The organism is Chryseobacterium echinoideorum, assembly GCF_007474535.1.
Taxonomy (GTDB): Bacteria; Bacteroidota; Bacteroidia; order Flavobacteriales; family Weeksellaceae; genus Chryseobacterium; species Chryseobacterium echinoideorum.
On sequence record NZ_VKNW01000012.1, the window covers coordinates 57,672 to 106,847 of the forward strand.

47 protein-coding genes and 3 tRNA genes (1 of these 50 cut by a window edge) are annotated in these 49,176 nt (G+C 35.1%); 36 read left to right on the top strand and 14 right to left on the bottom strand.

The genetic code is table 11. The features are described 5' to 3' along the window. From FOL89_RS14955 to FOL89_RS15035, 17 genes are all read left to right on the top strand, one after another. Positions 1–482, top strand: the end of a protein-coding gene (locus tag FOL89_RS14955) for a GNAT family N-acetyltransferase (protein WP_144283603.1). Its footprint begins 643 nt before the window's first position; the window shows 482 of its 1,125 coding nt (coding positions 644–1,125); its start codon lies off the left edge, out of view; the stop codon is at positions 480–482. Between the two features lie 298 nt (positions 483–780). Further along, the gene (locus FOL89_RS14960) at positions 781–1,152 is read left to right on the top strand and encodes an NADH-quinone oxidoreductase subunit A (protein ID WP_034673742.1); all 372 of its coding nucleotides are present in this window, start codon (positions 781–783) and stop codon (positions 1,150–1,152) included. A gap of 105 nt (positions 1,153–1,257) precedes the next feature. Beyond that, a complete protein-coding gene (locus FOL89_RS14965; RefSeq protein WP_089744958.1) occupies positions 1,258–1,818 on the top strand; it encodes an NADH-quinone oxidoreductase subunit B in 561 nt (186 codons plus the stop codon). A 3-nt stretch (positions 1,819–1,821) separates the two neighbouring features. Further along, a complete protein-coding gene (locus FOL89_RS14970) occupies positions 1,822–2,316 on the top strand; it encodes an NADH-quinone oxidoreductase subunit C (protein WP_130914061.1) in 495 nt (164 codons plus the stop codon). Positions 2,317–2,377: 61 nt separating this feature from the next. Further along, entirely contained in the window at positions 2,378–3,601 is a 1,224-nt protein-coding gene (locus FOL89_RS14975; RefSeq protein ID WP_144283604.1) for an NADH-quinone oxidoreductase subunit D, read from the top strand. Between the two features lie 105 nt (positions 3,602–3,706). Continuing rightward, positions 3,707–4,216: an NADH-quinone oxidoreductase subunit NuoE family protein gene (locus FOL89_RS14980; RefSeq protein WP_144283605.1), complete on the top strand. Its 510-nt coding sequence runs from the start codon at positions 3,707–3,709 to the stop codon at positions 4,214–4,216. A 74-nt stretch (positions 4,217–4,290) separates the two neighbouring features. Beyond that, the gene (gene nuoF, locus FOL89_RS14985; RefSeq protein ID WP_144283606.1) at positions 4,291–5,643 is read left to right on the top strand and encodes an NADH-quinone oxidoreductase subunit NuoF; all 1,353 of its coding nucleotides are present in this window, start codon (positions 4,291–4,293) and stop codon (positions 5,641–5,643) included. A gap of 23 nt (positions 5,644–5,666) precedes the next feature. Then, complete coding sequence (locus tag FOL89_RS14990) at positions 5,667–6,482, top strand: hypothetical protein (RefSeq protein WP_144283607.1); 816 nt, start codon at positions 5,667–5,669, stop codon at positions 6,480–6,482. Positions 6,483–6,528: 46 nt separating this feature from the next. Then, positions 6,529–7,527 (top strand): 2Fe-2S iron-sulfur cluster-binding protein, encoded by a 999-nt coding sequence (locus FOL89_RS14995; RefSeq protein ID WP_144283608.1) that lies wholly within the window; start codon positions 6,529–6,531, stop codon positions 7,525–7,527. Between the two features lie 176 nt (positions 7,528–7,703). After that, positions 7,704–8,768, top strand: coding sequence for an NADH-quinone oxidoreductase subunit NuoH (gene nuoH / locus FOL89_RS15000; RefSeq protein ID WP_144283609.1), 1,065 nt, complete (start codon positions 7,704–7,706; stop codon positions 8,766–8,768). 153 nt (positions 8,769–8,921) lie between these two features. Continuing rightward, complete coding sequence (locus FOL89_RS15005) at positions 8,922–9,479, top strand: NuoI/complex I 23 kDa subunit family protein (RefSeq protein ID WP_144283610.1); 558 nt, start codon at positions 8,922–8,924, stop codon at positions 9,477–9,479. Continuing rightward, positions 9,479–9,976 (top strand): NADH-quinone oxidoreductase subunit J family protein, encoded by a 498-nt coding sequence (locus tag FOL89_RS15010; protein ID WP_144283611.1) that lies wholly within the window; start codon positions 9,479–9,481, stop codon positions 9,974–9,976. Before FOL89_RS15005 ends, FOL89_RS15010 begins: the two co-directional genes overlap by 1 nt. A gap of 4 nt (positions 9,977–9,980) precedes the next feature. Further along, positions 9,981–10,310 carry an NADH-quinone oxidoreductase subunit NuoK gene (gene nuoK / locus FOL89_RS15015; RefSeq protein ID WP_047482656.1) on the top strand — a complete coding sequence of 110 codons (330 nt, stop codon included), beginning with the start codon at positions 9,981–9,983 and terminating at the stop codon, positions 10,308–10,310. 6 nt (positions 10,311–10,316) lie between these two features. Continuing rightward, positions 10,317–12,230, top strand: coding sequence for an NADH-quinone oxidoreductase subunit L (nuoL, locus tag FOL89_RS15020; RefSeq protein ID WP_144283612.1), 1,914 nt, complete (start codon positions 10,317–10,319; stop codon positions 12,228–12,230). Continuing rightward, positions 12,230–13,723, top strand: a complete 1,494-nt coding sequence (locus tag FOL89_RS15025; RefSeq protein ID WP_144283613.1) for a complex I subunit 4 family protein — start codon at positions 12,230–12,232, stop codon at positions 13,721–13,723. The genes nuoL and FOL89_RS15025 overlap by 1 nt, the downstream gene beginning before the upstream one ends. 130 nt (positions 13,724–13,853) lie before the next feature. Next, positions 13,854–15,239, top strand: coding sequence for an NADH-quinone oxidoreductase subunit N (locus tag FOL89_RS15030; RefSeq protein WP_144283614.1), 1,386 nt, complete (start codon positions 13,854–13,856; stop codon positions 15,237–15,239). A 77-nt stretch (positions 15,240–15,316) separates the two neighbouring features. Continuing rightward, complete coding sequence (locus FOL89_RS15035; RefSeq protein ID WP_144283615.1) at positions 15,317–17,617, top strand: GAF domain-containing protein; 2,301 nt, start codon at positions 15,317–15,319, stop codon at positions 17,615–17,617. A gap of 80 nt (positions 17,618–17,697) precedes the next feature. On the opposite strand, the gene FOL89_RS17775 is transcribed toward FOL89_RS15035, so the two are convergent. From FOL89_RS17775 to FOL89_RS15045, 3 genes are all read right to left on the bottom strand, one after another. Next, positions 17,698–17,820, bottom strand: a complete 123-nt coding sequence (locus FOL89_RS17775) for a hypothetical protein (protein ID WP_262710818.1) — start codon at positions 17,818–17,820, stop codon at positions 17,698–17,700. A 79-nt stretch (positions 17,821–17,899) separates the two neighbouring features. Next, positions 17,900–18,520: a DUF6705 family protein gene (locus tag FOL89_RS15040; RefSeq protein WP_144283616.1), complete on the bottom strand. Its 621-nt coding sequence runs from the start codon at positions 18,518–18,520 to the stop codon at positions 17,900–17,902. A gap of 10 nt (positions 18,521–18,530) precedes the next feature. Continuing rightward, positions 18,531–20,060 (bottom strand): hypothetical protein, encoded by a 1,530-nt coding sequence (locus tag FOL89_RS15045; protein ID WP_144283617.1) that lies wholly within the window; start codon positions 20,058–20,060, stop codon positions 18,531–18,533. 141 nt (positions 20,061–20,201) lie between these two features. Between FOL89_RS15045 and FOL89_RS15050 the strand changes: the two genes are divergently transcribed. Beyond that, a complete protein-coding gene (locus tag FOL89_RS15050) occupies positions 20,202–20,591 on the top strand; it encodes a helix-turn-helix domain-containing protein (RefSeq protein WP_144283618.1) in 390 nt (129 codons plus the stop codon). 314 nt (positions 20,592–20,905) lie between these two features. On the opposite strand, the gene hemL is transcribed toward FOL89_RS15050, so the two are convergent. The 4 genes from hemL to FOL89_RS17740 form a co-directional block, all read right to left on the bottom strand. Further along, the gene (hemL, locus tag FOL89_RS15055; RefSeq protein WP_144283619.1) at positions 20,906–22,189 is read right to left on the bottom strand and encodes a glutamate-1-semialdehyde 2,1-aminomutase; all 1,284 of its coding nucleotides are present in this window, start codon (positions 22,187–22,189) and stop codon (positions 20,906–20,908) included. A gap of 94 nt (positions 22,190–22,283) precedes the next feature. Then, entirely contained in the window at positions 22,284–23,348 is a 1,065-nt protein-coding gene (locus tag FOL89_RS15060; protein ID WP_144283620.1) for a glucosaminidase domain-containing protein, read from the bottom strand. A 65-nt stretch (positions 23,349–23,413) separates the two neighbouring features. Next, entirely contained in the window at positions 23,414–24,316 is a 903-nt protein-coding gene (locus FOL89_RS15065; protein WP_144283621.1) for a 1-aminocyclopropane-1-carboxylate deaminase/D-cysteine desulfhydrase, read from the bottom strand. An 83-nt stretch (positions 24,317–24,399) separates the two neighbouring features. Beyond that, the gene (locus FOL89_RS17740) at positions 24,400–24,729 is read right to left on the bottom strand and encodes a hypothetical protein (protein WP_144283622.1); all 330 of its coding nucleotides are present in this window, start codon (positions 24,727–24,729) and stop codon (positions 24,400–24,402) included. Between the two features lie 31 nt (positions 24,730–24,760). On the opposite strand from FOL89_RS17740, the gene FOL89_RS15075 reads away from it, so the two are divergent. The 5 genes from FOL89_RS15075 (at position 24,761) to FOL89_RS15095 (ending at position 28,866) form a co-directional block, all read left to right on the top strand. Beyond that, positions 24,761–24,946, top strand: a complete 186-nt coding sequence (locus FOL89_RS15075) for a DUF5522 domain-containing protein (RefSeq protein ID WP_089742553.1) — start codon at positions 24,761–24,763, stop codon at positions 24,944–24,946. After that, complete coding sequence (locus FOL89_RS15080) at positions 24,943–25,470, top strand: DUF4136 domain-containing protein (RefSeq protein ID WP_144283623.1); 528 nt, start codon at positions 24,943–24,945, stop codon at positions 25,468–25,470. The genes FOL89_RS15075 and FOL89_RS15080 overlap by 4 nt, the downstream gene beginning before the upstream one ends. 253 nt (positions 25,471–25,723) lie before the next feature. Beyond that, positions 25,724–26,014 (top strand): HU family DNA-binding protein, encoded by a 291-nt coding sequence (locus tag FOL89_RS15085; RefSeq protein ID WP_034674127.1) that lies wholly within the window; start codon positions 25,724–25,726, stop codon positions 26,012–26,014. Positions 26,015–26,294: 280 nt separating this feature from the next. Then, positions 26,295–27,854 (top strand): Rne/Rng family ribonuclease, encoded by a 1,560-nt coding sequence (locus FOL89_RS15090; RefSeq protein WP_144283624.1) that lies wholly within the window; start codon positions 26,295–26,297, stop codon positions 27,852–27,854. Positions 27,855–28,218: 364 nt separating this feature from the next. Continuing rightward, positions 28,219–28,866 carry a response regulator transcription factor gene (locus FOL89_RS15095; RefSeq protein ID WP_144283625.1) on the top strand — a complete coding sequence of 216 codons (648 nt, stop codon included), beginning with the start codon at positions 28,219–28,221 and terminating at the stop codon, positions 28,864–28,866. Between the two features lie 74 nt (positions 28,867–28,940). Here FOL89_RS15095 and FOL89_RS15100 read toward each other — a convergent pair whose 3' ends face one another. Next, positions 28,941–29,924, bottom strand: coding sequence for a PLP-dependent cysteine synthase family protein (locus FOL89_RS15100; RefSeq protein ID WP_144283626.1), 984 nt, complete (start codon positions 29,922–29,924; stop codon positions 28,941–28,943). Between the two features lie 235 nt (positions 29,925–30,159). Next, on the bottom strand, positions 30,160–31,389 hold the full coding sequence (locus FOL89_RS15105; RefSeq protein ID WP_144283627.1) for an ABC transporter permease: 1,230 nt from the start codon (positions 31,387–31,389) through the stop codon (positions 30,160–30,162). 4 nt (positions 31,390–31,393) lie between these two features. Here FOL89_RS15105 and FOL89_RS15110 point away from each other — a divergent pair, with 4 nt between their 5' ends. Then, the gene (locus FOL89_RS15110; protein ID WP_144283628.1) at positions 31,394–32,650 is read left to right on the top strand and encodes an exo-beta-N-acetylmuramidase NamZ family protein; all 1,257 of its coding nucleotides are present in this window, start codon (positions 31,394–31,396) and stop codon (positions 32,648–32,650) included. Between the two features lie 49 nt (positions 32,651–32,699). On the opposite strand, the gene rpoN is transcribed toward FOL89_RS15110, so the two are convergent. Beyond that, the gene (gene rpoN, locus FOL89_RS15115) at positions 32,700–34,163 is read right to left on the bottom strand and encodes an RNA polymerase factor sigma-54 (RefSeq protein ID WP_144283629.1); all 1,464 of its coding nucleotides are present in this window, start codon (positions 34,161–34,163) and stop codon (positions 32,700–32,702) included. Between the two features lie 743 nt (positions 34,164–34,906). On the opposite strand from rpoN, the gene FOL89_RS15120 reads away from it, so the two are divergent. The 12 genes from FOL89_RS15120 (at position 34,907) to FOL89_RS15175 (ending at position 46,217) form a co-directional block, all read left to right on the top strand. Then, positions 34,907–34,980, top strand: a tRNA-Asp gene (locus FOL89_RS15120). A gap of 31 nt (positions 34,981–35,011) precedes the next feature. Further along, positions 35,012–35,085, top strand: a tRNA-Asp gene (locus FOL89_RS15125). A 32-nt stretch (positions 35,086–35,117) separates the two neighbouring features. After that, positions 35,118–35,191: transfer RNA gene (locus tag FOL89_RS15130), tRNA-Asp, on the top strand. Positions 35,192–35,467: 276 nt separating this feature from the next. After that, complete coding sequence (locus FOL89_RS15135; protein WP_144283630.1) at positions 35,468–36,316, top strand: helix-turn-helix domain-containing protein; 849 nt, start codon at positions 35,468–35,470, stop codon at positions 36,314–36,316. A gap of 622 nt (positions 36,317–36,938) precedes the next feature. Beyond that, the gene (locus FOL89_RS15140; protein WP_144283631.1) at positions 36,939–37,460 is read left to right on the top strand and encodes a hypothetical protein; all 522 of its coding nucleotides are present in this window, start codon (positions 36,939–36,941) and stop codon (positions 37,458–37,460) included. A 77-nt stretch (positions 37,461–37,537) separates the two neighbouring features. Then, positions 37,538–38,329, top strand: coding sequence for a fimbrial biogenesis chaperone (locus tag FOL89_RS15145; RefSeq protein ID WP_144283632.1), 792 nt, complete (start codon positions 37,538–37,540; stop codon positions 38,327–38,329). Then, positions 38,322–39,347, top strand: a complete 1,026-nt coding sequence (locus FOL89_RS15150; protein ID WP_144283633.1) for a hypothetical protein — start codon at positions 38,322–38,324, stop codon at positions 39,345–39,347. Before FOL89_RS15145 ends, FOL89_RS15150 begins: the two co-directional genes overlap by 8 nt. Before the next feature lie 7 nt (positions 39,348–39,354). Then, on the top strand, positions 39,355–42,150 hold the full coding sequence (locus tag FOL89_RS15155; RefSeq protein WP_144283634.1) for a COG1470 family protein: 2,796 nt from the start codon (positions 39,355–39,357) through the stop codon (positions 42,148–42,150). A 142-nt stretch (positions 42,151–42,292) separates the two neighbouring features. Further along, positions 42,293–42,826: a glycine zipper family protein gene (locus FOL89_RS15160; protein WP_144283635.1), complete on the top strand. Its 534-nt coding sequence runs from the start codon at positions 42,293–42,295 to the stop codon at positions 42,824–42,826. 53 nt (positions 42,827–42,879) lie between these two features. Further along, positions 42,880–44,514, top strand: a complete 1,635-nt coding sequence (locus FOL89_RS15165; protein WP_228444936.1) for an LIC_10190 family membrane protein — start codon at positions 42,880–42,882, stop codon at positions 44,512–44,514. Between the two features lie 52 nt (positions 44,515–44,566). Beyond that, a complete protein-coding gene (gene aroC, locus FOL89_RS15170) occupies positions 44,567–45,637 on the top strand; it encodes a chorismate synthase (protein WP_144283636.1) in 1,071 nt (356 codons plus the stop codon). A gap of 16 nt (positions 45,638–45,653) precedes the next feature. Beyond that, on the top strand, positions 45,654–46,217 hold the full coding sequence (locus FOL89_RS15175; protein ID WP_144283637.1) for a thioredoxin family protein: 564 nt from the start codon (positions 45,654–45,656) through the stop codon (positions 46,215–46,217). 69 nt (positions 46,218–46,286) lie between these two features. Here the strand turns inward: FOL89_RS15175 and FOL89_RS15180 are convergent, their stop codons facing one another. From FOL89_RS15180 to FOL89_RS17605, 4 genes are all read right to left on the bottom strand, one after another. After that, on the bottom strand, positions 46,287–47,183 hold the full coding sequence (locus tag FOL89_RS15180; protein WP_144283638.1) for a hypothetical protein: 897 nt from the start codon (positions 47,181–47,183) through the stop codon (positions 46,287–46,289). 57 nt (positions 47,184–47,240) lie between these two features. Then, the gene (locus FOL89_RS15185) at positions 47,241–47,807 is read right to left on the bottom strand and encodes a DUF6705 family protein (protein ID WP_144283639.1); all 567 of its coding nucleotides are present in this window, start codon (positions 47,805–47,807) and stop codon (positions 47,241–47,243) included. A 42-nt stretch (positions 47,808–47,849) separates the two neighbouring features. Next, positions 47,850–48,419 (bottom strand): DUF6705 family protein, encoded by a 570-nt coding sequence (locus FOL89_RS15190; RefSeq protein ID WP_144283640.1) that lies wholly within the window; start codon positions 48,417–48,419, stop codon positions 47,850–47,852. Between the two features lie 10 nt (positions 48,420–48,429). After that, positions 48,430–49,176 (bottom strand): hypothetical protein (locus tag FOL89_RS17605; RefSeq protein WP_185146990.1); only part of this gene is annotated, 747 nt, incomplete at its 5' end.

Genomic DNA, 49,176 nt, shown 5'->3' on the forward strand with positions numbered 1-49,176 from the left:
ATCCTATGTTTGATCTTTTAGACGAAACTTATAAGCATCTTTCCACCTACACACCTATTTCTGATGAGCAAAGAAAAACATACAAAGAAAAGTACTTTAAACTGATTGACAAGGATTTTATAGTTTGTATCGCAGATGAAAACAACAATCTCATCTCTTTTGCCATCACAATGCCTTCCTATTCAAAAGCTTTACAAAAATCAAAAGGCAAACTTTTACCTTTCGGATGGTGGCATTTCTTGCAGGCGGGAAGAAAAAACGACAGGGCAAATTTTTATTTAATCGGAATTCACCCTGATTATCAAAGACGTGGCGTTACTTCCATTATTTTTAAAGAAATATGGAAGATTTTCAGAAAAAAGGGAGTAAAATTCCTTGAAACCAATCCTGAACTTGAAGAAAATAAAAGCATCCAGCTACTTTGGCAGGATTATAATCCGGTAAATCATAAAAGAAGAAGAACATATTCCTTAAAATTTTAATATGAAAGTACATCTTTTCATCTTTGCTTTGCTTATTGCCGGTTTTGTTATTTACAATTTTTTTTTCACAGTAAATGATGACAGACTCAATACTCTAATTAACATTATTTACGCAAGCGTTCTTTTCGGTTATATTTCTTTCATGGCTTTTACGCTCTTGAAAAAAATGAAAAAATAAACTTATTTTTATTGATTCTAAATTATCGCTTTTTCCTAATTTAATCAGACTTTTAAGTTGATTAATTTTATGCTTTATGGTTTATTCCCTAAATTTGCAACTTGAGATAATAATGTAAAAATGAATTTACCTGAAAGTTATATTCCGATACTCATCCAAGCTGGTGTAGCAGTGGGCTTTGTAGCCATTTCTTTGCTTGGCGCTCACTTCTTGGGTCCAAAGCAGAAAAAAGGAAATTCTGTAAAAAACCAAAGCTGGGAATGCGGTGTTGCAGTTGAAGGAAATGCAAGAACTCCTTTCTCCATAAAATATTTTCTTACAGCAGTATTATTTGTACTTTTTGATATCGAAATCGTATTTTTTTATCCGTATGCAGTCAACTTCAGAGAATTTGGTCTTGAAGGATTTTTTGCTGTTCTCACATTTGTTGCCATCTTTTTCCTTGCCTTTTTTTATGTATGGAAGCGTGGCGCACTAGATTGGGATAAATAAAATCAATTATAATTTTAAATAAGACCTTTAGATCAACTCAATTGAATCGAAAATTAACATTAACGCTGATTTCTGATCTAAATTAAAATCTTAAAACAAATCAAAATGTCAGATCAAAAACCAATAATAAGAACAGATGCACCAGCTCCGGAAGGGTATGAAGGAGAGGGATTTTTCGCAACAAAATTAAGCAGTGTAATCGGTATGGCGAGAAAATTTTCACTCTGGCCGCTGCCTTTCGCTACATCATGCTGCGGGATTGAGTTTATGGCAACATTAAACCCTACTTACGATGCATCAAGATTCGGAATGGAAAGAAACTCTTTCTCACCGAGACAGGCAGATATGCTGATGGTTTGCGGAACTATTTCTAAAAAACTGGGACCTGTCTTAAAAGAAGTTTACACCCAAATGGCAGAACCAAAATGGGTAGTTGCCGTTGGTGCTTGTGCTTCGAGCGGTGGTATTTTTGATACTTACTCCGTTTTGCAGGGAATAGACAAAATCATTCCGGTTGACGTTTACGTTCCCGGATGTCCTCCAAGACCGGAACAGATTATTGAAGGAGTAATGCAGGTGCAGGCATTGGCAGAAAGCGAAAGCATCAGAAGAAGAGATACACCTGAATACCAGAAACTTTTAGATTCTTACAATATAAGCAACTAAGAAATGACTAACGAATTTGTATTAGAAGCCATCACAAGAGAATTCCCTGAATCTGTAATTTCCAGTTCAGAACCTTACGGAATGTTGACTCTTGAAATTAAAAAAGATGACATCAAAAAAGTAATTCATTATCTTAGAGATTCTTCTTTAGAAATCAATTTCCTTACAGATATTTGTGGAATTCACTATCCTGAATTTCCTGAAAAAGAAATAGGTGTAGTATATCATCTTCATAATATGATGACCAATTTCAGAATACGCCTGAAAATATTCATGTCAAGAGAAAACATTGAAGTTGACTCTATGACTGAATTATATGCCGGAGCGAACTGGATGGAAAGGGAAACCTATGATTTTTTCGGAATTAAATTTAAAGGACACCCGGATCTGAGACCTATTCTGAATATGGAAGATCTCGGTTATCATCCAATGCTGAAAGAATACCGTTTGGAAGACGGAACAAGAACGGATAAAGACGATGCAATGTTCGGAAGATAAAAAATAATGCAATAAGCAATAAGCCGAAAGCTTAAAGCCTATAGCCTAAAGCATTTAAATTATGAAAGACAACTCATTATCTAATATACTCAACCAATACGACAGTAAGGAGCAGATTGACGGGCAGTTATATACCCTGAATCTGGGACCTACTCACCCTGCAACACACGGAATCTTTCAAAACGTACTTACGATGGACGGAGAGAGAATTCTGCATTCTGAGCAAACCGTTGGATATATTCACAGAGCATTTGAGAAAATTTCTGAAAGAAGAAACTATTCTCAGATTACGACGCTCACAGATCGTATGAATTATTGCTCTGCGCCAATCAATAATCTTGGATGGCACATGACGGTAGAAAAACTCATCGGAGTTGAGGTTCCTAAACGTGTAGATTATATGCGTGTTATCCTGATGGAATTGGCAAGAATCGGTGACCATTTGATTTGTAACGGAGTAACAGGAATGGATTCCGGAGCAATTACAGGTCTTACCTATATGTTTATTGAGAGAGAGCGTATCTATGATATGTACGAGCAGATATGCGGCGCAAGAATGACAACCAATATGGGAAGAATCGGAGGTTTTGAAAGAGATTTCACTCCAAAATTCCATGAGCTGATCAAAGATTTTCTTAAAACTTTTCCGCCCAGATTTCAGGAATTCTGTAATCTTTTAGAAAGAAACAGAATCTTCATGGACAGAACCATAGGAACAGGTGGAATTTCAGCTGAAAGAGCTTTGAGTTATGGTTTTACAGGACCAAATTTACGTGCAGCAGGAGTTGATTATGACGTAAGAGTCGCACAACCTTATTCATCTTATCAGGATTTCGACTTTATCATTCCTGTAGGAACAGCCGGAGATACGTATGACCGTTTTATGGTTCGACAGCAGGAGATTTGGGAATCTATTAAAATTATTAAACAAGCTTACGAAAATCTTCCTGAAGGAGATTTCCATGCCGATGTTCCTGATTTTTACCTTCCTGAAAAAGCCGATGTTTATCAGAAAATGGAAGCTTTGATCTATCATTTCAAAATCGTAATGGGAGAAACAGATGTCCCTAAAGGTGAAGTGTACCATGCTGTAGAAGGTGGAAACGGAGAATTAGGTTTTTACCTCGTAAGTGATGGGGGAAGAAGTCCTTACAGACTGCATTTCAGAAGACCTTGCTTTATCTATTATCAGGCTTATCCTGAAATGATTACAGGTTCTGTAATATCAGATGCGATCGTTACGATGTGTAGTATGAATATTATTGCGGGAGAATTAGACGCATAAAAAGAAGACGTCAGACATCAGATTTTAGATGTTAGACTCTTTACTTTATATATAAAATTTAAAATCTGATGTCTGAAATCTGGCATCTGAAATCTTAGATAAAAAATGAGCGAAACAATAGCTTTTAAACCAGAAAGTTTAGCACAGGTTCACAAAATTATTGCAAGATATCCGGAAGGAAAACAAAAATCAGCTTTAATTCCTGTTTTGCATTTAGCACAAAAAGAATTTGGTGGGTGGTTAGACGTTCCTGTAATGGATTATGTAGCTGATTTGTTGACTATTAAACCTATTGAAGTATACGAAGTTGCTACTTTCTATACCATGTTTAATATGAAACCGGTTGGGAAATATGTTTTAGAGGTTTGCAGAACAGGACCTTGCATGGTTTCGGGAAGTGAAAAAATACTTAATCACATCAGAACCAAGCTGAATATTAAGGACGGACAAACTACTGAAGACGGAATGTTTACATTAAAACCGGCTGAATGTCTTGGTGCTTGTGGATACGCTCCGATGATGCAGCTCGGTAAATTCTTTCATGAAAATTTAACGATAGAAAAAGTAGACGAAATCCTTGATCTTTGCAGAGAAGGACAGATTGATCTGGGCTAAAATAATTTTAAACTAATTAAAAAAAGCGTATAGCATAGTGAAAGCTAGAAACTATTCGCTAAAAGCATATAACAATGAGTAAAAAACTTTTACTTAAAGACGCACACATAGAAGGTATACGTTACTTTGAAACTTACCGTAAACAGGGAGGTTACACCGCAGCGGAAAAAGCTTTGAAAATGACACCGGATGAAATTCTGGAAGAAGTAAAAGCTTCAGGACTTCGTGGTCGTGGTGGTGCAGGTTTCCCTACAGGCATGAAATGGAGTTTTTTGGCAAAACCGGAAGGCGTTCCAAGACACTTGGTAGTAAATGCTGATGAATCTGAACCGGGAACTTTCAAAGACAGATACCTGATGGAGTTTCTTCCTCATTTATTGATCGAAGGAATGCTGATTTCATCTTACTGTTTGGGTTCAAATGTTTCTTACATTTACATCCGTGGAGAATATTCCTGGATTCCTGATATTCTTGAAGAAGCTATTGAAGAAGCTAAAGCAGCCGGATTTTTAGGTAAAAATATTTTAGGAAGCGGTTTCGATTGTGAAATTTACGTTCAAAGAGGAGGTGGAGCATACATCTGTGGTGAAGAAACCGCATTGCTTGAATCTCTTGAAGGAAAAAGAGGAAATCCAAGACTAAAACCGCCATTCCCGGCTGTAAAAGGACTTTGGGAAAGACCAACGGTAGTAAATAATGTTGAATCTATTGCGGCAGTGGTTCCAATCATTGATATTACAGGAGCCGAATATGCTAAAATTGGAGTAGGTAGATCCACAGGTACAAAGTTGATTTCCGCTTGTGGTAACATCAACAAACCGGGAGTTTATGAGATCGACATGACCATTACGGTTGAGGAATTTATCTACTCTGAAGAATATTGTGGAGGAATTAAAGACGGGAAAAGATTAAAAGCCTGTATCCCTGGAGGAAGCTCAGTTCCTATTGTTCCTGCTAATTTATTATTGAAAACCGTAAACGGAGAACCAAGATACATGAACTACGAATCATTGGCAGACGGAGGTTTTGCTACCGGAACCATGATGGGTTCAGGAGGTTTCATCGTGTTGGATGAAGATCAATGTATCGTAGAACATACGATGACTTTGGCGAGATTTTATAACCACGAAAGTTGTGGGCAATGTACTCCTTGCCGTGAAGGAACAGGATGGATGTACAAGATTTTAAAGAAAATAGAAAACGGACAAGGAAAAATGGAAGATATTGATTTGCTTTGGGACATCCAGAGAAAAATCGAAGGAAATACAATTTGTCCATTAGGAGATGCAGCAGCTTGGCCTGTTGCAGCAGCGATCCGTCATTTCAGAGATGAATTTGAGTGGCATATTAAAAATCCGGAATTGTGCTTAACGCAAAACTATGGATTGGCAAATTATGCAGATCCTATTCCGTCCACTGTTAGTTAATTTATAATTTATTTAGGCACAAATTGAAAAAAAAGTTTTCATTACTGCTGTTTTTAGTAGTAGCGTCTGTTGTAAGCGCACAAACAGAACCCTTCAAAAAAGGGTCTGTAATGATTTTTTGGGGTTGGAACAATGCAAAATATTCAAACTCAGACATTCATTTTAAAGGGAAAGATTACGACTTTCAGCTGGATAATGTGGTCGCTCATGACAGACAGACCAAATTTGATTGGAATATTTATTTCAATCCGGGAAATTTAACTATTCCACAGGTAAATTATAGAATTACCTATTTCCCTAAAGATAATTTCGGGATTACCTTAGGAATGGATCATATGAAATATGTGATGGATCAGAATCAGGTTGTAGATTTTAAAGGATACATCCACGATCCAAAATATTCCGGAATGATAAATAATGGTAAAGTAGATCTTAAAGATGCTGAGTTTTTGACATTCGAGCATACAGACGGTCTTAATTACATCAATATTGGAGCGCAGAAGTATCATAATGTTCTAAACAAAAAAAATGTTGATCTATTTTTGAGTTACGGAGCAGGATTAGGAGCTTTACTGCCTAAGTCTAATGTGAGACTGATGGGAAATGAAAGAAGTGACAGATTTCATCTCGCAGGCTTTGGTTTAGATGCGAGAGCTGCGGTAAGTGTGGTTGCCATAAGACACATTGTTGTACAGGCAGAGGGTAAATTAGGCTATATCAATATGCCTGATATAAAAACAACGCTGAACAACAAACAGGATAAGGCAATGCAAGATTTTGTATATGCACAGTTCAATTTTGGAATAGGATATACATTCAATACTAAAAAGTATAATTAAAATAGAGCTTAAAAGCTTTTTAAAGCATAAGCGAAAAGCATAGAATATGAGCGAAGAGGTTAAAAAATTCAAAATAACTATAGACGGACAGACTACTGAAGTTTTGCCTGGAACTTCTATTTTGGAAGCTGCAAGACAAATCGGCGGAAAATCTGTACCTCCTGCAATGTGCTACTACAGCAAGCTGGAAACAAGTGGAGGACGATGCAGAACATGTCTGGTAGAAGTTTCTAAAGGTTCAGAAGCAGATCCGCGTCCTATGCCAAAATTGGTAGCAAGCTGCAGAACCAATGTGATGGATGGTATGGAAGTAAAAAACCTTTCTTCTGAAAAAGCTCAGGAAGGGAGAAAGGCTGTTACCGAATTTCTTTTGGTAAACCATCCTTTAGATTGCCCGGTTTGTGATCAGGCAGGAGAATGTCATCTTCAGGATTTGGGTTACGAACACGGAAATCTTGAAACCAGAACCGAGTTTGAAAGAAACACTTACGATGCAGACGATTTAGGTCCTCACATCAAATTAAATATGAACCGCTGTATTCTTTGCGCAAGATGTGTATTGGCAGCAAACCAATTAACTGGCGAAAGAGAACACGGAATTTTGTTCAGAGGAGATCACGCTGAAATTTCTACTTATCTCAACAAAGCTTTAGATAATGATTTCATCGGAAATGTAATCGACGTTTGTCCGGTTGGAGCATTAACCGACAGAACAGCACGTTTTGCAAGCAGAGTTTGGTTTACAAAGCCAATGAATGGTTCTTGTAAATGCGATAAGTGTTCAGGAAAAGCGACGGTTTACCTTAAAGGTGATGAAGTAGTAAGAGTAACCGCAAGAAAAGACCAATGGGGAGAAGTTGAAGAATTTATCTGTGATACCTGCCGTTTCGAAAGAAAGAATTTAAGCGATTGGAACATCGAAGGCCCAAGACATATCGACAGACATTCGGTAATTTCATTAAATCATTATGAAAAACCTAAAGACGAATTAAGAGTTTTAGACAATCCTATGGCTAAAGAAATCAGCGAAAAAGACGAAAAATAAAGAAGATAGATGCTTGAAGCTTGATGATGGATGTTTTTAATTATAAAACACTACCATCCAACTTCAAACATTTTAAACTTTTAAAATAAATAATTTGATAATGCGATGATGAGTTGTGCGGCGAATTGCTAAACATCCAGCTTCCAGCTCCCATCTTCAAACATTTAAAATAAAAAATGGATTTAATTACATTTAAATTAATACTCGTACTGGCTCTTTTCCTGTTATCATTAACAATAGCGGCCTACTCTACCTGGGCAGAAAGAAAAGTTGCAGCAATCATGCAGGACAGAATCGGTCCCAACAGATCAGGACCATTCGGTTTATTGCAGCCTCTTGCGGATGGTGGTAAATTTTTCTTTAAAGAAGATTTTACACCGGCTAACGCAGAAAAGTTTCTTTTCGTGTTGGGACCTGCATTGGTGATGTTTATTTCATTGATTACCGGAGCGGTTATTCCTTGGGGTAAAACACTGAACTTTGGCGGAATTTCTTATGATTTACAGGTAGCTAACATTGATGTTGGGGTACTTTTCATCATCGGAATGGCATCAATCGGCGTTTACGGAATCATGATCGGAGGCTGGGCTTCCAACAACAAGTATTCTTTATTAGGTGCAATCAGAGCTTCTTCGCAGATGATTTCATACGAATTGGCAATGGGTCTTGCATTACTTTCTATCATTATGATGACAGGAAGTTTAGATTTAAAAGTAATTACTGAAAATCAAACCGAAGGAAAACTTTGGGGAATTATCCCAATCGGTTCCGGGATGAACTGGAATATTTTCTACCAACCTTTAGCATTCCTGATCTTCTTCGTGGCTGCTTTGGCAGAAACCAACCGTCACCCTTTTGACTTACCTGAGTGTGAATCTGAATTGGTAACAGGATACTCTACCGAATATTCATCTATGAAATTAGGTTTATACATGTTCGGTGAATATGTAAATATGTTTATTTCTAATGCTTTCATGGTGGTTCTTTTCTTTGGAGGTTATAATTATCCGGGAATTGAATGGGTAACTCAGAACTGGGGAGAAAATACGGCAGGTATTTTGAGTATCGTGGCATTTTTAACAAAAACAGTAATCGGAATTTTGATCTTTATGTGGATCAGATGGACGTTACCAAGGTTCAGATATGACCAGTTGATGCATTTAGGATGGAAAACATTAATTCCGTTGGCATTGGTCAATTTGATGATTACAGGAGCTGTGATTTTGGCTTTCGGTAATTAATTTGAAAATGAAATAATTTGAGAATTTGAAAATGAGACAACTCTTTTCCATTCTTAAGAAGATATAAATTTGAAAATGAGCTGATGAGAAAGCAGCGATGAGATAACTTCCATCACCCAGCTTCCATCTTCCAACATTTAATAATAATAGAAAATGAAACTTACAAACAGATCTAAAGTTGTTTCAAATAAAGAGATGACCTTTTCTGAGAAAATCTACCTTCCGGCGATTTTCAAAGGAATGGGGATTACTTTCAAGCATGCTGTGAGAACAGTAGTTAAGGGTGCTCCTGCAGTTTACTCTTACCCTGAAGTTCAAAAACCAAGAACTGAAATCTGGAGAGGTCAGCACGTTCTGAAAAGAGACGAGGAAGGCAGAGAAAGATGTACAGCTTGCGGATTATGTGCCGTAGCTTGTCCTGCTGAAGCCATCACGATGACGGCTGCAGAGAGAACAAAGGAAGAAAAACACCTTTACAGAGAAGAAAAATACGCATCAGTATACGAAATCAATATGTTGAGATGTATTTTCTGCGGTATGTGCGAAGAGGCTTGTCCGAAATCTGCAATTTATCTTACAGACCGTTTGGTGGACGTAGAAACCAACAGAGGTTCTTTTATCTATGGAAAAGATAAATTGGTTGAAAAAATAAATGAAAGGATTGATATCACCGAAAGACAATCCGAGAAACAAAAAAATGCGGTAAAATAATGGATCAGTTTTTATTTTTCTTGGTGGCTTTTTTAGCAGTGGCAAGTGCTGTTTATTTTGTATTTGCAAAAAATCCTTTGTATGCTATTTTGTCATTAATTGTTACAATGTTTTCGATTGCCGGAATGTATATTCTCCTGAATGCACAATTCCTTGCAATCATCCAGATCATCGTTTACGCCGGAGCCATCATGGTTTTATTCCTTTATATTTTAATGATGCTTAATCTTAATAAGGAAGACGAAAGTAAGAAGAACAATACTTTAAAATTTATTGGAGTTTTTACAGCAGGTCTTTTATTAGTAGGTGTTTTAGGCGTTTTCAGAGGTGTTCAGGAAAAACACGTTTTGGTTGAAAATGTTGATCAGGGTGTCGGTCTTACGAAAAATCTCGGGAGACTTTTATTCAATGAATATGTTTTGCCGTTTGAGCTTGCTTCCATCCTGATTTTGGCAGGTATTGTAGGTGCGGTACTAATCGGTAAAAAAGATTTATAAAATTATGGGAGAAGTAAATACATTTATGCAAAGCATTCCTTTGGAATATTTCATTACTCTTTGTTCAGTTTTATTCTGCCTGGGAGTTTTGGGAGTATTGCTTAGAAAAAATGCGATTGTAATTTTGGGTTGTGTAGAGCTTATGCTTAATTCTGTAAACCTTTTATTGGCTGCATTTGCGGCATACAACGGGAACAGCGATGGACAGCTGTTGGTTTTTTTCATCATGGTCGTTGCGGCAGCCGAAGTAGCGGTTGGTTTGGCGATTATTGCGATGTTATATAGAAACACCCGTTCTGTAGATGTAGGAATTTTTAATAAATTAAAAGGATAAGAAAGAATGGAAAATTTAATCTATACAATTGTACTTTTACCACTTATTGGCTTTCTTATCAACGGACTTTTCGGAAAAAATCTTCCTAAGATTGTAGTAGGAAGTCTGGCAACAGCTGCTGTTTTTGCATCCTTTTGCATTGCAGTAAGTTTATTTTTAAATTTCAATTCAGAAAATCCGGCGGTTGTCGTTAAAGCTTTTGAATGGTTCAGGATAAACGGAGTTCAGATCAATTTTGGGTTTCAGATAGATCAATTATCATTAATGATGGTGATGATTATCACAGGAATCGGATCTTTAATTCACCTCTACTCTATCGGATATATGAGTCATGACAAAGGTTTTTATAAGTTTTTCGCTTATCTGAATCTTTTTATCTTCTCAATGTTGCTTTTGGTCATGGGAAGCAATTACATGATTTTATTCATTGGTTGGGAAGGCGTAGGTCTTTGCTCTTATTTACTGATCGGATTCTGGTATACCAATCAGGAATATGGTAAAGCCGCAAGAAAGGCTTTCATTATGAACCGAATCGGTGACCTTGGTCTGTTGATTGGTATCTTTATGATCGCTTCTCAGACCAACTCTGTAGATTATATTTCGGTAGCACAGAATGCTGCTAAATTTGAATTGGACGGCAATATCATTATTTTCATTACTGCAAGTTTATTTATCGGAGCAATCGGTAAATCAGCTCAGGTTCCTTTATATACATGGTTACCGGATGCGATGGCGGGTCCTACTCCTGTTTCAGCATTAATTCATGCTGCAACTATGGTTACCGCCGGTATTTATTTAGTTGTAAGATCTAATTTCTTATTTACTTTAGCACCGACTGTTCAGGACGGAATTTTATTAATTGGATTCCTTACTGCAGCTTTGGCTGGTTTCTACGCTCTTCGTCAGAACGACATCAAAAAAGTTTTGGCATATTCTACCGTTTCACAGCTTGGTTTCATGTTCATCGCTTTAGGTCTTGGAGCTTACACTACAGCGATGTTTCACGTAATGACTCACGCTTTCTTCAAAGCATTATTATTCTTGGGAGCTGGTTCTGTAATTCACGCAATGAGTAACGAGCAGGATATGCGTTTTATGGGAGGTTTAAAGAAATACATTCCTCTTACTCACATCACTTTCCTTATCGGAACCTTGGCAATCTCGGGTTTCCCACTATTATCAGGGATGATTTCTAAAGATGAAATTTTAGTAGCGGCTTTTGCTAAAAATCCAATTTACTGGGTTATGTTATTTATTTTAGCGGCTGTTACGGCAACCTATATGTTCAGATTATATTATTTAACTTTCCACGGAGAATTCAGAGGTACAGAAGAGCAAAAGCATCATTTGCATGAAAGCCCATTAAACATGACTTTACCTTTGATAATCCTTGCTGTACTTTCTGTAATAGGAGGTTTTATAAATCTTCCTCATTTTATAGGTCACGGTCATTATGCTAAATTAATGGAATGGCTGAAACCTGTTTTGACAGAAGAAAGCTTCAAACAAATGGAAGCAACACTTTCGGGTGTTGATTTTAATACCGAAATGATTCTTTTGGGAGCTACAGTTTTAATGTTCTTTACCGTTTGGTTTGTTGTTAAAAACATATATGTCAACAAAAAGAAAGTAGCGAAAGCAGAAGAAGATTACACAGGCTGGGAAAAACTTTCTGCTAAGAAATTATATGTGGATGAGCTTTACAATGCTTTGATTGTAAAAACTTTTGAAGGATTGGGACGTGGCGGAAAAATGTTTGACAAAGGCGTTTTAGACCGTTTTGTAGATTACATAGGAGAAGGTGCTGAAGACAGCGGCAGATCTATGAAACGTATTCAGAACGGAAATGTAGAGAACTATGTTCTTATCATGACTTTGGCTGTGGGAATTATACTGATTGTTAACTTTATATTACAATAATGTCTTATTTACTATTAACATTATTACTATTACCTCTTGTAGGTTCGGGATTAGTTTTTGCGTGGAAAAATGCTTCCAGCAAATACTTGGCATTAGGAATTGCTTTGATTCAAATGTTGCTTACATTTTACATCCTTTCGGATTTCAGTTTTGAGCCGACGGTTGATAGTACTTTGCAGCACGAAATCAATTATCCTTGGTCACAATTTATAAAAAGCAGCCTTCGTTTCGGAATTGATGGGATGAGTATGCTTCTTCTATTGCTGACCAATATTCTGTCGCCTCTAATTATTTTATCATCATTTAACGAAAATACTGGCTACAAAAACTCATTTTACGGACTGATTCTGATGATGCAGTTTGGTCTTATCGGAGTATTTACAGCTTTAGACGGTTTATTATTCTATATTTTCTGGGAAGTAACTTTAATTCCTATCTGGTTCATCGCTGCATTGTGGGGACAAGAGAACAAAAGATTTGAGTTTACTACAAAATTTTTTGTGTATACATTCGTAGGATCCTTATTTATGTTGGCTGGATTGATTTATGTCGGAATTCATTCCGCTTCTTTTGGTTTGACAGATCTTTACAATGCGGATCTTAACGAAACTCAACAGATTGTAGTATTCTGGTTTATTTTCTTTGCATTCGCAGTAAAACTTCCGGTTTTTCCATTTCATACTTGGCAGCCGGATACCTATACTTACTCTCCTACTCAGGGATCTATGCTTTTATCAGGAATTATGCTGAAAATGGCGATCTACGGAGTCATCAGATATTTATTACCGATCACACCAACAGCGATATTAGGAATTTCAGGACAAATTGTAATTATTCTGGCTATTATTGGAATCGTGCACGGAGCTTTGATTGCCATCATTCAGAATGATATGAAAAGAATCATTGCCTATTCTTCTTTTTCCCACGTAGGATTGATGGTTGCCGGTATTTTTGCTTCAGCCGTTCTTACCTTAAGAGGAACATTTACTATTGAAGGTGCTGAAGGAGCATTGGTACAGACGTTTGCTCATGGTGTAAACGTAGCAGGATTATTTTTCTGTGCTGATATTTTATATAAAAGATTTAAAACCAGAGATATCAGACAAATGGGAGGTTTGGCAAAAGTAGCTCCTAAATTTGCAGTCCTTTTCCTTTTGATTATTTTGGGATCAATGGGTGTGCCGTTAACGAATGGATTCATTGGTGAGTTTATTCTGATCAAATCTATTTTCGATTTTAATGTTTTAGCTTCAGTGATTGCTGGTTTAACGATCATTCTTTGTGCGGTTTATCTTTTGAGATTCTATGGCAAAGCGATGTTCGGTGAAGGTGATGCAGCAGTCTTGAGTACGGCTAAAGATCTATCAGCTGTAGAATTTTCAGTTTTAGCAAGTATTGCAGTGTTTGTAATTCTTCTGGGAATATTTCCTCAGCCGATTATTGAGATGGTAGGAAGTTCGTTGAAGTTTGTATATTCATCAATGGTTAATTAAATTTAAAGAGTAAAGAAATTAAGAGAGAGGAATTAAAGAATCAAGATAAAAGTAAAAAGAAAAAGGTATCCAACCTTAAACTCTGAACCTTGAACTTCAAATTTCGCATCTCAAATCTCAAATATAAATTATGAGTGTTTTAATTATTGTTTTCCTTACAGCGGTTGCTGCACTATTCTCGGGAGTTTTTGAAAAAGGAAAATTCGCAAGATACATCGGGATTTTTGGATTAATCATCGCTTTGTATGTAAGTTTTTTACCGGAAGCTTCTTTCTTCGAAAAATACAGATTGATGTATGAATACGGAGCTAACACAGCTTTGTTTACAAAAATTTCTATTGTAACCACTTTACTGTTATTCTTCCTTGGAGGATTTGCATTCAGCAATCACAGAAATCACCAGTCAGAATTGTATGCACTGATGTTATTTGCACTTTGCGGAGGTTTCGTCTTATTCGGGTTTCAGAATCTCGTTACCTTATTCATCGGAGTTGAAATCTTGTCTATTCCGTTATATGTAATGGCGGGTTCCAATAAAACAGATTTAAGATCCAACGAAGCTTCTTTAAAATATTTCCTGATGGGCGCGTTTGCAACAGGTTTCTTATTGTTGGGAATTGCATTTATCTACGGAAGCACAGGAACATTCGATTTATACAGAATACAGGATTTCAGTACAGTAAATCCCAAAAACGGAATGCTGATTCTTGGTGCGGTATTAATGCTTTGTGCCATGGCTTTCAAAGTAGCTTTAGCGCCTTTCCATATGTGGAGTCCCGATGTTTATCAGGGTTCACCATCACTCATTACTGCTTTCATGGCAAGTGTGGTAAAAATTTCAGGATTCTTTGCATTATTCAGAGTAATGACGATCGGTTTTTCAGGAATTACCCACGAATGGATTAATATTTTAGGTGTTTTTCTAATCATCACTTTGCTGTTGGTCAACGTAATGGGGCTTGCGCAGACCAATGCCAAAAGAATGTTGGCGTATTCTTCTGTTTCTCATGCCGGTTATATCGGTTTGGTATTCTTCGGAATGAATGCATTATCAACCTATACTTTGGCTTTTTATTTATTCGCCTATTCATTAGCTACCGTTGGAGTTTTCATGTGCTTAATATGGGTTGAAAAACTAAAAAGAGAAACGTCTTACGGAGCCTTCAAAGGTTTGGCTAAATCTGAACCGCTTTTAGCAGTGGTTGCCACTATTTCATTATTATCAATGGCAGGAATACCTTTAACAGCAGGTTTCATGGGTAAATTTTCATTGTTTGCACAAGCTTTATCGAAGGATGATAATACGTTTTTGGTGATTGTAGCGGTATTAGGTTCGGCAATTTCTATTGCTTATTATTTAAGACTGATCATTGCGATGTTTTTCTATAAAGAATCAAGCTTTAAAACAACAGAAAAAGTCACCATTACTTATAATATTGTAGCCGTTGTAATTATCGCATCTTTGATTATCTTAGGAATTTTCCCTGATCTGTTTGCCAAGCAATTCGGATTATAGAAATCCTTTAAAATAAACAAAAGCACAGCCATCGGGTTGTGCTTTTTTTATAACTTTGTGCCACAAAACAATCCGGTTTGGCAGAACTGTACATAGAAGATAATCCGTTTCAGATTTTTATTTCATTCAAAAAATATTTGGATGTTCTGGAACATATCAGATATAATGATCGTTTGGAATACAGAGCCAACTATGCCGAATCTTTAATCGAAAAAACAAAAAAAATTCCCGAGTTGAGAGAAGGTTTTCAGGATCTTTCCCTCCTACAAAAACATTCTGAACTGATAAGGCTCCTTCTCGCTGATCTCTTCCCTACTGGTCTCACTCACAACGAAATTAAGGCGGCAAGTATTCCTTTGGCAGATATTACCTTCAATTATACCGAAAGGTTCAAAAATATACTTGCCGATGCAGGAACAGATTTTGAGATAAAGCTGAGAGATATCAATCAGGATGAATTTTATATTTTCTGCTGTTGCATCATCTTACAGATTCAGTACAATACCGATTTCAAAGCCAGCCTTCCGCTTTACTACGACATTCCTAATAAATACGGAATCATGAAGCATTACAAAATAACGGTCAATTCAGATTTTACGGATATTTATCCTGAAAAAGGAACACTTATTCCGGATTTGGATACGGTAGAAATGCTTTTGGAAAACATGGATGACATTTCTTTGTGGAAAAAATATTTCCCTCCAAAATCTTGGATTATGTGCGGTTTTACCATTATCTCACTTGTAGACTGTACATCAGAAGTAGCACTTTCAGATTTAAAGTCAACCATGATTGAGATTGATACTGAAAATCCTAAACCCAACGAAAATCTGCTGGAGATCTTTAAATCGTACTTTGACGTTCCCGATCTTAATTTCGGACTGATGATCTACAACAAAAAAGACAGAAAACTCGAAAATCTTCCCATTTACGAAAATGTATTTACAAGTTATATTCTGGATTTCTGGCTGAGAACTTTCAATGAAGAAGTAAGACAAACGACCCTTGAAAATATAAGTTACAATTCGAAGCCCATTGTAGTTGCCAATGTCGACAAGATGGATGAAGAAGTCAAAAAACTGCCTTCTTTTCAGCTGTTGAAGCAGGCGAATGTGAACAGTTTTATTATTATTCCGATTATGAAAAACGGTGAGCTCATGGCAATCATGGAGTTTACCTCATCACAACCCAACAGCCTGAATGGTTTAAAGCTCAAAAAAATTGAGTTTTTTACAGAAATGATTCTGTTCTCTGTTTCCCGTTTTAATTCTGAAAGAAATAACCAGATTGAGGCCATTATTCAGCGGGAATATACCACCATTCATGACAGTGTAGTGTGGAAGTTCAGAAATGAAGCAGAAAAATATTTCAATGCTGTTTTGTCTAGAAAAATCTATACACTCAAAGAAATTTCATTTAAAAATCTGTCGCCTCTTTTTGGATTTTCAGACATTCGTTCTTCTTCTGAAAAGCGTTTTAACCTGATGAAAGAAGATCTCAATGCACAGCTTGATACTCTGTATACATTGTTTACAGCGATCAATTCAGATTCAGAAAAATATCTTTTAGCTATCGAAATTTTTGAAAACGAACTGAATAACGAAATCAAGGCAGATACCGAACAAAGATTTCAGCGTCTTCTCCAGGACGAGGTTCATCCCTACCTTCAGGCAAAAGTAGAGACGGATCCCAGAGAAGAAATTAAAGAAAATATTAAGACTTATTTTAGGCAGATCAACACTCAGAATCAGCTTTTTTATCACCAGCGAAAAAATCTTGACGAATCAATAACATTGGTTAACCGGAAACTTGCGGACATTTTAGACAGCAGGCAAACTATGGCTCAGGAGATTTTCCCGCATTATTACGAACGTTTTAAGTCTGACGGAATTGAACACAATTTATATATCGGACAAAATATAGCTCCTAATCTGGATTATTCCCAAAAATACCTGAATCAGCTTCGTTTCTGGCAGCTGGAAACCATTTGCAATATGGAAACTGAGTTTAGTAAATTCAAATCATCTCTTTCGATTTCGCTGGATATTGCATCTTTAATCTTTGTTTATAACGAAAAAATAGACATCCGTTTCCGAATGGATGAAAAACGCTTTGATGTAGACGGTGCATACAATTCCTATTACGAAATCATCAAAAAAAGACTTGACAAAGCCCACATCAAAGGAAGTGAAGAAAGAATTACCGCCCCCGGGAAAATCGTCATCGTGTATTTCGGAATGGAAAACCAGAAAGAATACCTTCAGTATATTAACACTCTTCAAAAACAAAACATTCTGAAAAATGATGTCGAATTTCTGAAGGTGGAAGATCTGCAGGGAATTTCAGGACTGCTTGCTTTGAGGGTTTCGCTTAACTAAAGACTCAGAAACGCATATCCGAAAGCCAGCACCGAGATAATAATTCCTGTCATGAAAATGGTGTATGTTATAGTTACATTTTATTGTTCTGACACAATCAAGACAATTCTTGACATAGTTGCCGGAGGTGGAGCCGTTTCGCCCGAACCGCCACCACTGCTCCCGCCGCCATTGTTGGGAGGATCTATGGGCGTAATGATCATCTCATTCTGTTTCAGACACGTAGTGGTGATAATCGTATAAAAATAAAGGCAATCATATTAAGAAAGCCTTTGTTTTTCGCTACTGTTTCACCAGGACCACATTATTGGGCAGCTCAAAAGTTGGTTTTCCTACGTAGAAACTTGCCGGATTGCCACAATAAGACATTAAGCCGTTATACTGTATTTTAATTTTGGGGGCAACCCCGATTATATTAAAATCTATTGGATAAATATCGGTATTGGTTAAAATATTCAATGGAATATCGGTAATAGAACCGGATAAAAACAATTCATTGTTATATTTATTGAGGCTGAATGTTCCATATTTTTTTCCCTGATCATTACTTAGATTCTCGAAACTGCTAATTAAAGGGAGATCCAAATTATCTACTACAACAACTCCGTTTTTGATATATTTGTAAGTAACCAATAATTCATCCCTATAAGTCTTTCTAATACTTTCATAAAACATTGTTACTTTCTGAATTTTGAGGATTAACGTCTTCTCTGTTCCTTGGTATTTCCAGACTCCTATATACGGATCAAGCTGATTCTGAGTGTCTTTTACATAATCTCCTTTTTCTCGAAAGTAATCTTCATCAAATGAATCATTAAATGTCAATGTTCTTAAAACGGGTTGCTGTGCTTTACATGAACAGTTCATGATGATAAGTACTAATAATACAATATATTTTTTCATAATCTTTTTTTTAATTACAGTTAGCGGTTTTCAAATTATTATTTTCATCTAAATAAAGCTTTTTCCAGTTCTTAAAGTTAGAATCACTTTCATACAATTCCATTCCTGTTATTCCAGAATCTTTTATCATGTTTAATAAACCTGTAGTTTGTTGCCTTTTCGTCATACTCCATTTTATATCAAGTTCGTAAGTCTTTTCAATTTTTTGTAAGTTATTCTTAATATAATCTGAAAAATCAATGATAGCTTGTTTGTTTGTAAGTTTAATGGCAAAAGTACCACGATTGGTAGTAACATACATCCCCAACGTGTGTACAGGGGCTGTAGAGTTTTCTACCAATTGAGCCAAAGCGATAAAATCACTTGAAGAGAATACAGTATAGGTTTTAATAACATTCAGGTTATTCAAATGACAGTGCATAAACCCTGTAATATCAGGTTCTTTATTCCAATCTACTTCCAACTCTACAAAAGAGCCTCCGTTACTGTCTACAGCTCCATATTTTTTGTTTCCATACTTAGGAGAAGTATTATACATTGTTATTCCTGCTTCTGCAATCCCATTAGCATCACCGCTGAGCTCCTGCATTTTTTCTGTGAAAGCATTATCAATACTTTTATTAATCAGATCCTTGCAGGGTGTACTTTTAGGAGGATAATTCGGTAAGCTCGGCAAACCAATGGTACACCCGTTCTCATCGGTAAAACCAGGTTGTGGGTCGGTCGGGATGATTGTTCCTGTACATGGCGGGTTGTTGTTTGCAGGAGGAGTGTAGATTCCGCCGGGACCGCCGCCACTTCCCCCGCCTGTATCAATCGGGGTAATTACATCATCCTTCTGGTCTATACAGGTGGTGGTTACAATGGTGTAGAGAATGGGAGGCGTTCCCTGTTCCAGTCCCTGATAAATAGGGCAGCTCTCGTAATTGGAGCCGTCATGATGCTGAGTACCACTACAAGATGCCCAATAGCTGTATGATGAGGTAGAGCATACCATTCTCGCCAGCTGGCTGCCGCCATTGAAAGTGCCGTTTGCCAGCTCAGTAACCTGTGTTTTACCTTTGGTATCCACAGACAAACCTGCCTGAAGCTTTGCTTTTTCTGCTGCGGTAAGGTTGTAGGCAATGAGAAGCTCTTTGTATGTACCATCCGGAAGCGGAGTCAGCAGAAGGTTTTCCAAAGGAGCATCTGCGGGAGCATTATCCCGGACAATATGAAAGGTATAGGTGTGATAGTTGGGTCCGTTCTCAATATAGATCACGTCATCGGTATCTATGGAAACTCCATTTCCGTAATCAATTACCCGTCCGTTTGCATTGACTTTCGAGAAAGCAGCAATTCCTTTCTTTGCTTTTTGAAGCTCGGGTAAAAGCTTTGTTCTGTGTTTCGCTTCGTTGAGGGAAATTCTTTGGGAAGTCAGCCGCAAGCCGGTGTTGCCGTGCGCTTCTTCTTCGTTGTGAAATTCTTCGGTGCGGCAGGAGAATGCCGAGACACCGACCAGGAACATCAGGCAGAGCCTGAGAAATAAATGTTTTTTCATAAGCATTTATGTTTTAATGGTTTAAAGATATAAATTTTTCTGAAACAAAAATGAAAAAAAACATCTGAAAAACAATGCCCTGTTTTTGATGCATCATTATTTTAATAAAAAAATTATATTTGCCTTAGCTAAACAGAGATCATGAATACAACCATTGGAAAAAGAATACGAACCTTCAGAGAAAACAAAGGTTTCTCGCAGGAAGAACTGGCAGAAAAACTGCACATTTCACGGTCTACGTATCAAAGGATAGAAAACGGTGAAACCAACTCCTGGATCAACCATATCGAAAATATCTGCCATTCTTTAGAGGTAAATCTGGACGATATTTTGAAGCCGGAGGAAGGATATACCCAGATAAATAAAGAATATTCAACCAATGAAAATTCCAGCAACAATATGATTCAAAATCAAACAAATAATTACAATATTTCAGAAAAAATGCTGGAAAATCTTTATGACACCATTGCTTCTCTTAAAGAAGAGAACAGATTGTTAAAAGAAGAAATCAATCTTTTAAAATCAAAATAAAACCAACGGATAACATCAGTTTTCTGAGGTTTAAAAAGGATTTTAGAAGAATAAAAAAGTCATTAGTCTTTCTTTTTAAAATGAGACGTGTCAACCGATAAAATGACACGTCTTATTTTACTAAATAATGCGCATGAATTGTTCAGTTTATCCGCGTCAATTTAGAGATTAGTACGCATGAGTTTTTTACAGCTGCTAAGCCGCTTTCTAAAACGTCCGTATCTTTTCTTTAAAACGTCCGTAGGTTTTAATGAAAACGTCCGCATCTTTTCAGTAAAAGATGCGGACGTTTTTTATTGTGGTTAGAAACAGCTCTATAAGCTTTCAAATTTCCTTACCGCTTCCAGCGTCATCTCAATTTCGTTTTCTTTGATGGCATCACTGATAAAATAGGTTTCATAGCCACTTGGCGGAAGATAAATTCCGTTGGTGAGCATATGATGGAAGAAACGGTTGAATGTTTCGTGGTTGGCTTGCTGCGCTTCATCAAAATTAGAAACGCTTTCGCTGTCGAAAAAAACAGACATCATCGAACCTTGTCTGTTGATGGTATGTGCCATCCCTTTTTCCGATAAAATTTTTCCGATTTCGGTATCTAAAATTTCGGTAGTTTTTTCCAGTCTGCTGAAAAATCCTGCGTCGTTTTTAATGATCTGCAAAGTTTTTAAACCGGCTCTCATCGCCAGAGGATTTCCGCTTAATGTTCCTGCCTGATAAACCGCACCTTTCGGAGCCAGATGATCCATGATTTCGTTTCTAGCTGCAAAAGCTCCTACCGGAAGTCCGCCTCCGATTACTTTTCCGTACGTTACCAAATCTGCTTTTACGCCATACAATTCCTGCGCTCCGCCAAAAGCCAGTCTGAAACCCGTCATTACTTCGTCAAAAATTAGCAAAGCTCCGTTTTCATCACAGATTTTTCTCAATTCCTGAAGAAAATTATTTTCAGGAAGTACACATCCCATATTTCCGGCAACAGGCTCAATGATCACCGCAGCAATTTCCTCCTGATTATTAGCGAAAAGATCTTTTACCTGTTCTACATCATTGTATCTTGCCAGCAAGGTATCTTTTGCCGTTCCCGCAGTTACGCCCGGAGAATTCGGATTTCCGAAAGTCGCCGCACCACTTCCCGCTTTTATTAAAAATGAATCTGAATGCCCGTGATAACAGCCTTCAAACTTTATAATCTTATCTCTTCCTGTAAAACCTCTTGCCAGTCTGATCGCACTCATACAGGCTTCGGTTCCTGAAGAAACCATTCTGATCTGGTCTATATTCGGAACATTTGTGGTGATGAATTTTGCAATTTCGGTTTCCAGTTCTGTCGGAGCACCAAAAGAAAAACCTTTCTCCGCCTGAGTTTTAAGCTCTTCCAAAACTTCGGGATGAGTATGCCCTAAAATTGCCGGACCCCAGGAATTGATGTAATCAATATATGTATTATCATCAGCATCAGTAAGATATGCCCCTTTTGCAGATTTCATAAAAACAGGCACTCCGCCTACGGATTTGAATGCACGGACAGGAGAATTGACACCTCCCGGAATGTATTGGTTAGCTTCATTAAATAAAGCTGAACTTCTTTGATATTTCATTTTATTATTTGAATAGTGGTCAGCAAATTAGTTGATCAATAAAAATTCTTGTCAGTCAAACCAACGGCGATCAACTAAGATCCGGCAAACCGTTTTAGTTTTTAGGCTTTTTGTCGATTAAATAAATCAGCTGTCCGGCAGAAGGTTTCTGCCCTTCATTCATTCTGTTTTTTGCGTAGAGTTTATTTAATTTAATTCCGAATTTTTGGGCAATGTCATACATATCTTCTCCGTATGCAGCTTTGTAAGTTGGGGTATTTCCGTCAGAATTTTTAGATTCCAGAAAAACAATGGCATTTTTTTTCAGAACATCAGATTCCAGCTCGTTCCATTTCAGAATTTTACTTTCGCTGATTTTAAATTTATCTGCAATATATTTCACATTCGTATCTTCAGGAATAACCACATATTTTAACCCATCATTTGGATGGCTTTTGATCAAAAGAGTATTTAAAGTTTCTTCCTTTTTGATTCTTTGTACCCTCTTCTTTTGTTCTGCGTAAGACGTGGCTTTATAAGGAACCGTTACGGTAACAGGCTGAGAAGCTTTTTTTGTTTCTTTCACCTGTTTCGCAGGCTCTAAACTTGCCATGAAAACTCTGTCGTCTTTCAGATCAGGATATTTTTTAAGAAGTGCATAAGTAACTTCTTTTGAATTGACCTCATCAAATTCGTACAGTTTATATTTTTCAATTTTTCCGATGAGAATGGATGCGTAACGTGGATTGGTAGCATATCCTGCCTTTTTCAGACCGTGAGCCCAGGCTTTATAATCCTTCATATCAAGGTCAAAAAGTTTGGTATAATACTTTCTGGTCGCCAAAAATACGGAGTGATCTTCATAAGATTGTTTCGGATCATCATAAACACGAAAACATTCATTGGGAGCATCATCAGTGTGCTTCATTGTTTTCCCGGTCCAGTCTTCTTTACATTTTATTCCGAAATGATTTTTACCTTCCTGAGCGAGACGGCTTTGTCCGCCTCCTGTTTCCAAAAGTCCCTGTGCAAGCGTAATTGAAGCCGGAATTTTATATTTTTCCATTTCCTCTACCGCATATTGCGCAAACTTTTGAATGTACTGATCTTCTGTCGCCCAGGTCTGAGCTGAAAATTTTGATAAAACTAAAAGGCTAATGAGTAAAAAAAGTCTTTTCATCTTATTTTATTTTAATGTTTAAAATGAAAAATGGAATGCCTGACGCTTCCTGTTTTCTATTTAGATTATATAATTAAAATTCTGTTCTGCTTTTCCAAAAGTAAATTGGCTCCTTCAATTCCCTGCAAACCTCCTGTATGAAAACACAGAACCCTGCTTCCTTCAGGGAAATATCCTTCATCAATCATCTCAAAAATTTTTTGCATCATTTTTCCTGTATAAACCGGATCTAAGGAAATATTGTGTTTTAGTTTAAAATCATTAATAAAACGAATGTTATCATCATTTATTTTACCATAACCGCCTAAAGAAGCATCTGTTAATACGTAATTTTCCTTTCGGGTAAGTCCGGAAATTTTTTCCTCTAAAGAATTATCCTGTACCACCTTAAGACCTATTACTTTTTGGCTGTCTTCACAAAATTCTGTGATTCCTGCAACAGTTCCTCCGGTTCCAACTGCTGTGCAAAGATAGTCAAAAACTTTTGTTTGCTCATTCAGCATCATTTTAATGCCTTTTACAGCGTTTTGATTGGTTCCTCCTTCGGGAATAATTAAAGCATTCGGAAATTCCTGCTGCAAAAATTCGCTAAGTTTTTCTTTATAACGGTATTCTTCACGGGTTACGAATCTGAGGTTCATCCCATTTCTCTTGGCAATCAGCAAAGTAGGATTTTCCCGCCATTTTTGTTCAAGCTCCTCTCCTCTTATTATTCCTAAAGTTTTAATAACTGAAATATTTCCAAAGGCTGCAACTGCCGAGATGTGATTTGAAAAAGCTCCGCCAAATGTGATGATTAAAGGATTCTCCGGTTTATTTTCTAAATACTGACTGATGTTGTAAAAAAGTTTCCAGTATTTGTTTCCCGAAATCTGAGGATGAATAAGATCTTCTCTTTTCATAAAGAGTTGGATGTTTTTCTCCACCGGAATTTCAATAATCGGAATATCAATCTCTGGAATTTTCATTGAGGCAAATTTCCTGAATTTATTTTAATTAAACATTTCTGATGAAGTTAAAAAAATGTAAAAACTTCTATAAATGATTAAAATCAGGACAGATATTTACAAAATGACCACAATTTTCTTTTTTTCAGATAATTAAGATCATGTTCCATTGCGTAAGCTTCTCTCTCAAAGGAAATGGAATGATAAGCAAGATAAGCATTTTTCAATTTGAAAAAATGATAATAATATTCGGCAATATACCATAAATAGAAAAAAATAATAAATAATTCCAGCTGTTGTCTGAGATGAATTTTTTCGTGGTTGATCAAAACTTTATTGCACTTATCCTCAGGTTTTTTAATTAAAATAAAAGGAAAAAGCGTAATGCCGTTTATTTTTGTATTTTTGAGCAGGAATTGGCACACAATTATCATGATAACAAATATAAAAGTTTTGATTTAACTTATGGCAAATTTTGACATCAAAGAGCATGAAGACTTTTACTACAATGAGCAGGGATACAAAGTTTTCACGGAAAAATTTCATCTCAAACGAGGATATTGCTGTAAGAGCGGATGCAAACATTGTCCGTACGGATACGATAAAAAGACAGACACATTCAATAAAAACATTAAAAAATCAATACAATGAAAAAATATATTTTTATTTTACTTGCCGCAGGATTAACTTTAAGCTCATGCAGCCCTTTTAAGGTACGTTCAGATTACGCGCAGACTGCCGATTTTTCAACGTATAAAACATATAAACTCAGAATTGATGATCTTAAACTGAATGATATTGATAAAGACAGAGTTTTAAACGAACTCTCAAAACAGCTTCAGATGAAAGGCCTTTCGTCATCAAATACACCCGATCTTATTATTAACGTAAAAGCGAATCACAAAAAAATCACTGACATTAATACCACCAACCCAGGCGGAATGTGGGGTTGGGGCGGCGGTTTCGGTTGGGGAATCGGGATGAATAGAACCTGGACAAGTAATTATAATGAAGGAGCTGTCATTGTAGATATGATTGATGCTCAGAGTCAAAAACTGGTTTGGCAAGGAATAGGAAGTGGTATTTCGGTTGACCGTCCGAAAGCAAAACAAAAGCAAATCCCTCAGATTATGTCAGAAATTATGGCAAACTATCCTCCGGGAATGAAAAAATAATTAAATTATGACTACATTTGAAAGCCGTTACAGAAATGTTTCGGCTTTTTACTTTAAATTAAAACAGGTGATTAGAGAGTTATTCTAAGATAATAAGGGTAATTTAGCGTTATAATTTGAATTTAATAAGTTGAAAACTATACTAAACATAAAATTGTCAGGGATTTATGCGAAATATTTTCACTGTTAATTTGTGACTATTCAATTTTTTTAACTAAATTTGCACACCTAAAATTTAAAATTTACAAAGGAAATGACAAAGGCAGAATTGGTAAACACCATCTCAAATAAATTGGGGACCGAAAAGAATGAAACACAGAAAGTTGTAGAAGCTTTTATGCAGGAGATCAGAACTTCTATGTATAATGGAGACAATGTTTACTTAAGAGGGTTTGGATCATTCATCGTGAAAACAAGAGCAGCAAAAACGGGAAGAAACATCTCAAAAAACACTGCAATAGAAATTCCTGCACACAATATTCCTGCTTTCAAACCATCAAAATCTTTTGTGGAGAAAGTAAAGACCAAAGTTGCAGTAAAATAAAAAAATTTAATATTAACGATTTACTAAAAAAATTAACATTATGCCAAGCGGAAAGAAAAGAAAAAGACACAAGGTTGCAACTCACAAAAGAAAGAAAAGAAGAAGAGCAAACAGACATAAGAAAAAATAATCTCACGCGAGGTTTTTAATATAATAATATAGTTGGTGCATTTTAATTTTATTATTCACCGACTATATTTTATTATGTAAACAAATGGAAATGACGATCTGATAACAGATTTTTATTTCATCATCAATCTTTTTATCTTTAATTTTAACAATGAAGAAAGAACTAATCGTTTCGTATGAAGATGATCTTACAAAGATTGCTTTGCTGGAAGACGGAAGACTATGTGAACTTCATGAGGAAGAAGACAAAAATGATTTTGTTGTAGGAGATTTATTTATCGGGAAAGTAAAAAAACTGGCACCGAATCTTAATGCAGCGTTTGTAAATATCGGATATGATAAAGACGCTTTTCTGCATTATCAGGATTTGGGACCGCAATATCTTACCTACCGGAAATTCCTGAAGGATTCTGTTTCAAAAAAACAAACCAACTCCAGCCTGAAAAACTTTGAAATTCAGCCTGAGATTGATAAAAACGGAACCGTAGACAAAATCATAGCTAAAGATGATATAGTTTTATTACAAATTACCAAAGAGCCTATTTCAACCAAAGGACCGAGAATTTCTACACAAATATCCTTAACAGGACGTTTTTTGGTTTTGATACCTTTCGACAATAAAGTATCTATCTCAAAAAAAATAGGCAGTTCTGAAGAAAAAGTAAGACTACGTACTCTGATTAACAGTATAAAGCCTGAAGGTTTCGGCGTTATTATCAGGACAGTGGCAGAAGGTAAAAAAGTAGCAGATCTCCATAATGACATGAATCAGCTGATTCAGAAATGGGAAAATACTTTTAAAAATATTCAGAAAAATAAAGTTCCGTCAAAAGTTTTGAGCGAAGATGATAAAGCTTCTTCGATTCTCAGAGACAACTTTAATCAGGATTTTGTAAATATCATTTGCGATGACGAGCAAATGGTAATCGAAATGAAAAACTATCTTGAAGTCATTGCTCCTGAACGTAAAAATATTGTTCAGTTTTATGACTCACACATTCCTCTATTAGAATATTACAATGTTGAAAAACAACTAAAACAAAGTTTCGGAAAACATGTTAATATTCCCAGTTCCAAAGGCGCTTATCTTGTCATAGAACACACAGAAGCGCTTCACGTCATCGACGTGAACTCCGGAAACAATATCACAGCCGGAAACACTGCCAATAAAGAACATGCACTGAACGTGAATAAAATGGCAGCCACAGAAATAGCAAGACAACTTCGTCTTCGTGATATGGGCGGCATTATCGTTGTAGATTTTATCGATATGACCAACCCTGATCACAGAAAAGATCTTTATGAGCATTTCAAAACAGAAATGAGCAGGGACAAAGCACGTCACAAAATTTTACCGCCAAGTAAGTTTGGGCTGATACAAATTACACGACAAAGAAACCGTCCCGAAAAACAAATTGATACCAAAGAAGAAAATCCTAATAAAGACGGAGAAATTGTAGCTCCGATCGTTATTGTGGAAAAAATGGGTGAAACCATCAGAAACATCATGCAAAAAGAAAAAGGTAAACTTTTCTTACATGTACATCCCTTTGTAGAAGCTTATCTGACTAAAGGTATGAAGAGCATACAGATGAAATGGTTTTTAAAATACAAAAAATGGGTAACCATTATCCCAAGAGATTCTTTCAGATATCTGGAATACAAAATTTATAATTCTAAAAAAGAAGAACTGAGCGGTTATTCCAATTAACAGCCCATCTAAGCCTCCAATTTCGGAGGCTTTTTTTATTCTAGTTTATTGAATTTACCCCATATTTTTTTGTTTTTAATTTATTTTTATACATTCTTTCACTTTTTTTGATTCTTATTCAATTCCCTACTTGTATATATTATTCACTCGCAAAAAATTTTAAAGGCAATGTCAGACCGCAAAAACACAAAATAATTAAATAAATAAAATTAAAAATATATCACTAAAATTAGATATAACAGCAATAATTTGCGAATTTGATAAAATAAATACCTTATAATAATTAAATAATTCAAATACATCAAAAAATAGCGCAAATAATTAAATAATATTCATATATTTAAACACTGAAAACTATTCCATGATGAAGCCAAAGTTAATTATCTTTGACGAGTCACTGCTGTATGCAGAAGGCTTGTCAAAACTTCTTGTACAAAACAAGATTTTTAGTACTGTCGAAATTTTTAATTGTTACAAAAAAATTTCTGAGTATCTAAAGAAAGAGCCTCCGGAATTCCTTATGATAGGAACCACTACGATGATGCTTACAGAAATACATTCTTTAGTTCAGGACACCTTACTTCAACACAAGTCTACAAAAATTATCATTATAGGACATTCTTTCGATATTTTAAGCATACGAAAACTGTTTAACAAAGGAATTAAATGTTATTTGGATAAAAACAGTCCTTACGAAGAGTTGCTGAAGTCTATCAGTACATTATTGAATGATGATACCTATGTCTGTAATCATGTAAAAGAAATGATGATTAATTACATCAGTCATGAAGAAGAAAAGCATGATTCTCAGATTAGAGAATCTTTAACAAAAAGAGAACTGGAAATTTTAAAACATATTTGCAACGGACTTAGCAGCAAAGACATCAGCGAAAAACTTTTTATAAGCATCAATACTGTAGAAACTCACAGAAAAAGAATTCTGATGAAGCTGAATGTAAAAAATTCTGTCGGAGTGGTAAAATATGCTCTAGAAAATAATATTTTCAATTAAATCAACTTACTATTTATAAATAAAAAACTCAGAGTATTTGCTCTGAGTTTTTAGTGCGCTATAAAAATGATGAGCTAGTCTAGCCATCCCATTTCTTTCATCCATTCATCATTGTAGATTTTACCTACATATCTGGAACCATGATCGTGAAACAGCACAACAATCACATCATCTTTAGTAAACTGATCTTTCATCTGTACCAATGATGCAATTGCACTTCCTGCAGAATATCCGCAGAAGATACCTTCTTCCTTTGCCAGTTTTCTTGCATATACAGCTCCGTCTTTATCGGTAACCTTTTCAAAATGATCAATTACCGACATATCATAGTTTTCCGGCAAAATATCTTCACCAATTCCTTCTGTAATATAAGAATAAGCATTTTCAAGATGAATTTCACCCGTTTCGTGAATTTCTTTAAGAATAGATCCGTAAGTATCTACTCCAATGATTTTAATATTAGGATTTTTTTCTTTAAAATACATTCCGCAACCTGTAATAGTGCCTCCGGTTCCCGCTCCTACTAAAAAGTGAGTAAGTTTGCCTTCAGTCTGTTCCCAGATCTCAGGAGCTGTAGACTCATAATGGGCAGTTCTGTTAGACAAATTATCATATTGGTTCACATACCAACCGTTTTCGGTTTCCGTCGCCAATCTTTTAGAGACAGAATAATAAGAACGTGGATCTGTAGGCTTTACATCTGTAGGACATACAATTACTTCTGCACCCACTGCACGAAGAATATCACATTTTTCTTTAGATTGTTTAGAATTGGTTACAAAAATACATTTGTATCCTTTGATGATGGCTGCCAAAGCCAATCCCATTCCTGTATTTCCTGAGGTTCCTTCAATGATGGTTCCTCCAGGCTTCAGTCTTCCGTCTTTTTCGGCATCCTCGATCATTTTCAGAGCCATTCTGTCCTTTACCGAGTTACCGGGATTGAACGTTTCAACTTTTGCCAAAACCAAAGCCGGAAAATCTTCTCCCAGAACTTTATTCAGTTTTACAAGCGGAGTATTTCCAATGGTTTCGAGTATATTTTCTGCGTATTTCATAAATCTTTTATAAGCGGCACAAAGATAAGGCTTTCAAAATAATTACCGCAAAACTAAATTATATGAGACCAATCATTTAATAGTTCTTAGATCAAAAAATTTTTTGGAGCTTCTTCCCGCTTTCCGTTACAATCTTTTTTTTCAAAAAAGGATTTCCTCTTCAATCGGGGCTAGAGATTTGCCAATACACGAAAAATTCAGCTAAAATAAAATTCAGCTAAACAGTTTGTAGTAATTAATTATATTTAATTGCTTTTACAGGAGAAATCTTACTGATCAGGTAACTTGGGATCACTAATGCCAATCCGGAAATAATTAAAATTCCAACAGAAATAGAAATAATCACCAAAGGATTAAGATCTACCGGAACTACACTTACATAATAATTCTCAGGATTGAGTGTGATAATTCCGAAGAATTTTTGTGCAATCAAAAGTCCAAGACCAATCATATTACCATATAAAAGTCCGGGAATCATAATAATTAAAGTATAATTGATAAATGTTGCACGGATCTGCCCATTGGTTGCACCTAAGGTTTTAAGAAGTCCTATAGAATTAGTGCGTTCGATAATAAGAATCAGTAAAACCATAATGATATTAATAATCACCACCAAAAGCATAATAGAAATAATGATCCCGATATTTGTATCAAAAAGACCGATCCAATCGTTGATCTGAGGATATTTATCGGTTACTTTTTCCGCATAGTTTTTATAGCCTATAAATTTTTCAACTTCAGGAAAATCTTCCTCAATATTATTTATATTTTTAAAGAAAACATCAAGTCCGCCAATTTCGTCATCTTTCATCTCAAGAATTTTTTTGGCATGCTTGATGTCCCCGATGACAAACTGATCGTCAATCATTTTGATATCGGTTTTATAAATTCCGATCACTTCAAATTTTCTGTAAATTGGTTTCTGATCAGCTTTTGAAAACACTGTTACAATACTGTCATTTACTTTCAGATGTAAATCTCCTGCCAATTTTTGCGAAATAGCAACACCATTATTATATCCGTCTTCATTAAAGAAAGGCGTTTTACCTGCAACTATAAATTTCTTGAAGCGTAAACTGTCAAAATCTTTCGCTACTCCTTTAAAAATGATCCCTGCAAAACTATGTTCGTTTCGCATGATCCCTGTAACCATCGCATATTTCTGAACAGCTGCAACATCAGGAAGTGACTGAATTTTTTTAATATCCAACCCTTCATTATCTAAAACAGAAGTATTGTAGGAAGAATTTGATTTGGTAGATTTTACTGTAATGTGTCCGCTGAAATCAGCAAGCCTTTCCTTAATTGCTTTTTTTGAACCCAATCCTGTAGAAACAGTGATGAGTGACACGATGATTCCCAAAGCCACAGACAGTCTGCCGATGAAGATAATCACCCGGGAAAGGTTATTTTTGTTATCTTTGGAAAACGCTATTTTTCTGGAGAAATATAATGGAAATTTCAAGCTTATGAATTTAAATTTCAAAATTAAAACATTACTTCTTATTTGCCTAATTTTTTTGGGTGTATTCAATATATATTATTCTCAAACATCAGATAAAGATTTCAAAACAGGAGCAGATCAGCCGGAAAAATATCTTGGGCTTCTGAAAAATAAAAAAGTGGCGGTGGTAACCAATCAGACAGGTATTGTAACGAGAGTGGAATATTATAATGCAGCAAAAGATCCTTCAACCGGTTGTGCAAAAGCAATAAAAACAGATACCTTAAGCATTGTCGACTTTTTAGTTGAAAATAATATTGATGTCAAATCTATTTTTGCGCCTGAGCATGGTTTCAGAGGCGACGCAGATGCAGGAGAAAAAGTAAAAAACGGAATAGATGTGAAAACAGGTATCCCTATTGTTTCTCTTTATGGATCTAATAAAAAGCCAAAACCAGAGCAATTGAAAGGAATTGATGTTGTTGTTTTTGATATTCAGGATGTCGGTGTAAGATTCTACACTTATATCTCAACTTTAACTTATTTGATGGAAGCAGCCGCCGAAAATAACGTGGAAGTAATGGTTCTGGATCGACCAAATCCTCATGACGGATATATTGACGGACCTGTTTTAAAGAAAAAATGGGAAAGTTTTGTCGGAATGCACGAAGTTCCTGTAGTGTATGGACTAACCATCGGAGAATACGGAAAAATGGTGAATGGGGAAAAATGGCTCAAAAATGGGATTCAGGCTCAGTATACATTGATTCCGATGAAAAATTATCATAAGAAGAAACGCTATCCTATTTCTGAAAAACCCTCCCCTAATTTACCTAATGATCAATCAATTAATCTTTACCCGAGTTTGTGTTTTTTTGAAGGAACGCAGGTTTCTGTAGGAAGAGGAACAGATCTTCCATTTCAGGTTTACGGCTCTCCCTGGACAAAAAATCTGCCTTATCAGTTTACTCCAAAGCCTAATTTCGGCGCAAAAGATCCTTTCCTGAATGGTAAACTGTGCTATGGCGAAAATCTCTCCGATTATCCAAAAAAAATACAAGAATTGAATCTGGAATGGCTTATAAAAGCTTATAAAAATTATAATAATCCACAGCAGAGCTTCTTTCTGAAAAATTTATTTTTTGATAAACTTGCCGGTTCGGATGAGCTTCGCAAGCAGATTATTGCCGGAAAATCTGTAAAAGAAATAAAATCATCTTGGAAAGCTGATCTCGAAAGATTTTCAAAAATCAGAAAGAAATATATTATATATAATGATTGATTTAATTAAAAAAAATAAAGGCTTGAATATAAAATTCAAGCCTTTATTTTTAAAGTTCTTTTCTTAGTCTTGCCACCGGAATATTGAGCTGTTCGCGATATTTTGCAATCGTCCTTCTTGCAATATTATAACCCTGCTGCTTCAGAATCACCACAAGAGCATCGTCCGTAAGCGGCTTTCTCTTATTTTCTTTACTGATAACTTCCTGAAGATGATTTTTAATTTCTTTTGTAGAAACCTCCTCTCCATCGTCATTTGTAAGACTGTCAGAAAACAGATCTTTCAGGTAAATAATTCCGTTCGGTGTATCCGCATACTTACTTTTCACTACTCTGGATATTGTAGAGATGTCAAATCCTGTAATATCTGCAATATCTTTCAGAATCATTGGCTTTAAAGACTTCTCATCTCCCGTAATAAAATAATTATGCTGAAATTTCACAATAGCATTGATCGTTTGCAGCAAAGTATTCTGTCTCTGGTTAATGGCATCAATATACCATTTTGCGGCATCCAGCTTTTGCTTGATAAAAAGAGCAGCCTGCTTGTGTTCAGAAGAATTTTTATCATGGGAATATGTTGTTAAAATGTCTTTATATTCCTCAGAAACTCTTAAGGTAGGAGCATTTTTACTGTTTAATAAAGGAATTACCTGCCCGTCTTTTACCTGAATAACAAAATCCGGAATAATCTCCTGATTAATTGTAATGGTTTGAGTATCAAAGTTCCCACCTACTTTTGGAGATAATTTTGAAATCTCTTCTAAAGCAGCTTTCAAATCTTCTTCTTCAATATCGTATTTCTGAATAATTTTATTGTAATGTTTATTCGTCAATGCATCAAACTGAAAACGCAATATATTTGCAGCCAAAGAAACGGCTTTATCTGAACTTACTTTTTTCTCAATCTGTAGCAAAAGACACTCCTGAAGACCTCTCGCCCCTACTCCGGGCGGATCAAGTTTCTGAATATAATTTTCTAATATATCTTCTACTTTTTCCTGAGTTGTATAAATTCCCTGCGAAAAAGCAAGATCATCAACAATAGATTTAATTTCTCTTCTCAAATAGCCGTCTGTGTCGAGATTACCAATGATATACTCAGCAATTTTCAAATCTTCGTCTGAAATATTGATGAGATTAATCTGCTCCATTAAATAATCGAACAGAGACTGACCTTCGGTAAGAAGACTTTCATTATCAAAATCTTCATCATCTGCTGAATAATTACTTGATGCTGTTTTATAACTTGGTTCATCATCATAAAGATACTCATTAACATCGAAATCGGTTTCAATACTTTCTGTACCTTCAGCTTCGTAGGAATCATCTACCGAAGAATACTCATCATCCGGAGTTTCTTCTTTAGCAATTTCAAGTGCAGGATTCTCTTCCAACTCTCTTTCCAGCTCTTCTTCAAACTCCAAAGTATGAAGCTGAATCAACTTCATCAGCTGAATCTGCTGTGGTGCAAGTTTCTGACCTAACCTAAGTTGTAAATTTTGTTTTAGCATACTCTACTTGGTGTTTGTTAACATAATTTATGACGAATTTACTACTTTTTTTTGAATTTATAAACTTTTAGCACGATTTTTGATATAGAAATTTTCAATTACCACAAAATCACACTGTAACAATATTTAAGGTGATTTATATTTCTTAGCTCCCTTAAAATATTCATAAGATTACTCCTTTCAACCATACCCATATTTTACTCTTTATCCTAAAGACTATAGACATTGTTAAAAATTTGCAAAACTAACTTTAAAGATCAGAATTATATATATACTCAAAGCTTTCAAGTTTTTAAAGAGAATATTTTCTAAAAAGTCTATTACTTTATCAATACTTCTATTATGCATTTTTTGCATCTACATCAAAATCACTAATAATTAAATTGTATATATTGAAAAGTTTTGTTTTTCATTATGATCAAGACACCTCACTTATCTCCAGAAAAACTAAGACTTTTAAAAAACACAATGCTTATTACTATTTTAAATTACAAAATAAATTTCTATTTAACAGAAATACTTTATAATCCGGACACAGAATAGATCCATAAATCAATTGGAAAAACGTAAAGAATAAGAATCAAAACAGGCACAGCATTTACATTATGAAATAATTCTTTTGATTTTCTGTCATTTAACTTTAATTCACAAAAAATATATAATCAAAATTTGCAGATAATGAAAAAAGCTATATATTTGCAACCACAATAATCAAAGGTAATACTTTAAAGATTATAAAAAATGATCCGGTAGTTCAGCTGGTTAGAATGCCGCCCTGTCACGGCGGAGGTCGCGGGTTCGAGTCCCGTCCGGATCGCAAGCTTTTACAATTTTAGCTCTAAAAAATTGATCCGGTAGTTCAGCTGGTTAGAATGCCGCCCTGTCACGGCGGAGGTCGCGGGTTCGAGTCCCGTCCGGATCGCAAGCTTTTACAATTTTAGCTTTAAAAAAATTGATCCGGTAGTTCAGCTGGTTAGAATGCCGCCCTGTCACGGCGGAGGTCGCGGGTTCGAGTCCCGTCCGGATCGCATAAAAATCCACTTCTCTTTAGAAGTGGATTTTTTTTAATTATTATGGTTTATTATTGAAGATGTAGAAAAATGATTAGTCCATAGTAAACACATCAGTTGATCACTTTTTCATAAACTTAAACATCTCACTGCTTAAATTTACAATATAATCAATCATATTATATTATGAATTGATAATTTTTGAAATAAAAATGATTTTTAACATGAATATTATTAATCAAATACCTTATTTTTGACTAATAATATTTTAAATAAAATACATTTTTATACACCATGTACAAAATAGCAGAGGAACTACGTAAAAATGGTTTTAGCATTCATCCTGTGTCAAAAATAATAGAACGCAATAATTTTTCAAAAAGATTCAACACGCTTGAATATTTTTGTATTTACCTTGTAGCGCAAGACCTGGAGATACTCGTTGAAGGCAAAAAATATTACATCCCGGGAGGAAATGCAGTTTTCGTAGGACCTTACAAACAGATCGAACTTGGGGAGGTTTTAGATAAAGATATTTACGTTATTGCTTTTAACCGTTACTTTTTCGACAAGACTTCAAAAGATAGCTTTTATCTTAACTCACATCTGTTTTTTAATTTTAAATCCGAAATATCTTTTTCGCCATATTACGGAACCAATGAATACAACAATATTCTTTTAGTAGAAAGACTGCAAAAATTTTCAAAACTTAACGATGAACGAATTTATTTAGCCGCAGCGCACAATGCAATTGAGAGCCTTATTCTTGATGCGTATCTAAATGATAATTCTATCGAAAATGATACGCTAGAAAAACTAGAATCTTCAAACCTGGTCAATAAATTTACTGTTTTGCTTCAAAGAGATTATAAAACTCATAAAAAAGTATCTCATTACGCAGACCAACTAAGGGTTTCCAGTAGAAAACTTAGCGAAACCACTGAATTAGTTTACGGAAAATCTGCAAAGCAGATGATCATTGAAAAAGTAAGTTTTGAATGCGAAAAAGCAATAAGGTTCTCTACCCGTTCACTTTCTGAAATAGCGTTTGAGCTTGGCTTTAATGATGAAGGAAACTTTACCAATTTCATCAAAAAACATTTGGGTAAAAAGCCATCAGAAATGCGAGCTATTATTGGTTAAAACCCTAATTTATCACTCTATACTACTTATACATACCATAATATTACCTTTAATGGTCTTCTATTATCTGGGTATACTAAAAAACAATAACAATCTATAAATCAATTATTTAAAATTATTTTTTACGTAAAAATTTATAAATTTATACGTAAAAATTATTAAATCAAACCCAGCATAGTTTGCTTTCCTATGATAATGTAGATACATTTGTAATATAAATAACAGCAAATAAAATTTTTAAACTATAAGAATAAAACAACACACCAAATCACAAAGTTTTATTAGTATCAATAATCTATTCTTTTCAACTACGCATTCAGTATATTAATAAACTTTTCATCATTCAGTTTTCAGAAAGGCAACAGGATTTCTTGTAATTTAACAACAAGTCCTGTTGTCTTATTTTTGTTCTAAAAATATGGCAAAATATACACTACAAGGCGATTCGCCATTATACAATTAATAAAAATAAGCCATTATTTAATTGAAACTACAGCAAATAAGATAATATTTGTAAAAATTCACAAAAAATAAACCTTTTTTTGCAAATCCCAGTACCCGAATACGTTATAAATTTGCAGCCAGAAAAGAATAGATATTAATACATTAAAACTGATTGACAATGAAACAAATTTTATTGACAGCTGTAGCTTTGCTAGGCTTCGCAACAGCAAGCGCACAAAACGTGACTTTGAATGTGGTGTTAAAACCGATCCAAACCCTTGTGGTAAATAATCAACAAAAAACTGTAAATTTAGAATACTCAACTACAGATCATTATGCTAATGGTGTTGAATCTAATAATACAGACCACCTTAACATTTATAGTACAGGAGGATTTGAGGTAAAAGTAAAAAGCGGTAATGCTGTTTTACAGAATGGGGGTAAGCAAATTCAGGCAAGTAGTATTCAGGTAAAAGCTACTCCAGGATCAGATGCTGTAAATGGAGCTCAATACGCTCAAAACGTAACGCTTTCTCCTAACGAAACGACTTTAGTAACATCATCAACCGGTGGTGTGAACAAAAAAATCAGTGTTCAGTATAAAGGAGCTGGAGGAAACGAGTACATTAACAACTATATCGCAAACCAGAACCCGACTACTTATAAAACTGAATTAACTTACACGATCGTAAGCCAATAATAGGATAAGCTATAAAAGCTATAAAAGTGTCACAAATCTATTGTGACACTCTTTTCATATAAAATAAAAATTTGACAATGAGAAATTTTGCATGGTTATTTTGTTTTATGATTATTCAAATCAGTGCACAGACAGGAATTTCTGTTTCTCCGCCCAGAGTTTATTTTGAGTCGACAGCAGGAAGCAGCAGTACTCAAAAAATTACCATAACCAATGTAAGTGCAAAAAATTCGTTAGATCTTGCTGTTAGTCTGGGAGACTGGGAATATGATGAAAACGGAGAAAATATCATGCATCCTGCCAATACACTCAAAAACTCTTGCGCAAGCTGGATAAGCGTAAAAAAAGAAGATAATTATTTTAGTCTGGCTCCGGGAGAAAGAAAAGATCTGGACGTAACGATTACACCTCCTGTTAACAATAAAGATCAATTGCCTTCTCATACCGCAGTTTTATTTGTAAGCCAGATGAATCCTGTAGATGATGTAGACACACAAGGCTCAAAAATAAAAGTAAGTGTACGCTCAGGAATTAAAATTTTCCATAAGTCTAATGAAGTCATCAAAAGAAAAGTGGAAATAAAAGATCTGAGATTCGATGCTGCAAAAAAGATACTGAATTTAACATTTGAGAATCAATCTGAAATATGGACAGATGGCAAAATAATCACAGATATTATCAACACCAATACTGGTAAAAAACTGACCATAGAACCGCTAGTCTTTTATACCCTTCCGGGAAATACACGAAAAGTAAGCCTTCCTATAAATAATCTGGAGGAAAAAGGCTCTTACAATGCATCAGTAATCATTGATTATGGAGACAACGAAACCTTAGAAATGGCGGAACTAAATTTTAAATATGAATAAACTCTTTGTTTTTCTTCTTTTAGCTGTAAATTTTTTTTGTAATGCACAGGTTTCTTTTACTTCGTGGATTAACAGCTATATGCAGATTAACTCATATAATGGCAACAATAATCCTGATGCATTTACTGCAACTTTTGCAGCCAATGGCAATCTCAATATGCCTTATTGGAAACTTTCCGCAAAATTGAAACAAAATATCACCTCACAAAACGGACAATATACCATTCCTGGAAACAAGTTATCTTTTCAACCGATTTCCACATCAGGACAGGCTCAGCCAAACTCAATACCAACAATCTCACAGATAGGAGCTCCTCTTAATATTTTTTTACAGGAAAATGCAGAAGTGTTTCTCGTTCCTCAATCCAATGCACCTTTTTACAATATGCCTCCCCAGCCGAACGGATATTATAATCTACAGATGAAATACGGCATAACCTTAATAGGTGGCGGTTATCTTGCCAATTATCCTGCGTGGACCAGATTCTATGCACCTGTTGAATTTACAGCTTATGATCAGTACAATAACATTATTGGAAGAATGAATCATACTTTTCAGATTCAGATTGGCACTCTATCCGGAACTCCGCCTGTTCAGCAGGAATTTTCTCTACAAATTAATACCAATGCTGCGAATGGATTATTAGAATTTAAAAGCATGCAGGATTACAATGAAGGAAAAAGCGTGACCTATACTAACGGAATGCAGGTAAGCTCCAACACTAATTTTCAGATTAAAGTAAAATCTTTACAAAGCAATCTCATTTCTAATGGCGGAGATACCATTCCCATCAATGCGATTCATGTGGTTTTGCAGTCATCTAATCTTGCTAACCAGACTGTTTTCCCTATTACTTTAAGTGTTGCCAATCAAATCATAGCACAAGGAAACACTTCACAAACCACTACTTATTCTTATGATATAAAATATTTTACCCTTCCGCAGGATGAGCTTCTCATTAACGCAAAACCTCAAAATTATTCTACAACTTTACAGTACGAGATCACCCCTCAATAAAATCTAAATGATACCTCCAAAAGGCAGAAAACTTTTGCTCAATTTATTTCTATCTATTGTATCCGTATGGATCAGCGGGCAAAATACATCTTCCAATATTTCATTAGAAATTGAAAAAAATTCCTCTACATCCAACTCAAAAATATTGAGTCTTGTTATTGCTGTTCAAAATTTCAATCCTATACCTTTTTCAGGAAAAATAAGATATAAAGTTCCAAAAGGATTTAAAGTAATTTCCAGCGATGAAACTCCAATAGAACTGAAAGCCAATGAAAAAATTTTTGTTCCGGTAAGAGTTGTTATTGGATCGGACGCACAAGCCGGGATCTCCCCTATCCAAATACAGCTATTCAATCAACTTGAAACGCTTATTACCGAAAAAACTGAAAATTATACTGTCAACATTAGTAATGAACTGACCATGACAGTATTAAATTCCAATATCTACAGATCCTCATCAGATGAGCCTTTAGAAATCAGAGTTCGAGTTCTGAATTCAGGAAATATAGATCAAAATATTACTGTGGTCTGCAAAATTCCCGATCCTTCGAATGGAAATATTTTTATGGAACAGCACGCAGAGATTCCTGTAAGGAAAGACTCTACTTTTGTTTTCAGATATACTGATACACAAAACTTATCAAGGGGATCCAATCTTATTGTAAGTTTGTCTGCTTTCAGAAATCCTGAAAAAGAAATTTTCAGTACTTCCAATGTTTTGGTAAAGAATATTGCCAGTGTGCAAAAATATCAGAATCCTGAATTTTTCAATTTATCTCAAGAAGCCAGAAACGAAATCACTACCAGCTACAGAAGAGTGGGAGAAAATATAAATATGTATCAGTTACTGGGTGCGGGAGGAGTCAACCTTCCTTCAGGCTATCTTTTTATGAAAGGAAATATTGCATTGCTCAACAGCCAGCAACAGCCTTTGGTAACCAATACAAATATTCAATTGAAACAGGGAAATAATTTTTATAGTGTAGGAAGCATCAACAAATTATTAGAAATGACTCTTGTCGGAAGAGGAGCCGAATACAGTCATACTTTCAGAAACAACAAAAAAATAGAAATAGGTATTGTAGATCAAAACTTTAATCTTATTGAAAGAAATAGTTTTTTGAAATACGGTTACGGTTTTTTTACAAAGGGAACTTTAAATGCTAAAAACAATTCCAGAAATGTTTCTGCTGCATATATTTACAGGAATGATCCGTTTGAGAAAAGCAGCAATCATATTTTGGGAGGTGAGGGAAATTATACCTTTAATGAATTCTGGACAGCCAATGGAAAGCTGAACGCAGGTCTTACCTCGTACGAAGATCTGAAAACCATGAAGCCTTCTTTTTCTGCTGAAAGCAACTATTCCGGGATAATTAAAAATTATTTAATCACCGGAAATTACTTTTATAGTTCAGATTATTATCCCGGAAACCGCCGTGGAAGTATACAGCTTCAACAAAATATTTCTGCTAATTTCAAAAACTATAATTATTTTGCCAATATTATTTATTCTAATTTCTCACCTAAATTTTATTTTTTCACCAGACCCCAGATCTCCGAAAATACCAAAATAGAACTGGGTAGCAAATTTCCTAAAATTGGCAACTTTAATTTAGGAGTGATTTATCAGTTTCAGAATGAAAAATCAAACAGTTACAATAATTATTTCGGAAGCTGGGAAGACAATGTAATCAGAAAAATATCTGCTCACAGGATCATAGAACAGCTGTCATGGAATCACATCAGGTCAAAACAATCTGCGCTCCTATCCGTAGAAACCGGCTTTGCACAATATCCCTCCTCTGATGCTCAGAAGTTTCAGATAAAACTGAATGCCAATTATAGTATTAAAAACTTTAATTTTAATACAATTTACCAATCCGGAAGCTATTATTTATCAGAATATGCCTTTTCACAGCTTACCGCAGAGAAAGTAGATTATAAAAAACTGAGTATGTCTCTATTTTATAATAACGATTTTTATAAAGATAAGCTTAACCTCAGCACCGGAGTTTCTTATGTGGATGACGTCATTTACGGAAAATCGCCATCAGCATTTCTAAATACAAGATACAACAGCAAAAATTTCAGTATTTTTCTTAATTCCACATGGTACAATTATGCGGTAGGAACATTAGCCAGTAACATCCTTACTTTTGAATTAGGTTTTACTCTTAATCTTAAAAAAACAGTTTTAAATCCGGAAAAGAAAGGAAAAGTAGAGATATTTGCTTTTTATGACGAAAACAATAACAATCTTTTTGATCAGGATGAAAAAGCGGCCGCAGGTTATCTTATTAACATTAATGACATTGCTCTGAAAACCACTTCAGAAGGCACAGCTTTATATAAAAATGTTCCTTTTGGGAAATATAACCTGAAGCAGCACATACAACAGGGATGGTATTATAATGAAACTGAGTTTGAAATCAACCAGTATAACTATCCGCTATTGGTTCCACTTCACCAAAACGGTACTTTACAAGGAAAAATTACTTTTGATTATAATACAAAAACAGCCGTTGAGTTTGAGCATCGTGCTTCTTCTGTATCTTTCAGCATTATTAAAAACAATGAAGTTGTTCAAAGACTTTACAGTGATGATGACGGACATTTCACCTCTTTTCTCCCTACAGGAAAATACATTATCAGCCTGAACGAATCTACTCTTCCTTCCAACACCTATTCTGAGAAAAACTCTATGGAAATAGAAATTAAAGCAGGTCAGATTTCAGAACTTCCAAATTTTGTTATTAAAGTAAAGGAAAAAAAGATCAATAAAAAGGTTTTTAGCAACTAAAACAGCTTTTCAGTACAGGTAAATAAATATTTTTACAAAATTTAATTATTTTAACATTTCCTTAACTAAAACTTGGCTTCATAATTGAGAATAAGTTAACCATAAGCGATTATTGCTTACAATTAATTTAAAAATTTGAGTTATGAAAAATATAGTTTTAGCAGGAGTAATCTCAATATTTGCAGTGACAGCCTGTAAGAGAAGTGAAGATAAGGTAGCTGAAAAGACATTAGAACAGCAAAAAATGGAATTTCAGGTAAGACAGCTTGAAATAGAAAAGCAAAAACTGGCTATAGAAAGAGAAAGATTTGAGTATGAAACTCAGAAAAGAGCAGACAGCATTGCTACAGCTCAACAGGCAAAAACAGCAGCTGCATCTAAACCTCAGGTAATCAGAGAAACTAAAACAGTTTATCGTGATGCCCCAAGATCTTCGTCAGGCGGAAGTAGCTCAAGTAGCGGTGCTTCTCAGGGAACGACAGCTCAAAAACAGGGAATCAGTGAAGCTGCAAAAGGTACTGCCATTGGTGTAGTAAGTGGTGCTGCATTGGGAGCGATAGTTAATAAGAAAAATCGTGGCGGAGGTGCAGTAGTTGGAGGTATTATCGGTGGTGCAACCGGATATACATTGGGTAGAGCACAAGATAGAAAAAGCGGAAGAGTACAGCCAAAATAATTTTATATACATATACTTTCAAAGAGATTGCTTATTTTTAGGCAATCTTTTTTATGCTTTTATTATTTTTTTCATCCGTTTTTATCATTCCTGCTCTTATGGGGTGGGGTAAATTACTGGAAAAAATAATTCCGGCTGACCTTTGCGGAGTGTCAGGTAAATCTTTGAACGGAATTTTATTTTTAGGGCTGCTTTTGTCTGTGGTCTCATTTTTTATTCCTCTTGATCTGAATGTGGAAATTCCGGTTGTGATTATTGGTCTTTCTATTTTTTTCAGAGAAAAACTTTACGAATATTTTTATAAGATTCAGAAAAAAAATTTTGGAATCCTGACCTTTTTTATCCTCATCATTCTATATTGCGGTTCCTCATATCCTTTTATTGTAGATCATTTCGGGTATTATATCCCTACCATAAAATGGCTTACGGAAGTGGGAATTGTAAAAGGAATATCAAATCTAGATCTTATTTTGGGACAAATGTCTGTGTGGCATATTTTGCAAGCAGGCTTCAGTAATTTCTGTGATCCCTTTTTTAAATTAAACAGCATATTGCTCATTATTTATGTTTTTTATATAATTGAAAACAAAAGCTGGATCCACCTTCTTTTTGTTCCTTTTTTAATATTTTTCACCCAATCTCCGAGTCCGGATCTGCCTGTGATTATTTTTTCGCTGATTATCGTTAATGAAATCTTCACAGGAAATAAAAACATCTCTTTTTTGTTCGCTTTAGCAGTTTTTGCTTTTACTGTAAAACCTACAGTCATCTGGCTGCCCTTGTTTGTGCTACTCTATTCTGTGTTCAGTATGAAAATGAATATTCAGAAATTAATTTTTGGCAGTTGTATTTTTTCTTTATTTATATTTAAAAATATCTGGACATTTGGCTTTCCTGTATTTCCGGTTGCAGTCTTAGATCTCGGAATATCCTGGAAACCTAATCCTCAGCTTTTACAGTCATCTTCTGAATTTGCCATATCAAAAACCTATGACGGACAGTATACTTACGATGAAATCTTGCAGTTTACATGGTTAGATTATATTAAAAACTGGTTTTTTGTTTCCGGAATAAAGTCAGTTATTAACATTACTTTTATTCTGAGCCTTATAGGATTTATTATATATGGTTTAATTCAAAAAAAGAAAATCGTTTCACTTTTGGTCGTTTCTGTTTTGGCTAAAAGTATTTTGGTTCTGCTTTTTTCAGCCCAGTACAGATTTTTTCTGGATGTATTTTTTGTCATATTTTTTGTGATCGGTTTCCAGATACTGAAGAGAAAAGCTGTCATTGCTTTTTCAGCGATAGTAATGATCATTTTTTCAGGATTATTTACATTCCCCGCTTATATTCAGCATTATATTCCAAGTTTTAATCCGGGAAAACTGATTGTGAAAAAAGATCTGAAACAACTTTTTGCGCCAACCAATTACGAATATAAAAACTTCACCCGTTTTAAAGTTGGAAATCTTAATTTCAATGTTTCAAAACAATATCCTTTTAATTTTGAAACGCCTATTCCTGCTATTTCAACGAGTTTTGTCTTAGATTATCAGAAGGCAAAAATATTTCCGCAACTTATAGACAAAAATGACATCAGAAAAGGTTTTATCTGGAAAAAACTTAATTCAGCAGAAGAAAAAGAGGTTGATAAAGCAATAGAGACAATTAAAAATGACTATCACTAAAGTAACCAGCAAACACCTCCTTTTTCTAAATAAAAAGCAATAATTTTGCAGTATGTTCAATTCATTAGGCAATCTTCTTAATCTTACCACCTTAGGTGAGAGTCACGGCAAAGCTTACGGCGGAATCATCAATAATTTTCCTGCCGGTCTGGAAATCAATTTCGACAAAATACAATACGAATTAGACCGCAGAAAACCTGGTCAGTCGGCAATTGTTACCCAAAGAAAAGAGAGCGACACCGTACAGTTTTTATCCGGAATTTTTGAAGGAAAAACGACCGGAACTCCTATTGGGTTTCTAATTGAAAATGAAAATCAGAAGTCTAATGATTATGATCATATTGCAGCATCTTACCGCCCAAGTCATGCAGATTTCACTTATGACCAAAAATTCGGCATTCGTGATTATCGCGGTGGTGGAAAATCTTCTGCACGGGAAACCATCAATTGGGTAGTTGCAGGAGCTTTAGCCAGACAGCTTTTACCTCAAATTGAGATCAACGCCTATGTTTCTTCCGTAGGAGAAATCTTTTGTGAAAAACCTTATCAGGCATTAGATTTTTCTAAAACCGAAAGCAATGAAGTACGCTGTCCCGATATGGAAACAGCCGAAAAAATGATTTCGAAAATTAAAGAAATCAAAAAACAAGGCAACACTATCGGCGGAACGGTTACCTGTGTTATCAAAAACGTGCCTGTAGGAATTGGTGAGCCTGTTTTTTCTAAATTACAGGCAGAACTGGCAAAAGCAATGCTCAATATGAATGCCTGCAAAGGTTTTGAATATGGGAGCGGATTTTGTGGGGCAAAAATGACCGGCTCCGAGCATAATGACGAGTTTAATCCCGATTTCACCACCAAATCAAATCTTTCCGGTGGAATTCAAGGGGGGATTTCTAATGGAATGGATATTTATTTCAGGGTAGCTTTTAAACCTGTCGCAACTATTCTGAGACCTCAGGAAAGTGTAGACAAATACGGAAATGCTGTTACCGTAGAAGGAAAAGGAAGACACGATCCGTGTGTGGTGCCCAGAGCGGTACCTATTGTAGAAAATCTTGCTGCTTTTGTGTTGGCAGATTTATTTTTGATCAGTAAAACAAGAAATATAAATCAATTTTAAAATAATCTATTGAGTAATGAAAAATTACTGGGACAAAGCTATTTCTTTCGAGGAATATGTACAGACAGGGAAATCCAGGCTGGAAAACCCTGCCAATCAGCAGGAAGTCGATTTCAGACATTATTATGAACTCGGACTTCAGAGAATCGACAGAACTTTAAAAAAATATATTCCCAATGAAGAGCAGCTTGCTGAGCTTCAGTCTAAAAACTTTGACGGAAAAATTCTGATCATTTCGGAAGTATGGTGCGGTGATGCAAGTGCAACAGTTCCTGCTTTGGTGAAATTTTTTGAGGGTAGAAATGAAGTGAAAATTTTCCTTCGGGACAGCGACAAAAGCCTGATTAATCAATTTCTAACCAACGGAACAGAATCTATCCCGAAGGTCATCATTCTGGATAAAGATTTTAACCTAAAAAATTCGTGGGGACCACGTCCGAAATTTGGGCATGAGCTTCTTCTAAAATACAAAGCCGATCCTGAAAACTATACCAAAGATCTATTTTATAATGATCTGCAGGTGTATTATGCCAAAAACAGAGGCAAAGATGCGGTACAGGAGATTTTGGAACTGTTGTAAAGTTTTCATTGATTACCAAAAAAGGTTGTTTCGCTTTGAGACAACCTTTTTTTGGTATTTTAAATTTCTTTATCTACTATCTAATGTTAGTAAATCTTCTACATATATTCCTTTCAACGGATATGCTTTTCCTTTTTTAATTTTAAAATTTTTTTTGGGAAATGAGTTTTCAATTTCTTCTTTAGGAAATGACGAATCTGGAAGATCGAAATTAACCGACTTATCAAACTCTATAGATGTAAATTTAAGCCTTTCCAAACCAAATATCTGGTTAAAAATAGGATGAAAAGGAATTGCCCATCTCCCGTCTCTTGTCTTGTAAACCGGAAAAAATCTATACTTTAAATAAATGAGTTCACCGCAAAAGTCTCCTACATAAATTAAGACATTTTCGTAATTTTTGAATATAGCATCATGAGTGCTATTATGATCATATGCCGTGAAATTGATAATCTCCTCAGGATAATGTTCTCCGAATTCCTGTTCAATTTTATAAGTAGCATTGTATTTAGAGTCCATCAGCATATAGCAATAATCTGATGTATCTGCATACGTTACATTTATTTTCTTACCTACAAATACATATTTTTTTGAAGGTGTCTTCTGATTACATTGTTTGGGCTTAATGCAGGGTTTTGGTCTGAACTCTATAATTATATCCTTTTTTTTCATTAAATCTGATACTGCATACTTTTCGGGATAAAACCTTCTGATATCATTTTCAAATAATAAGGTATCTTTTAATCTTGCATTGATAGAAAAATAGCCGTTTTCATCTGTATAAGTAACAATATCTGGATTTGATGTTACTTTATCTCTTACAGAAAAATCTTTTACATCTAATTTATTAAGTTTTTTAATCGTATCGTTTAATGTAATAAAACTAATTCTATAGCCTTCTTTAGGTTGTTTTACAAAACCCTCTACCTTAACTTTCTGACATATATAAAGCAGAATGATAAGCAAACTAAAATATGTGATAATGTCTTTTTCAAGGTTAATTATTTAAGTAAAGGAATATTACTACTGCTTTGTAAAAATTAAATCTTTTGTTACAGGAAGATAAACTTTTGTATCGGGGTTTCCGGGACACTCACTATTCTTATCTACAAAAATTCTACCCTCTGGTCGGTATTCCCAAGACAATTGTGTAGAGCTAATTTTAAAAAGAAATACTCTTCCCCAGCCTACACCGCAATTTGTTCCCGGATAATGAAGTACAACTGCATTTTCCTGCGGAGCAGACCAGATACTGTAAAAATCATTCTGAGTATTATTTTGGGTATCCTGGAGAACAGCACCTGATGAGTTTTTTACGGTGTATCTTATCACTACAGCATCAGTATAATATTCCTTATTTGGTATCTCTTCTAACTTATTTTCTATTTTAGTTACATATAAAATTATATTTTTATCTTCGAAATTGGCTTTATAAATGCCAACAAATTGATTTAAATCATTATTAAGGTCTTTTACATGTCCTCCTTGGACAATATCGTCCATACGCGTATTTAGTGGATAGATCTGAGCTTTGCAATTGATTACACTAAGTAAAACAGCAAAAATGATGATAATTTTAGTGTTTTTCATAATTTCTTCTCTGAAAATAACCTTTTTTAAAAGACTTTGTCTTTACTGCTTCGTAAAAATTAAATCTTTTGTTACAGGAAGATAAACTTTTGTATCTGGATTTCCAGGACATTCTATACTTTTATCTAAGAAAATACTACTATTAGGCCGATATTCCCAAGACAGTTGCGTGGGATTAATTTTAAAAAGAAATACTTTTCCCCACCCGACTCCGCAATTTGTTCCCGGATAATATAGAGCAACACCATTTTCCTGAGGATAAGACATCATACTGTAAAAATCATTTTGAGTATTATTCTGAGTATCCTGAAGAATAGCCCCATTTTGACTTTTGACAGTATATTTAACTGTTAAAGCATCCATGTAGTATGATTTTGTGAGTCTTTCTTTTAACATATGTTCTACTTTTGTAATATATAATGTAGTTTCATTTCCTTGATAATTCGCTTTATATATTCCTGTAAACTGATTTAATTCATTATTCAAATCTTTTATGTATGAATATGCGGGTATATTTTCATAATCAGTATCTAATGGATAAGTCTGTTGTGCTTTACAATTTATAAGATTAACAAGCACGAATAAAAAGGTGATAATTTTAGTATTTTTCATAATTGTTTTTTTATGGGCATGGTACAGGAGTGGTTGTACCATCAGGGTTCAACTGTATAGTATTGATAGTTCCGCCTTTTTCTATTTTTTGTAATGTAATTTGATTGGGAACAATATTCATTTTAGCTAATATACCAAAAAATAGTTGTTCTAATCCCCGAGCATTTAAGCTCGCTGTTGCATTCAATCCATTTCTTAAAGAGGGGATTTTTAAAAGTTTCATTTCTAATTCAGTAAAATCATCTTCCGCTTTTTTAATTTCTTCTTTACTCAGAGTTGCAATAGCACCCGTTGTAGAAATATCTCCGTTAAAACGCAATAGATAATTATGGTATACGAAGTTATCGGGTGGGCAGTTGCAGGTTTCGTAGGCAACCACCCCAACAAAGGCATCTTTTGCCGTAGCAGAATTCTGTTGGTATACAACGGTTTTGAACAGGGCTCGTATATCTTTAACTGATAACATTTTTGTGCCTGATGGTGTATGGTTATGGTAAACACCTTTGTAGCCTGAATATAATGAGAGATTTACTTCGTGGTCTTCACCAGTAATAAGAGCTGACGTAGTATTATCATTCATATACAAAAATGCTTTTTCACCCTTATCTGTGCCTAACTTTACAGACTGCGCCTCCAAAGAATCAATTTTATTTTTTACCACAGGACTTGCCAGCAATGCTTTTGTTTTTTCGCAGGGGTTGGTTCTTACAATCGGCTCAGACGGCATTCCTATATAGCATCCCGTTGGGCTTACCAA

Coding starts and splice junctions, on each gene's coding strand:
- FOL89_RS14960 (WP_034673742.1), top strand. CDS start 781: ATGAATTTACCTGAAAGTTATATTCCGATACTCATCCAAGCTGGTGTA.
- FOL89_RS14965 (WP_089744958.1), top strand. CDS start 1,258: ATGTCAGATCAAAAACCAATAATAAGAACAGATGCACCAGCTCCGGAA.
- FOL89_RS14970 (WP_130914061.1), top strand. CDS start 1,822: ATGACTAACGAATTTGTATTAGAAGCCATCACAAGAGAATTCCCTGAA.
- FOL89_RS14975 (WP_144283604.1), top strand. CDS start 2,378: ATGAAAGACAACTCATTATCTAATATACTCAACCAATACGACAGTAAG.
- FOL89_RS14980 (WP_144283605.1), top strand. CDS start 3,707: ATGAGCGAAACAATAGCTTTTAAACCAGAAAGTTTAGCACAGGTTCAC.
- nuoF (WP_144283606.1), top strand. CDS start 4,291: ATGAGTAAAAAACTTTTACTTAAAGACGCACACATAGAAGGTATACGT.
- FOL89_RS14995 (WP_144283608.1), top strand. CDS start 6,529: ATGAGCGAAGAGGTTAAAAAATTCAAAATAACTATAGACGGACAGACT.
- nuoH (WP_144283609.1), top strand. CDS start 7,704: ATGGATTTAATTACATTTAAATTAATACTCGTACTGGCTCTTTTCCTG.
- FOL89_RS15005 (WP_144283610.1), top strand. CDS start 8,922: ATGAAACTTACAAACAGATCTAAAGTTGTTTCAAATAAAGAGATGACC.
- FOL89_RS15010 (WP_144283611.1), top strand. CDS start 9,479: ATGGATCAGTTTTTATTTTTCTTGGTGGCTTTTTTAGCAGTGGCAAGT.
- nuoK (WP_047482656.1), top strand. CDS start 9,981: ATGGGAGAAGTAAATACATTTATGCAAAGCATTCCTTTGGAATATTTC.
- nuoL (WP_144283612.1), top strand. CDS start 10,317: ATGGAAAATTTAATCTATACAATTGTACTTTTACCACTTATTGGCTTT.
- FOL89_RS15025 (WP_144283613.1), top strand. CDS start 12,230: ATGTCTTATTTACTATTAACATTATTACTATTACCTCTTGTAGGTTCG.
- FOL89_RS15030 (WP_144283614.1), top strand. CDS start 13,854: ATGAGTGTTTTAATTATTGTTTTCCTTACAGCGGTTGCTGCACTATTC.
- FOL89_RS17775 (WP_262710818.1), bottom strand. CDS start 17,820: ATGATCATTACGCCCATAGATCCTCCCAACAATGGCGGCGGGAGCAGT.
- FOL89_RS15040 (WP_144283616.1), bottom strand. CDS start 18,520: ATGAAAAAATATATTGTATTATTAGTACTTATCATCATGAACTGTTCA.
- FOL89_RS15045 (WP_144283617.1), bottom strand. CDS start 20,060: ATGAAAAAACATTTATTTCTCAGGCTCTGCCTGATGTTCCTGGTCGGT.
- FOL89_RS15050 (WP_144283618.1), top strand. CDS start 20,202: ATGAATACAACCATTGGAAAAAGAATACGAACCTTCAGAGAAAACAAA.
- hemL (WP_144283619.1), bottom strand. CDS start 22,189: ATGAAATATCAAAGAAGTTCAGCTTTATTTAATGAAGCTAACCAATAC.
- FOL89_RS15060 (WP_144283620.1), bottom strand. CDS start 23,348: ATGAAAAGACTTTTTTTACTCATTAGCCTTTTAGTTTTATCAAAATTT.
- FOL89_RS15065 (WP_144283621.1), bottom strand. CDS start 24,316: ATGAAAATTCCAGAGATTGATATTCCGATTATTGAAATTCCGGTGGAG.
- FOL89_RS17740 (WP_144283622.1), bottom strand. CDS start 24,729: ATGATAATTGTGTGCCAATTCCTGCTCAAAAATACAAAAATAAACGGC.
- FOL89_RS15075 (WP_089742553.1), top strand. CDS start 24,761: ATGGCAAATTTTGACATCAAAGAGCATGAAGACTTTTACTACAATGAG.
- FOL89_RS15080 (WP_144283623.1), top strand. CDS start 24,943: ATGAAAAAATATATTTTTATTTTACTTGCCGCAGGATTAACTTTAAGC.
- FOL89_RS15085 (WP_034674127.1), top strand. CDS start 25,724: ATGACAAAGGCAGAATTGGTAAACACCATCTCAAATAAATTGGGGACC.
- FOL89_RS15090 (WP_144283624.1), top strand. CDS start 26,295: ATGAAGAAAGAACTAATCGTTTCGTATGAAGATGATCTTACAAAGATT.
- FOL89_RS15095 (WP_144283625.1), top strand. CDS start 28,219: ATGAAGCCAAAGTTAATTATCTTTGACGAGTCACTGCTGTATGCAGAA.
- FOL89_RS15100 (WP_144283626.1), bottom strand. CDS start 29,924: ATGAAATACGCAGAAAATATACTCGAAACCATTGGAAATACTCCGCTT.
- FOL89_RS15110 (WP_144283628.1), top strand. CDS start 31,394: ATGAATTTAAATTTCAAAATTAAAACATTACTTCTTATTTGCCTAATT.
- rpoN (WP_144283629.1), bottom strand. CDS start 34,163: ATGCTAAAACAAAATTTACAACTTAGGTTAGGTCAGAAACTTGCACCA.
- FOL89_RS15135 (WP_144283630.1), top strand. CDS start 35,468: ATGTACAAAATAGCAGAGGAACTACGTAAAAATGGTTTTAGCATTCAT.
- FOL89_RS15140 (WP_144283631.1), top strand. CDS start 36,939: ATGAAACAAATTTTATTGACAGCTGTAGCTTTGCTAGGCTTCGCAACA.
- FOL89_RS15145 (WP_144283632.1), top strand. CDS start 37,538: ATGAGAAATTTTGCATGGTTATTTTGTTTTATGATTATTCAAATCAGT.
- FOL89_RS15150 (WP_144283633.1), top strand. CDS start 38,322: ATGAATAAACTCTTTGTTTTTCTTCTTTTAGCTGTAAATTTTTTTTGT.
- FOL89_RS15155 (WP_144283634.1), top strand. CDS start 39,355: ATGATACCTCCAAAAGGCAGAAAACTTTTGCTCAATTTATTTCTATCT.
- FOL89_RS15160 (WP_144283635.1), top strand. CDS start 42,293: ATGAAAAATATAGTTTTAGCAGGAGTAATCTCAATATTTGCAGTGACA.
- FOL89_RS15165 (WP_228444936.1), top strand. CDS start 42,880: ATGCTTTTATTATTTTTTTCATCCGTTTTTATCATTCCTGCTCTTATG.
- aroC (WP_144283636.1), top strand. CDS start 44,567: ATGTTCAATTCATTAGGCAATCTTCTTAATCTTACCACCTTAGGTGAG.
- FOL89_RS15175 (WP_144283637.1), top strand. CDS start 45,654: ATGAAAAATTACTGGGACAAAGCTATTTCTTTCGAGGAATATGTACAG.
- FOL89_RS15185 (WP_144283639.1), bottom strand. CDS start 47,807: ATGAAAAACACTAAAATTATCATCATTTTTGCTGTTTTACTTAGTGTA.
- FOL89_RS15190 (WP_144283640.1), bottom strand. CDS start 48,419: ATGAAAAATACTAAAATTATCACCTTTTTATTCGTGCTTGTTAATCTT.